Raw genomic sequence first — 57,069 nt, 5'->3', positions numbered from 1 at the left:
GAAGGCGCTGACCGTTGTCAGCACGGTCATGAAGCCGCCATAGGCGTTGAGGCAGTTCACGGTGAGCTTGCCGGTCACGATGACCAGATAGATCACCACCGCCAGCGGGCCTGCCAGCTGGCCCATGAAGCCGACCTGGTTCTTGATGAAGTTGGCACCCAGGGCGGCTACCAGCACGCCGAAGGTCATGGCCAGCTGCGAGCTGATGACGCTGCCGCTGAAGGTGGTCCAGAAGGTGGCTGCCGTCGAGGTCCTGGTGGGCAGGTAGCGCGAATAGTCGGCCACATAGGGGGCAAACGTCATCTGCCAGCCTGCCGACAAGGCCATGGCGGTCAGAAAGCTGGCCCAGGTGAAAGGCTTCTGGCCGAATGCCGAGGCCACCTCGAACTGGTGGCACAGCTGCCAGGCCAGATAGCCAAAGCCCAGAATGCCGACCACGGTGGAGATGCGCCCCACCACATGGATGAGCCGGTAGCCCACCACGGCGACCAGGGCCGTGAGCGCGCCGAAGATGATGATGCCGATCGCAGGGCTGTGAAAGCCGAACATCAGATTGATGGCCTGGCCCGAGAGCACGGTGCCCGTGGCGGCAAAGCCCACATACATCAGGATCACCAGCACCAGCGGCAGGGCTGCGCCCTTGACGCCGAACTGCACGCGGCTGGAGATCATCTGGGGCAGCCCCAGGCGCGGCCCCTGGGCCGAGTGCAGCGCCATGACGACGCCGCCGAGAATATTGCCGATCAAGAGACCGATGATGGCGGTCATGGCTTCGGCACCGAACACCACGGCCAGGGCGCCGTCGACTACCGCCGTGATCTGCATGTTGGCACCGAACCAGAGGGTGAACTGGCTGGAGGGCGTGCCGTGGCGCTCGCTCTCCGGAACCATGTCGATGGTTCTGGTCTCGATGGCGCCAGAGGAACCCAGCGTTGCTGTATCAATACTCATGAAATTGCTCCGTCAATCCCTCTGGATGTCTCTTATATGTCCGAACAACTTTCAGTAATTTCCACTAAGTTGTCTAGACGAATTTTGTGATTTACTCCCACCAACGTCAATCATCTAGACAGCTTTTCTGATCCAAACAAACCCTATGTCGCGAACTGATACCACCGCCGCCGTACCTGCGTTCCAGCGCATCAAAGACCATGTGCTGCAGCAGATCCACAGTGGCGTATGGCAGGAAGGCCAGGCCATCCCCAGCGAAGCCGCCCTGGTCAAGCAGTTCAATGTGGCGCGCATGACCGTCAACCGCGCGCTGCGCGAGCTCAGCGACGAAAAGACGCTGACGCGTGTCCAGGGCTCGGGCACTTTCGTGGCTCAGCAGAAATACCAGGCCACCCTGGTGGAGCTGCGCAATATCGCCGACGAGATCGCGGCCCGCGGCCACCGGCATCGCGGAGAGCTGCAGCGGCTCGAGCGCAGCAAGGTCGATGCCGCCCTGCTGCGCCAGTTCGAGCTGAGCGCCGCCCCCCATCTGTTTCACTCCGTGGTCGTGCACTTCGAAAACGATGTCCCCATCCAGGTCGAAGACCGTTATGTGAACCCGGCCGTGGCTCCCGACTATCTGAGCCAGGACTTTGCGAGTCAGACGCCGAATGCCTATCTGGTGCGCGTGGCACCGCTGCAGGGAGTGAGCTTCTCCATCGAGGCGAGCATGCCCACGCCCGAGGTGGCGGAGCTTTTGCGCATGGAGGTCGCCGAACCCTGTCTGGTGCTGCGCCGCAGAACCCGCTCCCAGGGACAGGTGGCCTCGGTGTCGGCTCTGTGGCACCCGGCATCCCGCTACCAGTTCGCCGGTAGTTTCTGACCCACCCCGCTCCTGGCCAGCACCCCGGCAAGCGCTGCCGAAGCGCCGCGCCGCCACCGCGAGGACCGCTCTTGTCCGATACTGGCGGCGCGACGGCATGGCGCTGGCTCAGGCCGCGTTGCTCGGAAAAATGCTCTGCAGCACCTCGGGCCAGACAGTTTCCAGCGCCCACAGGCGCATGATTTCGATATCGGGCGCCAGGTAGCGGTCCTTGTCCAGATAGGGCACCTGGCTGCGGATCAGCGCGTACTGCTCCTCGATCAGCGGCGAGCTCTTGAGACGGCGGTCGAAGTCCATGCCCTGGACTGCGGCCATGGCCTCCACGCCCACGATCACCGCCGTGTTCCTTGCCATTTCGGCCAGGCGACGCGCACCATAGGTGGCCATGGAGACATGGTCTTCCTGGTTGGCCGAGGTGGGCAGGCTGGTCACGCTGCTCGGGTGCGCCAGACACTGGTTTTCGGCCGCCAGGGCGGCCGCCGTGACCTGGGCGATCATGAAGCCCGAGTTGACGCCGCTGTCCTCGATCAGGAAGGCCGGCAGGCGCGACAGTCCGGTGTCCAGCAGCAAGGCCATGCGACGCTCCGAGATGGCGCCGATTTCAGCGATCGCCAGCGCCATGATGTCAGCTGCGAAAGCCACGGGTTCGGCGTGAAAGTTGCCGCCCGAAATCACGTCTCCGTTGTCGAACACCAGAGGATTGTCCGAGGCTGCATTGGCTTCGATGACCAGCACGCGCGCAGCATGGCTGAGGTTGTCCAGGCAGGCACCCATGACCTGCGGCACGCAGCGGATGGAGTAGGGATCCTGCACGCGCCCGCAATTGGGGTGGGAAGGATCGATGGCGCTGCCGTCCAGCAGGGAACGCACGGCGGCCGCCACGGCAATCTGCCCCTGCTGGCCCCTGGCCTCGTGGATGCGCGCATCGAAGGGCTTGATCGAGCCCTGTATGGCTTCCAGCGTCAGGCAGCCGGCGACCAGACCTGCGGCCAGCACACTTTCGGCCTGGAACAGGCCGGCCAGCGCCAGCGAGGTGGAGACCTGGGTTCCATTGAGCAGTGCCAGCCCCTCCTTGGGGCCCAGCACAAAGGGCTCCAGGCCGATGTGTTTCATGGCTTCACGGCCAGAGACCAGCTTGCCGCCCACCCTGGCCTGCCCCTCGCCGATCAGCACGCAGGCCAGGTGCGACAGCGGCGCCAGGTCGCCCGAAGCCCCCACCGACCCCTTGGAGGGAATCACAGGCAGGACATCGGCATTGGCCAGAGCCAGCAGCGCGTCCACCAGTGCCGTGCGGGATCCCGAATGCCCGCGGGCCAGGCTCACGGCCTTGGTGGCCAGAACCAGGCGCACCACATGGTCCGGCAGCGGATCACCGGTGCCCACGCTGTGCGAAAGCACCAGATTGCGCTGCAGCTCGGCCAGACGCTCATGCGCGATCTTGGTCGAAGCCAGCTTGCCGAAGCCGGTGTTGATGCCGTAGACCACCTGGTCTTCATCGACGATGTGCTGCACATGCGCCTCGGCCTTGCGCATGGCGACATAGGCGGTCTGCGCCATGCTGAGCTGCACTCCGCCGTCCTGGATGCGGCGCAGCTGAGCCAGCGTGAGCTCGCCGGGATGCAGTTCCAGTTCGGAGTTCGAGTGCTCTTGGGTGGTGGTAGTGTTCATGGCTATACCTGTCTATACAGTCAAGAGAAACAAAAACGTACTGAGAGATTCAAGGGCCGGCCGGGATCAGCCGCCGTGCACTGAATCGGTTCGGAAACGGCTACCGAGTCGGTAGCGCATGCCTGGATGCACGCAATGCACCCAGGTGATCGGGACGCCGCGCAACCAGGTGCGGCGCGTGAGCATCAGGCAAGGCTGGTCGAGGGCCATCTGCAGCAGCCGGGCCTGCTCGGCAGTCGGCAAGATTGCATCGACCACATGTTCGATCTGGTCGTACTGCACATTGCGCACCAGATAGACCGAGGGCTGTACGGCTGAGAAGTCCTGGTCCATGAAGTCGGGGACCAGGCGGGGGTTCACATAGCGGTCTTCGATCTGGACCGGCAGCTCGTTTTCGAAGTGCACGCCGTGCAGGTGAAAGACCGAGGCGCCGACCGCCAGATCCAGCGCAGCGGCGACTTCGGGCGATGCGGACTCGCGGCGCATATCGAGCAGCTCGAAGCGATGATCGTGGCCGCGCTGGGTGATCTCTTCACCGATATTGGCGATGCGCAGCAGAGTCGATTGCGGCTTTTCCTCGGCCACGAAGGAGCCGACCCCCGCCACACGCACGATCACGCCCTGCTCGGCCAGCTCGCGCAGCGCACGGTTCACCGTCATGCGCGCCACGCCGAACTCGTTGACCAGCTCCTGCTCTGAAGGTACGCGCGCACCGGCCGCCAGCGAGCCATCGCCGATCTTGCGCAGCACATGGTCCTTGACCTGCTGATACAACGCAAGCGGCATCAGGGCGGCAGGAGCCGTCTTGCGCTGGGCAGGGTCTCGGGCATTCATGATGCAGGCCTCAGTGAGCAGCCGCAGCCAGTGACTCGGCGCGAATCTCTTCCGTCAACCGGGCCTTGAGCTCCATGAACTCGGGCGAGGTCTTGACGGTGTAGTGGCGCGGGTGCGGCAGATGGACCGGAATGTCTGCCTTGATGCGGCCCGGACGCGCGCTGAACACGGCCACGCGATTGGCCATGAAGATGGCTTCATCGATATCGTGGGTCACGAACATCACCGTCTTGCGCTCGGCCTCCCAGATGCCCAGCAGCAATTCCTGCATCAGAACCCGGGTCTGGTTGTCCAGCGCACCGAAGGGCTCGTCCATGAGCAGGATCTTGGGATCGTTGGCCAGCGCACGCGCGATCGCCGTGCGTTGCTGCATGCCTCCAGACAGCTGCTTGGGATAGTGATTCTCGAACCCGCGCAGACCCACCTTGGCAATGAAGTAGTCGCTGCGCTCTTTCTGGACGGCTTCGCTCACGCCTTTCTCGCGCAGTCCGAAGCGGATGTTCTGCGCCACGGTCAGCCAGGGGAACAAGGTGTAGCTTTGAAACACCATGCCGCGGTCGGCGCCGGGCTCCTGCACCAGCTTCCCGTCCAGCAGCACCTGCCCCGTCGTCGGGAAATCCAGACCCGCAACAATGCGCAGCATCGTCGATTTGCCGCAGCCCGAGGGCCCCAGAATGGTCACGAAATCGTTCTCCCGGACCTCGAAATCCACCGGAAGCAGCGCCTGGGTGCTGACGCCCTTGTGGCTGGTGAAGGTGCGCGAAACGCCTTGAATGGACAGCTGGTTCATCACAGGGAACTCCACTCGAACATGCGACGGTTGACGGTTTTGAAGATGAAATCCGACACCAGACCGATGAGCCCGATGATGATGATGCCGAAGATGATCTGTCCAGTATTGAGCAGCGCCTGACTGTCGGTGATCATGTGCCCGATGCCCGAGGACGAGCCAATCAGCTCGGCAACGATGACGTAGGTCCAGGCCCAGCCCAGCACCAGGCGCAGGGTTTCAGCGATGCCAGGAGCGGCACCGGGAATCAGCACCCGCTTGACGATGCCGGTATTGCTGGCGCCCAGTGTGTAGGCGGCCTCCACCAGGTCCTTGCGCGCACCGCCCACGGTCACGGCCACCATGAGGGTGATCTGGAACACCGAGCCGATGAAGATGACCAGCAGCTTCTGGGCTTCGCCCACACCGGCCCAGAGGATCAGCAGCGGAATGAAGGCCGAGGCGGGCAGGTAGCGGCAGAACGAGACAAAGGGCTCGAAAAACGCCTCCACAGGCTTCCAGGCCCCCATGGCAATGCCCAGCGGCACGGCCACGATGCTGGCCAGGATGAAGCCCCCCATGACGCGCCATACGGTCATGCCGATGTCATGGTGAAAGTCGAACTCCGTGAACAGCAAAATGCCTTCGCGCAGCATCGTCAGCGGACTGGCGAGAAAGGTCGGAGACACCAGTCCGCCAAAGGTGACGGCGGACCAGACCAGTACAAACAGCACGAAGAAGCCCGTGCCGAGCAGCCACTTGGCCTTGGGGCTGACAGGCTCCAGAGGGGCCATGTAGCGCCGGCGAGCCGGCCGAACGGAAGGCGATGCCACCTGAACCGATGCGGGCGATGCTGACTTGATAGAAGGTGATACCGCTTCCATGTGCAACCTCTTCGCGCTTACTTGATGAAGCTTGCGTCGTACATGACGCCGTAGTTCTCAGGAATGCTGCGAATCACGCCGGCTTCCTTGAGGATGGCCGCAGACTCCTTCATGAAAGGCAGCAGGTCGTTGGCAAAGAATTTCTGATTGGCCTCCTTGTCCGACCATTTCAGAAAGGCTGCCGACTTGCCGAACTGTTCACCGCTTTGCTTGACGGCCGCGCCCATGATTTCGTAGCTCTTTTCCTTGTCGGCATTGATCATGGCGATGGCATCGAAATAGGACTGGGTCAGCGCCTTGGCGGCTGCCGTGTTGGCCTTGAGCCACTTGGGATCGCAGCCCACGGTGTCCATCACCATCGGGTAGTCGATGGTGGTGGCCAGAATCTTGCCGGCGCTGGGGTTGGCGCGCACCGTGGACAGGTAGGGCTCATAGGTCATGGCCGCATCGTTCTGCCCGGAGACAAAGGCCTGGGCCGCAGGCTGGGGCTCCAGCGACACGGTCTTGATGTCCTTCATCGTCATGCCGTTCTTGTTCAGCATCCAGGCCAGACCAAAGTAGGGAGCCGTACCCGGTGCGCTGACGGCGACGGTCTTGCCTTTCAGGTCAGCAAAGTTCTTGACGTCGTTGCGCACGGCAATGCCGTCGGCGCCATAGGACTTGTCCATCTGGAAGATCTGTACGATCGGCACACCATTGGTGTTCCAGGCCACATGCGTCTCCACGGTGGTGGCGGCACATTGCACGGCACCCGAGGCCAGCGCCAGATGCCGGTCCTTCTGGGGAATCATCTTGATTTCGACATTGAGGCCGTTCTTCTTGAAGATCCCGGCCTTGTCCGCGAGCGTCAGTGGCGCGAAGCCGGTCCATCCCGACATGCCCAGGACGATCTTGGTCTCCTGAGCCGCTGCATGTTGTGCAGCAGACACCAGAACGGTTGCGGCTAATGCCAATTGCCAGATTGGAACGCGACGTGTCGATTTCATGGGACTTTCCTCGGTCGATGCCAGAGCAGTTCGGTTGTTGATGCGGACTTCAAGCCTTGCACGACAGTGCAGGCAGCGAAGTTTGCGGTTGCTGATTGAACATGTATATACAGGCTTACCCGAGCGCCATAGCTGCCGGATTTCTCAGCTGTATAGACATGCATCAACAATCCACAAGAGCAAGCTATGTGCCAACTCGCTCGCCCAGGGGGCCGCCTCCGCCGGCTCCTGGGGACGCGCACCAAAACGGCATCCGGGTTGCGCTAGTCGGGTGCAATCACGCTTTTCGCCACGGTCAGAAATGGTGCAATCAGCGCCGAGGCATTGCTCCTGGGCACCGACAGCACCACGGCCTGCTTGGCGACGCGGCCCTTGATTCTTTTGCAGACCAGTCGCTTGCCGTCGTGGGTTCTGTCGACCACCGGCCGCGTGGTCAGAACACTGACGCCATGCCCGTTGGCGACCATGGAGCGGACAAGCTCTATTGACGCCAGTTCATAGTTCACCATGGGAACCACCCCTGCCTCGCGAAACAGCGAGAGGAAGTACTCTCGGCTCTGCGGCAGGTTGATCAGCAGCAACGGCGACTGGGCCAGCTCCGCCAGGCTCACGCTGGGCGCCGCAGACAGGGCATGCCTGGCGGGCAACAAGGCATAGGGCGGCAGCGCGGCAACCGGGTGCATGGTCAGCAAAGGGCGGGCCAGGCCCAGGTCATATTGCAGCGCGGCATGGATTTCCCCGCGCTCCACTTGCCGCGTCAGCGAGGCGATGTCACCCTCGACCAGCTCGATGTCGATGGACGGGTGGCGCTTGTGCATCTGGGTGAGCAACTGCGGAATCCACAGCGCGCCCAGCGTGCTCAGAAAGCCCAGCCTCAGCGTGCCGGAAACCGCCTGCTTGCGTGGCTCCTGAAGCAGTTGCGCCGCCTCCAGCAAGCTCAGGGCCTCCCGGCTTCTGGCCAGCCCTGCCGCGGTCAGGTCCAGCCCGACGGCATGTTTGCGCACAAACAGCTTCTCGCCCCATTGGGCTTCGAGGTCGGCAATCGCCTTGGAGATGGAGGGCTGCGAAACATTGATGGCCAACGCCGCCCTGGCCGTGCTGCCGTGGCGTGCGGCGGCGACAAAATATTCGAGCTGGCGCAGATTTATCTGAATCAATTTTTTGAATCCAGTGAATGGGAAATGAATATTTTCCATTGATTCATGTTTTGGGCAGCATGCAGACATCGCTTCAGATCAACAGCGGAGCTCCCATGCTTGCATCAACCGAAAAATCTGCCTCCCGTCCGCTGGACGGCATCCGCATCCTGGACTTCACCCGGGTTCTGGCGGGCCCCATGTCCACGGCCTTGCTGGCCGATCTGGGCGCGCAAGTCGTGAAGGTGGAGCCGCCCCAGGGCGATGACTACCGCGCCATCGGCCCCATGAAGAATGGGCAAAGCGCCTTGTTCACAGTCATGAATCGCAACAAGCAAAGCCTGGTGCTGGACCTCAAGCATGCGGAGGCGGTCGCCGTGGTGCATGAGCTGGCCCGGCAGGTCGACGTGGTGGTCGAGAACTTCAGGCCGGGTGTGGCCGAGCGGCTGGGCATCGGCCCCGAAACACTGCGCGCCCTCAATCCCCGGCTGGTGTATGTCAGCGTCTCCGGCTTTGGCCAGACCGGCCCTCTGGCACACCGTCCGGCCTACGACATCATTGTTCAGGCCATGAGCGGCCTGATGGAGGCCACGGGCGATCCTCATGGCGCTCCCACGCTGGTCGGCGAAGCGGTCAGCGATGTGGTTGCCGGCCTGTTTGCCTCCTGGGCGACACTGGCGGCCCTGCTGCAGGCGCAGAGAACCGGAGTCGGCCAGCATGTCGATGTCGCCATGTTCGACACCACGCTGAGCTTTCTGGCGACATCGATGTCACGCTATCTGTTCACCGGCCAGCCTGCCCGGCGCGTGGGCAACCGGCATCCGCTCTCGGCGCCTTTTGGCGTCTACAGGGCACGTGACGGCCATTACGCCCTGGCCGTGCTCAACAAGAAGCTGTTCGACGCCACTGCGGCCGCGATGGAGCTGCCCGAGCTGGCCAGCGACCCGCGTTTTGCCAGCGACGAAGCCCGCTCGGCCAACGAGCCCGCCTTGCGCGCCGCGCTGGAGGGCTGGAGCACGCAGCACGACGTGGCCCAGGTGGTCGCGCGGCTGGAGAGCGCAGGCGTTCCCGCAGCCCCCATCTGGAATATCGAGCAGGCCCTGAACTCCGAGCAGATCCGCTCGCGTGGCCTGCTCTGCGAGGTCGAGGACGAACGCCTTCCGGGCCTGCAGCTGCCGACACAGCCCGTGCATTTCAATGGCGCTCTGCCCAATCGAGCACAACGCGCACCGGCCCTGGGCGAGCACACGGAGCTGCTGCTGCAAAGCTGGCTGGGCCGCAGCACGGACGCCATTGCCGCCTTGCGCGAAGCAGGTGCTTTGGGTTGATTTTGATAGCAAGAAACAAGGAGAGATCGCCATGTCATTGATTCGTCTGGGCGCGACCGAAGAAGATCAGGCCGTTGCCGATGCCGTTGCACGCTTTGCCGAAGAAGCCCTGGCACCTGTGGCCCAGGCCATGGACGAGGAAGCCTTTTCCGCCACGCGCCATGTGCCCGGCCTGTCCGCGCTGGGCGTGATGGGCATGAATCTGCCGGAACGCTTCGGTGGGCCGGGCGTCACACCCACCGCCATGCTGATGTCGCTGGTCGCCATCTCACGCGCCTGCGCCGCGACCTCGTCCATGATCGGTGCTCACTATCTGGGCACGGATGCCGTTCTCATCGGCGGTGACGAGACGCAGCGCGAACAATGGCTGCCGCGCTGCGCCAGCGGGGAATGGCTGGCGGCCTTCGCACTGACGGAGCCGCGTGGCGGCTCCCACCCTGCAGACATGCGTACCCGGGCCGTGCGCGACGGCGACGACTATCTGATCACCGGCGTCAAGCACTTCATCTCGAATGCGGCAGAGGCCCGCTTCATGGTGGTGTTCGCCAAGACGGATGCGGAGGCTGCAGCACGCGGGGTCAGCGCCTTCATCGTGCCGCGCGAGCTGCCCGGCATTCAGATATCGTCGCCCGAAAAGCTCATGGGCATCCGCGGCGGTCATGCCTTTGAAGTGTCGCTGGACGGTGTCCGTGTTCCGGCCGCCAACCGTCTCGGCGCCGAAGGCACCGGCTTCAAGACCGCCATGAAAGTGCTGGACAACAGCCGCCTGGACGTGGCGGCGACCTCTCTGGGCATTGCCGAGGCCGCGCTCAAGGCGGCAGCCGACTGGGCCAACCAGCGCCTGGTGGGCGGCGAGCCCATCGCCAGCAAGCAGGGCATCCAGTTCAAGCTCGCCGACATGAAGCTGCGCCTGGAAGCCGCCTGGGCGCTGACCATGCAGGCCCTGGCGCTGCGCCAGCAGGGCCAGCCCTTTACCCAGCAGTCGGCCATGGCCAAGCTGTTCGCCTCGGAGATGGTGGGCTTCGTGACCGACGAGGCGCTGCAGATCCATGGCGGCTATGGCTATACCCGCGAAATGCCGCTTGAGCGCTATGTGCGCGACGCCCGCATTCTGCGCATCTACGAAGGCTCTTCCGAGATTCAGCGCACCATCATTGCGCGTGCCGTACTGAGCACCTAGGGACCACAGCGGCACCCACGCGGATTTGCTGGTGTAATCCACTGCATGGACAAACACTCTTCGATGTCGCTGCACGGGAAAATTCTCACCGAGATTGAACAGAACATTCTCAGTGGCCGCTGGCCGCCCGGCTATCGCATCCCGTCGGAGATGGAGCTGACCGTCCATTACCAATGCTCGCGCATGACGGTGAGCAAGGTGCTCAACAAGCTGGCAGAGGCCGGTCTGCTGGTGCGCAAGCGCAAGGCGGGAAGCTTTGTGACGCGCCCGCAAACCAGCTCTGCCGTGCTGGAGATTCCCGATCTGCGCCAGGTGGTGCTGGGCATGGGGCAGGAATATTCGAGCAGGCTGCTCGGTCGCACGCAGCGGCGCAGCACGCGCGAGGACATGGAGGCCATGCGCATGACGCAGCCGGCCTCCATCGTCCATGTGCTGTGCCTGCACATGGCGGGATCACGGCCGTTCTGCATCGAAGACCGCCTGATCAATCTCGAATCCGTGCCGGACGCCGAGCACGAGTCGTTCACCGAACACAGCCCCAGCTCCTGGATGGTCAACCATGTGCCCTGGAGCTCGGCCGAACACCGCATTCGCGCCGAGGCAGCCAGCGAGGAAACCGCCGGTCTGCTGGAGATCAAGCCCGGCTTTCCCTGCCTGGTGATCGACCGCCGAACCTGGACCGGGCAGCTGCCCATCACCTTTGTGCGCCTGACCTATCCCGCCGATCTCTACGAGCTGGATGCGCATTTTTCGCCCTCCACCATAGGGCAGGCTGGCTGATTGCGCATAACCCGGCCCGGGCAGCGCGCCGGGGCGCGGCGCACAATAGGGCCAGTTCTGATGCTTGCATCTGAGGTCAAATCAGCCTCAAACCCATTTCCAGCAAGCACTACCAGCTATCGATTCAAGAGTATCCGGTGTCTTCCGCGCAATCCATTCTGCAAGCCGTTTTTGGCTACGAGCAATTCCGTGGCCCCCAGCAGGCCATCGTCTCGCATGTCATCAACGGCGGCGATGCGCTGGTGCTCATGCCCACGGGCGGCGGCAAATCGCTGTGCTATCAGGTTCCGGCCATTGCGCGCCAGCAGCTCGGCCATGGCGTGACGATCGTGGTCTCGCCGCTGATCGCGCTCATGCACGACCAGGTCGGTGCGCTGCATGAGGCCGGCATCAGCGCCGCCTATCTGAACTCCACCCTCAGCTACGACGAGACGCAGGAGGTGGAGCTGCGCCTGCAAAGCGGCGACATCACCCTGCTCTACGCCGCTCCCGAGCGGCTGAACACGCCACGTTTCCTGGGTCTGCTCGACGACCTGCACGCCCAGGGCAAGCTGTCGCTGTTCGCCATCGACGAAGCGCATTGCGTGAGCCAATGGGGACACGACTTCCGCCCCGAATACCGCGCGCTGAGCGTGCTGCACCAGCGCTATGCCGAGGTGCCGCGCATCGCGCTGACGGCCACGGCCGATGCGCTAACGCGCGCCGACATCATCGAGCGCCTGCAGCTGGAAGCGGCCCAGCACTTCATCAGCAGTTTCGACCGCCCGAACATCCGCTACAAGATCGCCGAGAAAAAGGACGTCAGCAACCAGCTGCTGCGCTTTATCGAGCGCGAGCACGAGGGCGAAGCCGGCGTGGTCTATTGCCAGTCGCGCAAGCGTGTCGAGGAGCTGGCCCAGACCCTGGTGCAAAACGGCATCAATGCCCTGCCCTACCACGCAGGCCTGCCCCAGGAAATGCGCCAGAACCATCAGGACCGTTTTCTGCGCGAAGAAGGCGTGGTGATGTGCGCCACGATTGCCTTTGGCATGGGCATCAACAAGCCCGATGTGCGCTTTGTGGCCCATGTGGACATGCCCAAGAACATCGAGGGCTACTACCAGGAAACCGGCCGTGCAGGCCGCGACGGCCTGCCCGCCGATGCCTGGATGGCCTACGGTCTCAGCGACGTGGTCAACCAGCGCCGCATGATCGACGAAAGCCCGGCCGAGGAGCAGTTCAAGCAGGTGATGCGCGGCAAGCTCGATGCCCTGCTCGGTCTGGCCGAGGCCACGGACTGCCGCCGTGTGCGCCTGCTGGCCTATTTTGGCGAGCAGTATGGACAGGAGCCGAGCCTGGATGGCAAGCCACTGCAGGCCGTTGCCCGCACCCATTGCGGCAACTGCGACAACTGCCTGGAGCCCCCGGCGCTGTGGGACGGCACGGATGCGGCACGCAAGCTGCTGTCCACCATCTTCCGCGTGCACGAGGCCAGCGGCCTGACCTATGGTGCGGGCCACATCATGGACGTGCTGCGCGGCAAGGTGACGGACAAGGTCACGCAGTACGGCCATGACAAGGTGTCCACCTTCGGCATCGGCAAGGACTACTCGGAGCCGCAATTGCGCGCCGTGATGCGCCAGTTGCTGGCCACGGGATCCCTGGGCCTGCACAAGGTGGTGAGCGAGAACAGCGGCCATGTGTTTGACACCTTGTGTCTGGCCGCGGGCTCGCGTGCCGTGCTCAAGGGCGAGGTGCAGGTGCAGCTGCGCGAGGCCGTGGCCGCATCGCGCAGCAAGAAGCAGAGCAAGAAGTCCGCTGCCAATGCGGCGGCGGTCAATCTGGGCCCCGACGCACAGGTGCGCTTCATCAACCTCAAGGCCTGGCGCGCCGAAGTGGCCAAGTCTCACAATCTGCCGGCCTATGTGATCTTCCACGACGCCACGCTGGCATCGATTGCCGAACTCAATCCCCAGAGCCTGCAGGAGCTGCAGGGCGTGAGCGGCATGGGCACCAAGAAGCTCGACGCCTATGGAGTCGAGGTGCTGCGCGTGGTGGCCCTGGGCTGATAGCCCCGCCGCAGCGGCCCCGGCGCCGCCCGGACAGCCCCTGGCGACCCGGACCCGGGCCTTGTGAATACAGCCAGGCGCGCCGCAGCAGCAGCGGGGGAGCTGCTGCGCCTGTTTCAACGCCTTTGATGCCGCCGGAAACCGGCCGACAGGGACCTCTCCACAATTCCCACACAAATGCTCGACAGCCCGGAAATATTGCAAACGCACACTGCTGCCGCATACCGTTGACCGAATCCATTTTTGCGGAGCGCTTTCTGCTGTGATCAATACTGCCCAATTGCTGGCTGACGAAGCCAAATACTGCTCGTTTGGCGACACCGTCCACTACGTCAATCCTCCCAAGATCTTCACGGGCTGCGAAGGCAGCTATATGTACGACGATGCCGGCACGTCCTACCTCGATCTGCAGATGTGGTATTCGGCCGTCAACTTCGGCTACAAGAACAAGCGTCTTGAGGCCAAGATGATCGAGCAACTGCAGGAGCTGCCCCAGGTGGCCAGCCAGTATCTGCACCCCACCAAGATCGAACTGGCCAAGTTCATTGCCGAAGATGCCAAGCGCAAATGGGGCAATGACGGCCGCGTGCACTTCAACGTGGGCGGCGCGCAAGCCATCGAGGACTCGCTGAAGGTCGTGCGCAACGCCAGCGGCGGCAAGAGCCTGATGTTCGCGTTCGAAGGCGGCTACCACGGCCGTACGCTGGGCGCCTCCTCGATCACCTCCAGCTACCGCTATCGCCGCCGTTTCGGCCACTTCAGCGACCGCGCGCAGTTCATCCCCTTCCCCTACCCCTTCCGCCGCCCCAAGGGCATGACGGCAGAGGAGTACGCGGAATCCATCGTGGCCGACTTCCGTCGTAAGTTCGAAAACGAATACCACGCGGTCTGGGACCCCAAGACCAACCAGTGCGAATACGCAGCCTTCTACATCGAGCCCATTCAGGGCACCGGCGGTTACGTGATCCCGCCTGCCAACTTCTTTACCGGCCTGAAGAAGGTACTGGACGACCACGGCGTACTGCTGGTGGTCGATGAAATCCAGATGGGCTTCTGGCGTACCGGCAAGCTGTGGTCGGTGGAAAACTTCGGCATCCAGCCCGATGTGCTGGTGTTTGCCAAGGCTCTGACCAATGGTCTGAATGCGCTGTCCGGCCTGTGGGCTCGCGAAGAGCTGATCAACCCCACGGTGTTCCCGCCCGGCTCCACCCACTCCACCTTTGCCTCCAACCCGCTGGGTACGGCCCTGGGCCTGGAAGTCATGAAGATGACCCACGAGATGGACTTCGGCCGTCAGGTGCGCGAATCGGGTGCCTACTTCCTCGAAGGCCTCAAGGAGCTGCAAAAGCGCCACAAGGAAATCGGCGATGTGGACGGTCTGGGCCTGGCGCTGCGTGCCGAAATCTGCACCGAGGACGGCTTCACGCCCAACAAGGCGCTGCTGGACAAGATGGTGGACATCGGCCTCGAAGGCGGCCTGGAATACCAGGGCCAGAAGCGCGGCCTGGTGCTGGACGTGGGCGGCTACTACAAGAACGTGATCACCTTCGCGCCTTCGCTGATGATTTCGCGCAGCGAGATCGACGAAGCCATGGTGCTGCTGGATCAGTTGCTGACCAAGGCTAAAAAGGCGTAACCCCCTGAGCGGCTTCGCCTAGGCGGCCCCGCCGCTTCCCCCTCTCTCTTCGGGAGGGGGACGACAGCCTCACTGTGCGGCGGCGGGGGCCGCCCAGGTCTTGCTCGCTGTCTCTTGCTTGGGTTGTGCCAGTTTTCTGCGCTGCAGACACACTCAGGCGCCATCAAAACCGACTACAAAAAGGCGAAATGGCGACGGAAAATTTCCGCAACCAGCTCGAACCCCGTGGCTTGCTGCAGCAGTTCACCAACCATCCTCCAGAAGGCTTTGCCTTGCTGAAGGACTGGCCGGCGCCAGCATTCACTGCCCCCTTCGATTTGCTGACCACCGCAGATGACGCGCTCAAGGCGCGTCTTTTGTCGTGGCCGGGCGGCCGCTGGCTGAGTTCCAAGCTCAGGCTGACCACGGACTTCATCGGCACCACCGTCAGCGAATATGCGCCGCTGCCGCGCGCCGTGGATGCCGCGACGCTGGCCCGGCAGCTGCGCGCCATGGCCGGGCGCACCCTGCTCACCATCGTCAAGGATTTGCCCCAGGCATCGCCCTTGCTAAGCGAGGAAGACAACTGCTTTGCGCAGGAGTTGGCTGACGCGCTTTCGGAGCAAGGGTTCATTGCCCTTGAAGGCCAGGCCCTGGCCTATGTGCCCATCAGCTTTGCCAGTGCGGACGAGTATCTGGCCGGCTTGTCCAAGAACCGCCGCAGCAGCCTCAGGCGCAAGCTCAAGAGCCGCGCCGGGCTGGACATCCGCCGCCTGTCGACCGGCTCCGCCTTTGCCGAAGAGAGCCGGATCGACGCCTACTACGCCTTGTTCGAGGCGGTGTATGCGCAAAGCGAGATCCATTTCGACAAGCTCTCGCGCGCCTTCCTGGCCGGCCTGCTGCGCGATGCGGACAATGGCGGCATCGTGTTCGAGTATCGGGATCGGCAAAGCGATGCGCTGCTGGGCTGGAATCTTTGCTTCGAGCATGACGGCAGGCTGATCGACAAATACATAGGCCTGTCCTACCCGGCAGCGCGCGAGGCCAATCTCTATTTCGTGAGCTGGATGGTCAATCTCGAATACGCACTGGAGCGGGGTCTGTCCCACTATGTGGCGGGCTGGACCGACCCCGAGGTCAAGGCCCAGCTGGGTGCCAGCTTCACCATGACGCAGCATCTGGTCTTCATCCGCAACCCCTTGCTGCGCGCGTTGGGGCGGCGCTTTTCCGGCCTGTTTGAAAGCGATCGCCAGTGGAGTGACAAGGCATGATGCAACAAACACCTGTGGTGTTGGATGTCGACGGATCGGTTGGCCCGCTGGCCCAGGAAAAGCGCTTGCCGCTCGCAGATTGGCAGGAGCTGGTGCGCTTTGGCTGCGGCCTGCGCAGCTTCAGGCGCTTCAGCCAGGCCATGCAGGAGCAACTGCCCGCGCAGCACGGCACCGTGCTCATGGGCAGCGGCGACTTTCACCATCTGAGCTGGCCGCTGATCGAGCGCTGCATTGCCGACAAGGGCTTCAGCGCCAAGCATCCGCTGCGCGTGGTGGTGCTGGACAACCACCCGGACAATATGCGCTTTCCCTGGGGCGTTCACTGCGGCTCCTGGGTGCGGCGCGTGGCCATGCACCCGGCCGTATCGCAGGTCCATGTGGCAGGCATTACCTCGCAGGACATAGGCTCGGGCCACGCCTGGGAAAACTATCTGCGGCCGCTGCGCGCCGGCAAGCTCACCTACTGGAGCTGCGGCGTGGACACCGGCTGGGCCAGGCGCCTGGGCGCGGGCAAGGCATTTCGCAGCTTTGCCGATATCTCCGAGCTGGTGCAGGCGCTGTCCAGCCATCTGGGTGACTGGCCGCAGGACACGTATCTGAGCATAGACAAGGATGTGTTCGCCGCCGAAGTCGTGCGCACCAACTGGGACCAGGGCCGGATGCTGGAAGAGCAGGCCGTGCAGCTGATCGATGCGCTGCGTGGACAGATCACGGGCAGCGACATCACGGGCGACGTCTCCTCGTGGCACTATGGCACCTGGTGGAAACGACTGATGAGCGCGGGCGACGGCCAGGACACACAGATTGACGCCGCGACGCTGGCCGGCTGGCAGGCCGGGCAACATGCATTGAACCAGCGGCTGATACAGCGCATCGCGCTCAGCAGCACGAGTTAGAGCGATTTCACCGACCACTTTTCAACACATCGCTTCAAGGAGCTGACATGCTGGACCGGTTGACCGAAAAATTGCTGCAAAAGGCATTTGCACCTCTGGTCAAAACGGGAAGGCTCGAAGTCATCACCCCTTCAGGCAAGGCGCTGATCTTCGGCGACGGCGGCCAGCCCCAGGCGCGCCTGCGCCTTGCCGACAGACGCGCCATCCTTGCGCTGCTGCGCGACCCAGACCTCAACTTCGGCGAGCTGTTCATGCAGCAGCGCCTCCTGGTCGAGCAAGGCACGGTCTACGACGTGCTGGAGCTGGTGCTGCGCGGTGCCAGGCATGTGCCCGTCAGTGCCACGGTACGCATGCTCGATGCCTGGCGCATGAAGCTGCGGCCCTTGCTGCAGAACAATCTGCGCGGCAGATCACGTGCCAACGTGGCGCATCACTACGATCTGGACGACCGGCTCTATCAGCTGTTTCTCGACAGCGAGCGCCAGTACTCCTGCGCCTATTTCGAGCAGGGCAACGAAGACCTCGAAGCGGCACAGCTGGCCAAGAAGCGACATATCGCCGCCAAGCTGCTGATCGAGCCGGGCCAGCGCGTGCTCGACATCGGCTGCGGCTGGGGTGGTCTCTCGCGCTATCTGGCCGAGGTGGCCGGCGCCGACCATGTCACCGGCATCACGCTGTCCACGGAGCAGCTGGCCGGCGCGCAGTCCAGGGCCTCGCAGTCCATCCATGGCCAGCGGCTGGAGTACCGGCTGGAGGACTACCGCGACATGAATCGCGAAGCACATGGGACCTTCGAGCGCATCGTCTCTGTCGGCATGTTCGAGCATGTGGGCACGCAATTCCATGACGCCTTCTTCCGCAAATGCCACGAGCTGCTCAGCGAGGACGGCGTGATGCTGCTGCACTTCATCGGCAACAGCGATGTGCCCGACTTCAACAATCCCTGGATAGAGCGCTACATCTTTCCCGGCGGTCATATTCCGTCGATGTCGGAGTTCACGCCGGCCATCGAGCGCGCGGGCCTGGTGATCTGCGACATCGAGGTGCTGCGCCTGCACTATGCCCAGACCCTGCGCCTGTGGCGCGAGCGTTTCATGGCGCGCCGTGCCGAAGCCGCAGCCCTGTATGACGAGCGCTTTTGCCGCATGTGGGAGTTCTATCTGTCCATGTCGGAAACCGCGTTCCGCTATCAGGACATCGCCATCTTCCAGGTTCAGCTGGCGCGCAGGCAGGACGCCGTGCCGCTGACGCGCGACTATGTGCACCAGCGCGAAGGGGCGCTCAAAAGCCGGGAAGCGGGCCTGGGCCTGACCGCGCCGGCCATGGCTGGCGCTACCAATATCAAAGCATCTATCGCTTGACTGCCATTGATTTCAGCATCAATAAGGCTTGATATCGTTTTATATCAAGCGCAAGAAGCTATCTTTTCTACAACCATCAGGCACGCTGAGCTGCAGACCGGAGGTGGCTCGCCAGTTGGGCAAACCGTGCTTCATCCAGCCACGGGCTGTTGCTGATGGCCAGCAGGCGCTGCGCCCAGTCGCGCGCCTGGCCGACCATGTCGCCCCGCGCAGCACCCAGCACATGGTCGTAGCGTCCATAGTCGGGCAGCACATGGACAAAGGGCAGGGACAGACCCCAGCCACCGCCCCAGTGCGCGCGCAGCACGGCGTCCCTGGCCTGCTGGCTGGGCATGCGCAACAGGATCACCGGCCACACCCCCTGCGCCCCGGGCACGGCATCCTGCACAACTTCCAGTCCGCTGGCCTGCAGCTGCGCGATGCGCAGGCCGGCCTGCCCGGAGGTCTGTTGCTGAAATGCCGCCAGCCGCCGCAATGCCTTGGCACCCACGCTCTGGCGCCAGCGCCCCAGACGGTGCTGGGGAATGAGATCGTCGAAGTCATCGCCTGCGGCCTCCACCCAGTCACCGCGGGACAGTGATTGCTCCAGCGGCTTGCCATAGGCCATACGTAGCCCGCAGGGCCGGTAGAGCATGGCGTAGCCCAGCAGCTCGATGCTGCGGCGCAGCTCCCACCACGGGCTCAAGCGCGTGGCCGCGCCGGCGGCGCGCAGCGCAGCACGCATGGAGGGCTCGCGCGCCATCAGCACGCCGCCTTCAAAGGTGCTCAGTCCCTTGCCGACGGCCAGGCTGAAAAAGCCGATATCGCCCTTGAGGCCCACCGAGGCTGCGTCGCTGCGCGCCCCCAGGGCCTGGGCAGCATCCTCGATCACATAGGCGCCCACGGCACGCGCGCATTGCAAGGCGGCGTCCACATCGGCCACACGCCCACACAGATGCGTGGGCAGCACGGCCAGCGTGCGGTCGCTGCACAGCTGCTGCAGGCAGACAGGGTCCATGTCCAGCGCATCGACGCGCAGATCGCACAGGCGCAGCTGCAGCCCGCACTGCGCAATCGCCAGCGCCACCAGCGGACAGGTATAGGCCGGTGCAACGACCTCGCTGCGCTGCGGACTGAGGGCCTTGAGGCTGCGCAATGCCACCATCAGGGCCGAGGTGCCCGAGCATTCGAGCTGCACCGCCTCCACGCCCAGCCAGGCTGCCAACTGCCCAGCCAGGCTGCCGCCACCCGAGGGCCAGAGATCGCCGAGCTTCAGTGGCAGGCCGGCCGTTGGCGGCACGGTGGGCTGGCGCATCTCAGGCGGCCTGCTCTGCCTCTGGCTTCTCGCTCACGGCCAGGCACATGATGCCGGCCACGATGAACAGACAGCCAATGATCTGAGGCCAGCCAATGGGCTCGTTGAACAGCCAGTACGAGATCGCCAGCACCGAGATGATCTCCAGATGCGAGGCGGCAAATGCCGGGCCGATGGGAGCGTGCTTGAGCAGGCTCATCCAGGTGAAAAAGGCCCCGATGTAACCCACGAAGGCACCATAGATCCAGGGCTGGCTGAACACGCGCAGCAGCCAGCCGGTCGAGAACTCCAGCGGCAAAGCGGAATCACCAGCCTGCTTGAAGCTGAGCTGCGCCAGCGTGTCAAAGGCCATGAGTACCAGAAAGCCGACAATGTAAAAACGCTTCATAGCCGACGGCCCTCAGTGCAATCCAACGATGGCCACGCCTATGGACACCAGCACGATGCCGGCCACGCGCATGGGCGCGAGCTTTTCGCGAAACAGCACCCGGCCCAGAATCATGATGGCGACGATGTTGATGGAGCCCAGCAGCACCCCGTCCGACAGAGGCACCAGCGACAGAAACGCCAGCCAGACCAGGAACTCGGCCACATAGCAGGTAATGCCCACCCACAGCCAGGGCCTGGCCAGCATGAAGCGCCAGCGCTCCGTGCCATTGCGATGCCCCGGCTCGCTGGCCGCCGCCTTGAAAGCCAGCTGTCCGCCACTGTCCACCAGCACATTGAGTATCCACAGCGTCACCACCAGGGGCGAGAGATCACTACCCATTCGCACCCCTGGCAGGCGCCGCCGAGCTGGCGATGCGCGCGATGAATTCGTTGAGCTTGGCGATCACGGTGCGGCGCTCGCGGTCGATGGTGATCATGTGATAGCAATTGTCCAGCAGCACCAGGTCGACATGGGCGTTGACCGCGCCGCGCTGGATATCGTGGGCATTGCTGACCGAGGAAATATCGTCTTCCCGGGCATGCATGACCAGACAGGGCGAACGCAGCTGCGCCAGTCTGGCCTGCACATTCGCGGACAGGGCACGCAGCTCGATGACGCTCCACCAGGGATTGCCGGGCAGGCCTGCGGCAGAGCTGTCGCCGCTGTTCATCTGCTCGACCACGCGCGCGCGCAAGGCCTCGTCCTTGATGCCGTAGGGCGGTGCCTCCATGAAGACGCTGTTGCGGCCGATGCCCAGCAGGCGGAACAGCGGCAGCAGGAACGCCAGCTTGGTATAGGCCGGAATGCTCCAGCCGTCATAGCGGAAGGTGGTGGACAGCGCGCAGACGCCGGCCACCTTGTCGGGATGGCGCTCGGCCACGGCCAGCGACAGCAGCGCCCCCATGGACAGACCGCCGACCACCACATGGTCCACATGCAGTGAAAAGCGCTGCAGACCCGACTCCACACTTGCCAGCCAGTCCGTCCAGCGGGCTGCCACCAGGTCTTCCATGCTGCCGCAATGCCCTGCCAGCTGCACCCCGTAGACCGTGAAGCCCTGCTTGTTCAGCCCTTTTGCGAGCAAGCGCATCTCGGCCGGCGTGCCGGTCAGGCCATGAATCAGCAGCACGCCCGTGCGGGCATTGCGGCCCTCGCCAGGCATGACGAACTCATGCGGCGTCACGCACAGCTGCTGCAAATCCGGCTGCAGCAGCAGCCCCAATCCATCGGCGGCATTCATGCAGTCTGCTCCATGCCGAGCACGACCTGCTCCAGCAGCTGGGTGGCCTGCGCAAAATGCTCGAAGCGCGCATGGGCAATCCCCTGGCTCTCGCAATAGTCGATGAGCTTGTACTTGGCCAGCACGAAATCCGCCTTGCCGGAAACGCAGAAGTCCGACGTGCTGTCGCCGATATAGAGCACCCGCCCGTGCACGGCCTGCTGCTCGGCCAGGCGTTCGCACTTGCAGTTGCCGCTGGCCCGTGTGCAGCGATTGCTGGCCCAGGGCGAATCCAGTCGCCAGCTGCGCTCTCCCGTCTGCACCAGGTGATTGGCGATGACTTCCAGATCCCCGAGACCATGGCGTGCGAGCACATGGCGAATCGCATAGTCAATGCCGTCGCTGACGACCTGCACCTTGATGCCATGCAGCCTGGCCTCGGCCACGAAGCCGGCAAAGTGCTCGTCGATCTCTATGCCGTCCAGATGCTTTTGCAGTTCGGCCTCGCTCATGTCCAGCAAGGCCACCTGCCCCTTCATGCATTCGCGCGAGCCGATATCCCCACGCTCCCAAGCGTCTTCCAGGTCCTGCCAGCCCAGCTTGCCAAAGCGGTTGAGCAGGGTATCGGTCACGTCCAGCAGGCTGATGGTGCCGTCGAAATCGCTTTGCACCATCCAGCCGGTCGAAGCTGTACCTGCCGGCGACGAGAAAATCTGAATGCGCTTATTCATGGAAACTGACCCTCACGTTCTGACCGACCTTGACATTGGCGGGCGGCTGGTCAAACGCCAGCACGCATTCCACAACTCTTACCGGGCCACGCTGCGCGTCGTCCTGCAGCCGGGCCGTGCCGTAGACGGGACTGATGCGCAGCACGGTCGCAGCGGGAAGCTCCTGCCGGGCAGCGCTGCCGTCTGCGTCAGCGGCCACCTGGGCTTTCATGCCTTCGCGAATCGCCGTCACATAGCTTTCGTTGACTTCGGCCCGCACGATCAGAGGGCGCTTGGGCAGCAGCACCGCCACCGGGCTGCCGCTTTGCAGCATGCTGCCGCTCTGGGCCAGCAGGCGCACCACTACGGCGGCCTCGGGCGCACGCAGCTCGTGGCGCTGCGCCAGGGCGCGCAGCTGCTCGGCCTTGCGCTTGGCGACCGTGACTTCCGCAGCCGCAATATCCACTTCGGACTGCGCGTCACGCAGGGCCTGCACGGCTTCGTCCACGCTCTGCAGGTCCGCCGCACCCTGTTTGGCAGCGACCTGCCAGCGCGTCAGCGTGGCCTTGAGCGCGGGCAGGCGATCCTGGCGCATCTTGAGTTTGGTCTGTGCCAGCTGCAGCTCGGACTCCGCCACCGCCAGATCGGCGCGCGCTGCGTCGTCCGCGAGACGCAGCACCAGCTGGCCTTTCTGTACGCTCTGGCCTTCCTTGACCAGCAATTGCTGCACCACGCCCGATGCGGCCGACGAGAGGTCGAGCAGACCGCCTTCTACATCGATCTTGCCCCGTGCAACGGCTACCTGGCTTTGAGGCTTGATCTGGGCTGCAGCCGGCGTGATCACGGAGGCTGCGTCCTGAGACGGAGAGCACCCGCCCAGCATCAGCACGGCAGCCGCCAGCAGCGGCGCGCCCGACACAATGCTGAGACGAAATGGGCTTGGGTTCATGTTTATTCCTTGATGGGGCTGTTCTGGCGCCAGTCGCTGCGAATGGCGCCGTCTTCCATGCCCAGCACACGATCGGCGTGGCGCACCAGACGCGGGTCATGGCTGACGCAGAGCACCGTGGTGCCGTGCGTGCGCGCTGCGCGGTGCAGCAAGTCAATGACGCGCTGGCCGCTCTCGGCATCCAGCGCACTGGTGGGCTCGTCGGCGAACAGCAGACGGGGCTGCTTGGCCATGGCACGTGCGATGGCCACACGCTGCTTCTCGCCGCCCGACAGCTGGGCCGGGCGCATATGACTGCGGTGCGAGAGCCCCACTTCATCGAGCGCCTCCTTGGCTCGGCGCAATGTCTCGGCGCTTCTGAGCCCCATATAGCCCAGCGGCAGCTGCACCTGCTCCAGTGCCGTCAAGGCCGGAAACAGATTGAAGCCCTGGAAGACGAAGCCCGTATGGCGCAGACGAAATTTCTCCAGCGCTGCCGTGCTGAGCTTGGCCAGATCCTCGCCCAGTGCCAGTGCGTGGCCGGCATCGGGCTTCTGCAGACCCGACATCAGGGACAGCAGCGTGCTTTTGCCGCAGCCCGAAGGGCCGGAGATCAGGCTCAACTCTCCCGCATAGAGGCTGACGGACAGTCCTTGCAGCACATGCACCTGGACGATGCCCGACACAAAGGATTTGTCGAGGCGCACAGCCTCGAGGCTGGGCACAGCATCCTTGGCTGCAGCAGGTGTTTTGACGCGTTCCATGGTCTCGGCTTGCATGTTTCAGGCCTTAACGCAACAGGGTTGCCGGGTCAGCACGCAGCAGGCTGCGCATGGCGCCCAGACCCGACAGCAGCGACAGCACGGCCACCAGAAAGCCGCACGCGAGTACCGCGGACAGGTTGAGGGCCACAGGGACGCGATAGGTGGATGCAATGCTGAGCAGCACCGCGCTGGCCAGTGCCGCCAGCACAAAGCCCAGGCCGCCGATCCAGCAGGCCTGCTCGACCACCACGCGGCCCAGGGCTGCCCGGCTCACGCCCAGGGCGTTGAGCACCGCATACTCGCGGGCAGACCCCGCCACCACCGCCTTGAGCGACTGGCTGGTCACGATGGCGCCCACCAGGCAGACGATGACGGCCATGAAGAGCACGCCGGCACCCGCTCCGGTATCGAGCATCCAGTAACGCTGCGAGCGGCGCGCAAAGGCATCCGCCGTCCAGACCTCGTACGGGCCGAAGCTGCTGCTGGACTGGCTCAATCTCGCCTGTGCCTCGCCTGCCTTGGCTCCTTGCCTGAGGCGCGCCACGAAATAGGTGCTGCCATGCTCGGCACTGGTTTCTGCAATTTCGCGGGCCGTGCTGAGCGAGGCAATCACGTTGACGCCGCCCAGCCCGCGCAAGCCGTCGACGGCCGCCACGATCTTGACCGCATGGTTGTTGACCCAGGCCGTGCTGCCTTCCTGCGCGCCCAGAGTCCCCAGGTCCGCCCGGTCCACAATCACGGCACCGGGCTCGCGCAGCAGCTGCCGCTGCCAGGAGGTGAGCACCTTGGTGAACATCATGGAGTTGTCCGCAGTGCTGACGCCCGAGAGATAGACCGAGACTCCGCCCCCGGTCGCGCCCTGGGCACCGGCGCGCGCGCGCCAGTCACCATCGACCCAGACATAGGATTCCACGGCCGCCACATCGGGATCCATGCGCAGACGCATCTCCACATCGCTGCCGATATTGCGCCCGAAGTTCACGCTTTGCGTACCCGGATAGCCCACCCAGAGATCCGCCGAAGAAGCCGTCACGTAGATCGCGGCAGAGCCGAAGATGCCCAGCACCAAGGCGGCCTGCATGGCCAGCAGAACGCCCGAAAAGCCCACGGCGAACACCGAGGGGACGAAGCGCCTCCACTCATAGATCAGCGTCTTGCGCGCCAGGGCAATCATGGCTGGACCTCTGTGGTCCGGGTAACAAGCGCAGCATCGACAGGCGCAGCACCCACAGCCTTGTAGAGAGCCACATAGGCCAGCGCCTCGGCAGCCCTGGCGGTTGCCAGCTCGCTCTGGTTTTGCAGGCTGGCGCGGGCGCTATCGATGCCCGCAAGCTCGCTGGACAGGCCCAGTTGCTGGCGCACTGCCTGGGCCTTCTCGCGCCCGGCATGGATCTGTCTCTCGGACTGCAGCTGCTGCTGCCTTTGCTGCTGGGCGGCAACCGCTGCCAGGGCGGTTTCAGCCTCGGCAATGCCATTGAGCACGGTCTGGCGGTATGCCTTGATGCTGGCCTGCAGCGCCAACTCCTTGCCGTCTGCCACGGCACGGCGGCGCCCCCAGTCAAAGAGCGGAATATCGATCTGCGGACCGACCATGGGGATGGAGTCCGAAGTCGTGCGGTGATTGCGCGTCAGGTTGTATGCGTACAACAAGGATCCCGTCAGGGTCAGTCGCGGATAGAGCGCCGCGCGTGACACACCGACCTCGGCCGCGGCCTGCTCCACTGCGGCCTCGGCGCTTTGAATATCGGGGCGGCTGCGCAGCAGGTCTGCCGGCAGCACGGCAAGCGCCTGCATTGCGGGCAACGCGGCATCCGTCCCGGGCTGCAGCCACTGCGGCTCGGCACGCTCGCGTCCCAGCAGGGCAGCCAGCGCATGGGCGGCGCGCGCCTGGGCTTCGTTCAAGGTGAACAGCTGAGACTGTGCGGTGCGCAGCTGCAACTTTTGCTGCTCCAGAGACTGGGCATCTGTCAGCCTCTGCTCATGCCGAATCTGCAAGAGCTGCAACTGTCGCTGTGCCTGCTGCAATTGCCTCTCGGCCAAGCTGCGCTGCACCTGGGCCAGCCGGATATCGAGATAACGGTGCACCACATCGGCCACCAGCGCCACCCGCGCTGCATGCAGCTGGGCTTGCGCATCCAGCACGCCGGCCGTGCCTGCGCGGCGCGCCGCTTCGGAGTCACCAAACAGGCCCAGGTCCCAGCTCACATCAATGCTGGCATGAAAGTAAGTATCAACTGCTGCAATATCCTGCAGGGTCCGCGCTCCGGTGCTGACCGTGGGGCGAAAAGCCGCATCGGCCGTACCGGCCAGCAAACGCTGCTGACGCAGACGCAGCACAGCCTGAGCCACATCAAGGTTCTGGGACAGCGCCTCATCCACCAGCGCATTCAGCGCGGGGTCATTCCAGGCGCGCCACCAGTGGGCCAATGCCGCAGGGTCCGACTTTTGAGCCGACTCCTGCTGCTGCCACTGAGGTGGCGTGGTCCGGTCCAGCTTGACTGCCTCGGGCGCAGCACAGCCTGCCAGCAACGACAAGGCACACAGACACAGACTGCCCATGCGAAGACGCGAGACGTGAGAAGGAAATATCACAGCGCAGTTGGCTCAAGCTATAGATGTCACCCGGGAACCTGCAGAAAGCGGAAACAGCTTTCCATGCTCGCCATTGGACGGCAGCAAGCTTTCGCCAGATTGCAGGGTTTATGTAGGAATTATGGAGAACCGTAGCCATTCGGCTATTGCAGCGGCAACGCACATAATGTGCAGATAACAAGTTTCAGGGAGTCCAGCAGATGCATGACTTTGCTGCACACAAAACCATGACTACTTTTGCTCAACCTGCTTCCACGCCCATGGTGCTTGTGGTCGAAGACGAACCCGGAATTGCGGGCGTTCTCAGCGCCTATCTGGAGCGCGACGGCATGCGCATTCGCATGGCGCAAGACGGCGAGGAAGCCCTGCAGAGCTTTCGCCAGCTGCGCCCGGACCTGGTGCTGCTAGACATTCATCTGCCCAAGGTCGATGGAGTGGATGTGCTGCGCATGATTCGCAATGACAGCGATGTCCCCGTCATCATGGTGACGGCCCTGGCAGACGATGTGGACAAGCTGCTGGCACTGCGCCTGGGAGCGGACGACTATGTGGTCAAGCCTTTCAACCCTCCCGAGGTGGTGGCCCGGGTGCGTGCCGTGCTGCGCCGCACCCAGGCCAAGCCTGCGCCGGTGGCCGCCCCCATACGCGTCGGACCGATAGAGATCGACGTGGAAGCTCACAGTGCTGCCGTCTATGACGATGCGGGCCAGGCCGTGCCCCTGGCACTGACGCTCACGGAATTCCGTCTGCTGGCCTGCCTGGCGGCCCAGCCACGCCGCTGCTTTTCACGTGCCTACCTGATTGAGAACTGCCTGCCGGAAAGCGATGCGCTGGAGCGGGTGATCGACTCCCACCTCTCCAAACTGCGCCGCAAGCTGCAACTGGCCGGCCAGGACGGGCTGATCGAAACCGTGCGCGGTATTGGCTATCGTCTATGGCCCTGGGACTGAACCGCATCTGGGTCCGCTTTGGTCTGTGGATCACGGCTGCCGTGCTGCTGGCCATTGCCTCCCTGGCGATTGGCGTGCTGGCGTTTTCCGAACTGCAGTACCGCGAGTTCTACCGCCACCTGCCAGGCCCCGTCAGAACCGAGCTGGAAGCGCTGAAGTCCCAGGATCTGGAAGACAGCCCCAGAGCCCTTCAGATCTACTCCGAGTACTGGGAAGGCGACCGCCTGTTTGGCGAGAAATGGTCGCTGGTCATCGGCCTGGCTGTCAGCCTGCCTTTCGGCATGGCCGTGGGCTTCTGGATTTCGCGACGCATCACCAGCCCGCTGGCCTCCATGGTGGAGGTGGCTGCGCGCGTGGAACGTGGCGATCTGGCCTCCAGAGCCGTCAAAGGCAACGCCCATGGCGAGATGGCCGAGATGATCGACGCCTTCAACGGCATGGTCGATTCGCTGGAGACTCTGGAAGCGGAGCGCCTCGCCACGGCCGCCTCCATCTCCCACGAGCTGCGCACCCCTTTGACGGTGTTGCAGGCTCGCCTGCACGCGATCTGCGACGGCGTCATCGACTCCAGCCAGGCCGAGATGAGGACGCTGCTGGCCCAGGTCGAGCATCTGGGACGGCTGGTCGGCGATCTGCACACCCTGTCCATGGCCGACGCAGGACAGCTGTCCCTGCGCAAGGAACGCATAGACCTTGCTGCACTGGTCAGCGATGTCGTCGAGGACCTGCACCCGCAGCTGCAAAAGCTGGACATGGCGCTGTCACTGGATCTGCCAATGCAGGACGGCGATGGCAGCACCGACATCAAAGCCGACGTCGATCGCTTGCGCCAGATCACCACCAACCTCATCAGCAACGTGCTGCGTCATGCCAGCAGCGGCCACTGGCTGAGCATCCGGGTGCATACGACCTCCGACCACCAGAACCAGTCATGGGTGACCCTGGAAGTGGGCGATGCGGGGCCCGGCCTTGCTGACGAAGTTCAGGCCCACCCCTTCCAGCGCTTTGTCCAGACTCCCGGCAAGCGTCGCAGAGAAGGCTCGGGTCTGGGCCTGTCCATCGTCAAGGCACTGGTGACTTCACAGGGCGGGACCGTCAGCGCCGGCGTGTCCGAGCGTGGCGGTGCCCTGTTTACGGTGCGCTTTCCCCGTCTCTGACACCGGACTCTGCGTTCAGCCCCGGATAGAGATCGGCCATGATCTGCTGCAGGCTTTGCGAGAGCAGCTCCATCATGGCGACTCTCTGCGCATCGGTAGCCGCCCCTGCGGCATGTGCTTCGCGCAGCTGCGCCCAGAGTGCAGCCCATCGCGCGGCATGGGTCTGCACCGCGCCCTGGGTCAGCTCACTCCATTGACTGGGCGCAGCAGGGCTGGTGTAGCGACCGCGACCACGGCCGAAATGCGAGATCAGCAGGTACTTGAGCAATACCTGACTCACTGCGGCGTTCAGATAGTCGGTCGAGAGTTGAAAGCTCTGCTGCTCCTGGTCGAACATCTTGTTCGCCCCCCAGGCCGCTCCCCCAAAGGTGAGCGCCCCCAACAGCGCGCCCACCAGGGCGCCGGCACCCAGCGTCAAACCTCCTGCCATCAGATCGGCCCCCAGTCCTGTGGCCGCACCGGCAGTCAACGCCCCCCACAAGCTGGCCGCCTGTGCATCCACGGGCGTTGTGATCTGAAGCTGGCTGCGCAATTGCTCCTGAATCTGACTGGCCGCCTGACCGTCGAGTCCATGAATCTCGAGCAAGCGCTGGGTGGCCTGCACATCGGCCTGACGCAAAGCCTGCAGCAGCCGCTGCACAGCCGCCCTGGCTTGCGTTCCGAGCCGCTCTTCACCCTCTGCCGATTTGCCCAGTTTGGTGGTGAGCTGGCTCAGGCTTTGCCAGGCACGTGCCAGCAGCCTGCCTTGCTCGGGATCGAGCTTTTCATGCAGCCCCGCCGTCGCCAGCAACTGCTCTGCCATGACCGCCAGGCTCGCCTGCTCTCGCTGCTGCTGCTGCCCGGCCCGCTGCTCCAGCAGACGCTGATAGGCGGGCTGTTTGGAGCCAGGCAACAGCGGCGCAATGCTCTGCATCATCCTGCGCTCATGCCACCAGCTGCGCGTGAAGGCGTCCAGCACCAGCACATCGCGCACCACACTGTGAAAGCTCTGCGTCGCCTGCTGCCAGCGCCGCAAATCCTCCTGCGTCTGCTCTGCCGTGGTGTCGCTGCCGATCTGGTTGAGCAGCACGATGACCGGCTTGTTCAGCCAGGCCAGTATGTTCATCTCGGCGCTCCAGTAGCCGGCATCGGCCGGGTCTTCTGCCGCGTTGACGAGGTAGAGCATCACATCCGCATGATCGCGCGCAGCAAGCAAGGCACGCTGGCTCAGGTAAAAAGGCCTATCGCGCCAGCGGTCCCAGACATTGCTGAGAAACCAGCCCAGCGGATTGCCCTGCAGCCGCAGGCGCTCATAAAGCCGCACGGAGTCGCCGAAACCCGGCGTATCCCAAAGCCACAGCTCATCGCCCTGCTGCGTTTTCTGAAGCAGATAGCGCTGCGACTGCGTGGTCACATGGGCTGCGTCGTCAATCTCGCCGACGTCGTCGGCCATCAGCGTACGGGTCAGCGTAGTCTTGCCGATATTGGTGTGCGACAAAAGACACCACTGAATGCTGTTGTCAATCGGGACCAGCTCATTGTTCTCACTCATCATCACACTCCTGCGCCGGGCACCAGGGTCGGGTTCAGGCCCGTGCCACGCACGAATTCCCGCCACAGCTGCTCGCGCTCCTGCACTCGCGCCGGGGCACCGCTGTTGCGCGCACGAAAATCCGCCGCCCATAGCCACACATCTGTCTGCGCACCCCAGCGGTTCAATACCTGCGCCAGCAGCACGCCATGAATTTCCGCCTCCGGCGTGGCAGCCAGATTGAGCAGCAGCACCTGCTGTGCGTCAACAACCGAGGCGTCCGGCAAGGGCGAGCCATAGGCCAGCACAGGCAGCAGCTCAAGCTGCGCACCAGCGCCGTAGCTCTGCGCCACGTGGTTGCGCAGGGCGGCCTCGCGCTCGGGCGTGATGTCCAGGCTGTAGGGCTGCACCAGCAGCGCCGTTGCGCGTCCCGCCCAGTCACGCTGCAGCTTCTGGAAATAGGGCTGCTGCAGCGGCAAGGCCAGATGCTGGCTCAACCACCAGACCCTGGCTGCCTGCCACAGCGCCAGCAGCAGGCGCGGCGCCACCACCATCAAGCCCAGCAGCCAGCTGTAGAGCTGCACCCAGCGTGGCCCCGCATCTGCGGCATCACCGGCCGACCAGCCCTGCAGCGCCTGGATCTGCGCCAGACTCCACGGTGCCAGGCCCAGCAGATGCTGCACCGGCGCAAACAGCATGTTCAGACAGGTCTGCACGGCAGACGGCGAGAGGAAAGTGCTCTCCCAGCCCACTTGATAAGCCTTGGTGAGACCGGTGAGCCATAGCGATGCCAGCGCTCCCAGCGCCAGCATTGCAGCCCCCAGATGCAGGCACATGAGCCATTGCGCATGGCGTGGTCGCTGGTTGACCTGCCACCAGTTGCGCTCGAAGTTCAGCGCCATCTTGCGCAGCCCCGTGCCGCGCGAAACACTCCACTTCCTTGCCTGCAGCTTCTGCAGCCAGCCGCTAGGCGCTGCCGCGGCGCCCTGACCCTGTTCGGGCTCCAGCGGTGCAATCACCGTCTTCTTGCGCCGCACCAGACTGCGCAGCCAGGTCAGCAGCAACAGCACATAGACCAGCAAGTTCCACAGAACGATACCGATCAGGGAGGCAGAGAGCAGGTCCACACGATGCGGGTCGGTGATCGCATGCCCCGCAAAGCCCAGCGCAGATGCCGCAGCCATCACCACCAGCACCATCCAGCGCGAAATGCCGGCGCGCTGCCGGGCCATCGCCCGTATGTCGGCAGGCAGCTGCGCTGCAGCGATCACGCGTTGCGCCCGCTCTTGCAGAAAGCCTTCGAACGCCGCGCGGCCGCCACCCTTGACCTTGCCCTGGGCGTGCAGGCACTCCTGCGTGATGGCAGTGCAGCGCTCGGCCGTGGGCAGCGCCTCGTGCGGAGCTGCGGTTTCCAGAGCATGAGCAAAGACAATATCGCGGGCTGAGCTGGCTTTCATGTCGCTATTGTGTTTCAGAGCAGGAGCAGGTTGCCGCCAATATCAAAACAATAGCTGTCAGCGCTTTCATCTTGAGCGCTGCGTTCCTTTCTGTGCTGATTCCATCCGGACTTGCCTGCAAGCGCCTTGAGCCCGCCGTGTGCTATGAATGCAGCTTCGCTGCACCACACACCAAGGAGACAAGCCATGACCCAGAACCCCCAGGCCATGCCCGATGCGCAAGGCTTCTTCGGCCCCTATGGCGGCCAGCTCGTGCCGCCCGAGCTCAAGCAATGCATGGACGAGATTGCCGCAGCCTATGAAGAGATCGTCAAGCGCCAGGATTTCCAGGACGAGCTGGCCGCGCTGTTTGCCGACTATGTGGGCCGACCCAGCCCCATCTTTCACGCCAGGCGTCTGTCCGATCAACTTGGCGGCGCGCAGATCCATCTCAAGCGCGAAGATCTGAATCACACGGGAGCGCACAAGATCAACCACTGCCTGGGTGAGGCGCTGCTGGCCAAGTTCATGGGCAAGAAAAAAGTCATTGCCGAGACCGGCGCCGGCCAGCATGGCGTGGCCCTGGCCACGGCCTGTGCACTGGTGGGCATTCCCTGCGAGATTCACATGGGCCAGGTGGATATCGAGAAGGAACACCCCAACGTCACCAAGATGCGCATTCTGGGCTGCAATCTGGTGCCCGTGACGCGCGGCGCAGCCACGCTGAAGGAGGCCGTGGACAGCGCCTTCGAGGTTTATCTGCAAGACCCCGTCAACACCATTTACGCGATTGGCTCGGTGGTCGGACCGCACCCCTTTCCCATGATGGTGCGGGACTTCCAGTCCATCGTCGGTCGTGAGGCACGCGAACAGTTCCAGAGCCGGCATGGCAAGCTGCCCGACCATGTGGCAGCCTGCGTCGGCGGGGGAAGCAATGCCATGGGCATCTTCACGGCCTTCCTGGGTGACGAGTCCGTGCATCTGGTGGGCGTGGAGCCTGCCGGTGAGGGCGTGGACAAGCCCGGCCGCCATGCCGCCACGCTGTCGGTTGGCAAGCCCGGCGAGATTCACGGCATGAAATGCTATGTGCTGGAGAACGCCGACGGCACACCGGCCGCCGTGCACAGCATTGCCTCGGGCCTGGACTACCCGGGCGTGGGTCCGCAGCACAGCTATCTCAAGGATATAGGCCGCGTGGACTACCAGTCCGTGGACGACAAGGAGTGCCTGAATGCCTTCATGACGCTGTCGCGTGTGGAGGGCATCATCCCGGCTCTGGAAAGTGCACACGCCGTGGCCTGGGCCATGCGCGAGGCGCCCAGACTCGGCAAGGACCAGCATATTCTGGTCAATCTCTCGGGCCGCGGCGACAAGGATGCCGATTACGTCGCCAGGAAGCTGGGGCTGTAACAGCCTCATCCCGCACAGGGCTGCCGCCCCGGCAGCCCTGTGCTTCGGAGCGTGAACACGCTCTGAGGGCACGGTCACACAACCGTCATCAACAACCGCAAGCATGAGGCGATCTCCATCCATGCCTGAACCCATGTCCCATACCCACCACCCCGTCTTTGCTCTTACCTTGCTTGCCGCCTTTGCCCTGAGCGCCTGTGGCGGCGGAGACGGCCCGGCACCAGCGCCTGCGCCGCAATTTCTGACGCTGGACGGCAAGCAGCCCCAGGTCATCGCCCACCGCGGCTATTCGGGGCTGTACCCCGAGCAGACACAGATGGCGTATGAGAAAGCCATTGATGCCGGTGCCGACATGATCGAGCTGGACATGCACCTGAGCCGCGACTGCCAGTTGGTGGCACGCCACAACGCCTGGCTCAGCGACAGCACCAATATCGCCGAGGTCGCCAAGATCAATGCCTATGTGGCGGGCCGCAAGCGCAACACGCTCGGCGTGATGGTCAACGTGAAGTACCCGGCCATTGCCGCCAACGGCCCCGCGCAGTACCTGAGCGACCGCATCGACCCGAACAATCAGAAGTCGGTGCTGCAGGCTCTGGTGGTCGATGGCGAGGACCACACCGGCGACTGGTCCATCTCGGACTTCACCCTGCATGAGCTGCGCACGCTGTTTGGCGGCACGACGTTGGACAACCGCGCCGATCGCCCCACCGAATGGAATGGCAAGCTGCCACTGATCAGCGCACAGGATGTGATCGATATCGCGCTGGCCAAGGGCAAGGCGGCAGGCCGCACGATTGCCGTCTACGCCGAGACCAAGAATCCTTACTGGAACAACCAGCAGGCCATTGCCAACAGCTGCGGCACGGGCGAGCACCCGTTCGAAGATGCCGTGATGGCGCTGCTGGACAGAAACAACCTCAACCGCAAGGAAGCGCCCATCTACATCCAGAGCTTCGACCCCGACAGCCTGAAGTATCTGCGCAAGGCGGGCATGCGGGCCAAGGGGGTGCAGCTGATTGACGGCAACGACTACAACTTCAGGGACGGCTCCGTAGGCTATATCACCGCCGACGAATGGACCTTCATCAGCGGCCGCCCCTATAGCTGGACTCTGGCCGGCGATGCGCGCACCTTCGCGGTCATGCAGACGCCGGCAGGTCTGGCCGAGATCAAGACCTATGCCGACGGCATCGGCCCCTGGAAACCCCAGGTGCTGGCCCACTCCGTCGCTCCCTACAAGGACGGCGCAGGCCTCAAGGACGTCAACACGCTCAAGGACACCGGCCTGATCGCCAATGCGCACAAGGCCGGCCTGGTGGTGCACAGCTTCACCTTCCGCAGCGAAGCCAGCCGGCTCGCGGGCATCTTCAAGGGCGACCCGCTGCAGGAATATCTGGCCTACTACCGCCTGGGCATTGACGGCGTTTTCACCGACTTCACAGCCGATGGCGTGAAGGCCCGCGATGCCTATATTGCCGAGCTGAAAAAGCAATAGTCCAGGCTCGTTGCCGGCACGGCCAGCTGCAGCGGACTGCCAGGGATCACAGGCCTTGTGATCTGTGGCACCAAGCCGTCCCGGCCTCAGATCCGGCTTGTGCCTCAGCGCAGGCCGCCGATATAGCGTGCCGAGGTACGCAGTATCTCGGCAGCCTTGGCGGTGACGGAGCCATCGCTCTGCGCGGTCTCGGCAGGCGCTGCATGCCGGGGCTTGTCGCCGCTCCAGCTGTCGTGCAGACGCCGGGCCAGGCGCGCCAGCTCCTCGTCCTGTTGCTCTCGCGCATGCTCCAGCGCAAAAGCCACCATGGCCTGTGCATAGGCCTGGTTGCAGGCCATCCATTCGGTATCGGTCACCCGGCCCGTCTTGCGGCGCAACACCACATGCAGATGTGCAGCCACCGCCACTCGTTCGCTGTCCTCCATACACCGCTCCTGTCTTTGATGGACCACTAGTGCTGACGCTCCAGATGCAGGCTGATATCCAGGCCCTCCATTTCCTGCACGGCATCCACCCGCAACGGCATCAGCAGACGGATCAGCACCAGCACCCCGGCCGTGGCTGCGCCGCTGTAGGCAGCCACCGCGGCCACCGCAATCAGCTGATTCAGCACCGTGGCGCCTGGGCCGGCAATCAGGGGGTCGGCAAACACCGCCGTGAGGATGGAGCCGGCAATGCCTCCCACGCCATGCACGCCGAAGACATCGAGCGAGTCGTCGGCCCCCAGCCTGCGCTTGAGCCAGGTTGCGCCCCAGAAACAGACGGCGCCCGCAATCAGGCCTATCCACACCGCACTTCCCACCTGCACAAAACCAGCGGCAGGAGTGATGGCGACCAAACCGCCCACCATGCCCGAGAGCAGGCCCAGCAAGGTCGGAGCGCCGCGAACCAGCCACTCCACCACCATCCATGCCAGCCCGGCGGCCGAGGCCGCCACCAGCGTGACCACAAAGGCCAGAGCTGCACGCCCGTCGGCGGACAGGGCTGATCCGGCATTGAAGCCGAACCAGCCGAACAGCAGCAGCGCCGTGCCCATGGCCGTCCAGCCCAGGCTGTGCGGCTCGAATGGCTCGGTGCCATAGCCACGCCTGCGCCCCATCATGAAGGCACAGACCAGTGCCGCCACGCCCGCGTTCACATGCACCACGGCACCACCGGCAAAGTCCAGTGCGCCCAGCTGGTTCAGCCAGCCGCCGCTCTCCCACACCCAGTGCGCCACCGGAGCGTAGACCACCACGCTCCACAACGCGGCAAACACCAGCAGGGCCGCAAAGCGCATGCGCTCGACCACGGCCCCCACGATCAGCGAGGTGGTGATGATGGCGAATGCGGTCTGGAACAGGGCATAGGCTGCTTCTGGCAAATGCGGCGCCAGATGGCTGACCGAGATCACGCTGCGCCGGCCGTCGAAGTGCAGCGAGGCAAACCAGGCGCGTCCCAGATTGCCTAGCCAGGGAGAATCGGCGGTGAACGCGAGCGAGTAGCCCAGGCCGAACCAGGTCAGGGTCACCACACAGGCCACTGCGAACACGGCCACCATGGTGTTGACCACATTCTTGCGCCGCACCAGCCCCGCATAGAACAGGGCGATGCCCGGCAAGGTCATCAGCAAGACCAGCGCCGACGCGACCATGACCCAACCCGTATCTGCCTTGTCGATGGCAGTCAATGGCACCATTTCCATGCACTCCCCCCTGCTTGTTTGCTTTGACAAAGAAGGAAGCAGGTTCCATGCCAGCGCCATGTTGATCTGTCGATGCTTCATGATGGATAGCAGCGTGCTCTGACCCATCAAGGCCTTTGCGCCTGTTTCGTGAGAACCACGACGGGCAGCTTGTGCTCAAGCCTGAGCCCGTTATGCTCGACAAGGTCCATCGTTGCTGCACTGATTCATGACCTGGCTGCTGCTGACTCTTCATGTATTGCTGATTGCCGGCTTCGGCCTGCGCATCCTGTTGCGCCGGGACATGCGGCCCGACGTGCGGCTGGCCTGGCTCATGGTCATCGTGCTGCTGCCCTATGTGAGCTGCCTGCTGTACTACCTGTTTGGCGAGGTGGCCCTGGGCCGCGTACCAGGCCGCAGAAGACTCAATGTGCGCGAGTTCTGCCAGTCCCGGAGCAGCGCCGCGACTGATGCCGGCCGCAGCCCGCAGGCACTGCCGGCCATTCCCGATCAATGGCTGCCGGCCTTCCGCTATGCCTCGTCCATCAACGGCTTTGTGCCGCTGCCCGGCCACAGGGCCGAGCTGATGCGCGATGGCGCACATGCCCGTGCGCAGATGCTGGCCGACATGGATGCCGCGCACCACGAGATCAATGTGCTGTACTACATCTGGCTCGACGACAGGACCGGCACCGATATGGCCCATGCCCTGATGCGTGCCGCGCAGCGCGGCGTGACCTGCCGTGCCATGGTCGACGGACTGGGATCGCGCGCACTGACGCGCTCGCCACTGTGGCAGCAGATGCAGCAGGCCGGCGTGCACCTGGCCATTGCCCTGCCCATCAGCAATCTGCTCAAGGTGATGCTGACCAGCCGCATCGACCTGCGCAACCACCGCAAGATCACGCTCATAGACGGCAGGATCAACTATTGCGGCAGCCAGAACTGCGCCGACGAGGGCTTTCACATCAAGGCTCGCTATGCCCCCTGGGTGGACATCATGCTGCGCCTTCAGGGCCCCGTGGCCACGCAGATGCAGCAGGCTTTTGCCAGCGACTGGGCGCAGTCCGATGCGAGCCTTGAACCACCGGCAACCGAGGCCGAGGCCGGCGCTGCCGCTGACGACGGCTTCCATGCCGTTGCGATTGCCGAGGGGCCGACGGAAAGAGCACGCTCAACACCCCAGCTGGTTGCCAGCCTGCTGGCCTGTGCGCAGCGCGAGGTCGTGATCTCCACCCCCTACTTCGTGCCCGACAGCACGGTGCTCGATGCCTTGTGCGCCGCCGCGCTGCGCCAGGTGCAGGTCACGCTGATCCTGCCCGCCCGCAATGACTCCTGGATAGTCGGCGCCGTCAGTCGCAGCCACTACTGGCGGCTGCTGAGCGCCGGCGTCCATATCCACGAATTCCGCCCCGGCCTGCTGCATGCCAAGACCCTGTGCCTGGACGGCTCGGTCAGCCTGATCGGCTCAACGAATCTGGATCTGCGCAGCTTTGACCTGAACTTCGAGAACAATGTGCTGCTGCACGACGAAGCCACCACCGAGGCCATCCGTCAGCGCCAGCAAAGCTATCTGCGCGACTCCGATGCGGTGACGCTGGAACAAGTGCGTGCCACCCGCTGGTGGAAACGCATCTGGGACAACCTGCTGGGCGCCCTGAGCCCGCTGCTGTAGACCCTGGTGCCCAAGCTTTGGGCACGCTCCCCTCCCGCGCACCACACGCGTGCACACAGGCTGCCGATCTCGCACCAGGACGGACAGCCACCCCGATTTCATGCATGAAAGTCAGGGCTGACCCTCTTCGAAATTACGGAAATCTGCAGGAATACCCTCTGCTGGCACGCCTTTCGCTTGCCTACATTCTTGTATGCAAGTTGCAACCAACTTGCATACAAGATTCCACAACTTGCGAAAGACGACTATGCGCCGCTTTGTCAGATCACTGTTCGGACAGGTGGTGATCGCACTCATACTGGGTGTGCTCGCCGGACTGCTGGCCCCTGAATGGGCCGTGAAACTCAAACCCCTGGGCGATGGCTTCATCAAGCTCATCAAGATGATCATTCCCATACTGGTGTTCTGCGTGGTCGTGCACGGCATTGCCGGCGCGGGCGACCTCAAGCGCGTCGGTCGCGTGGGCGTCAAGGCCCTGATCTATTTCGAGGTGCTGACCACCATCGCCCTGGGCATGGGCCTGGTGCTGGCCTTTGTCTTCGAGCCCGGCGTGGGCATGAACGTGGACACCAGCAAGCTCGACGCCTCGGCCATGGCGGCCTACGCCAGCAATGCCGACAAGCTGACCAGCGGCGGCACGGTGGACTTTCTCATGAAGCTCATTCCCACCACCGTGGTGGAGGCCTTCGCCAAGGGCGACGTGCTGCAGGTGCTGCTGTTCGCCGTACTGTTCGGCTGCGCGCTGACCATGCTGGGCGAGCGCGGCAAGCCCGTCTCCGAGCTGGTGGACACCTTGTCCATGGCCCTGTTCAAGGTCATGGGCATCATCATCAAGCTGGCACCGCTGGGCGTTCTGGGCGCCATCTCCTTCACCGTGGGCCAGTACGGCATAGGCTCGCTCAAGCAGCTAGGCATGCTGGTGGCGCTGTTCTACGTCTCGGTGCTGCTCTTCGTGTTCGTGGTGCTGGGCCTGGTGATGCGCCTGTCGGGCTTCAGCCTGATCAAGCTGCTGCGCTATCTGCGCGAGGAGCTGACCATCGTCTTCGCGACCACCTCCTCCGACAGCGTGCTGCCCCAGATCATGGCCAAGCTGCGCAACATGGGTGTGCGCGACTCCACCGTGGGCCTGGTGATTCCCACCGGCTACTCGTTCAACCTGGACGCGTTCTCCATCTACATCACGCTGGCTGCGGTCTTCATCGCCCAGGCCACCAACACCCCGATCAGCATGTCCGACCTGCTGACCATTCTGGCCATCGCACTGGTGACTTCCAAGGGCGCGCACGGCGTACCGGGCTCGGCCATCGTGGTGCTGGCCGCCACCCTGCATGCCATCCCCGCCATCCCTGCGATCGGCCTGGTGCTGGTGCTGTCGGTGGACTGGTTCATGGGCATTGCACGCGCTCTGGGCAATCTGATCGGCAACTGCGTGGCCACCGTGGCCATCGCCGCCTGGGAAGGCGACATCGACCGCGAACGTGCCCATGCGGTACTTGACGGCAAGGCCGAGCCCCGGATCGAGGACGAAGAGCCTGCATCTGCTATGGTGCCGCCTGTCATCGTCCCCATCCCTCACTCCAGCCACTGAACCAAGCAATGACTCCTGCCTCTCCACAGCACATCGCGGAACGCGTCGTCGAAGCCATCCTGGCCCAGAAACTGGCACCCGGCGAACGGCTGGGAGAGCAGGAGCTGGCCAACAACTTCGACGTCAGCCGCACCGTGGTGCGCGAAGCGCTGATGCAGCTGCAGGCGCGTGGCTTTGTCCAGGTCCAGGCCCGCAGGGGCTGGTATGTGGTCCAGCCCTCAGCCGCCGAGGCCATGGATGCGTTCTCCGCCCGCCGGATCATCGAAACCGGCATATTGCAGGAGGCCGGCAAGCCGCTGCAGCGCGTCATCACCAGGCTGCGCCGCCATATCGCCCAGGAGCAGAAAGCCATTGCCGGTGCGGACAGCGCCACGCGCGCCTTCCTGCTTGCGGATTTTCATGTCTGCCTGGCCGAACAGATGGGTCACCGGCTGCTGGCCGACACGCTACGCGATCTGACGGCACGCACCACCCTGGCTGCCACGCTCTACCAGTCCACGCACAGCGCCAGCCAGTCCTGCGCCGAGCACGAACGCATCGTGGCCGCCCTGGAGCGCGGCGACACCGAGGGTGCCAAGGCGCTGCTGCTGGAACATATAGGCACGGTGGAGCGCTCGCTGGAAATCCGCGCGGCCGAGGCCGAAGAGCCCGGCGACCGACTGCGTGCCACGCTCGCCCCCGTGCTCAAGCAACGCCTCTGAGCAACGCTCTCCAAACCAAAAAGCCAGGGGCAACCCTGGCTTTTTTCATTCGCAAAGCATGCCCGTGAAGCGGGTTCAGCCCAGATTCGGCGCCAGATAGCGGCGCAGCTCCTCGACATCCATGCCACGTCGCTGAGCCATATCGACCAGCTGGTCTTCGCCGATCTGGCCCACGTTGAAGTAGCTGGCCTCGGGGTTGCCGATGTAGAAGCCGCTCACGCTGGATGCCGGGTTCATGGCCAGGCTCTCGGTCAGCGTCATGCCGATTTCATCGGCCTGCAGCGTCTTGAACAGATCGATCTTGGCCGTGTGATCGGGGCAGGCAGGGTAGCCGGGCGCGGGGCGAATGCCCTGGTAGGCCTCCTTGATGAGTTCCTCGTTGCTCAGGCTCTCGTCTTCGGCATAGCCCCACAGATCCTTGCGCACGCGCTGGTGCAGGCATTCGGCAAAGGCTTCTGCCAGGCGGTCAGCCAGGGCCTTGAACATAATGCCGCTGTAGTCGTCCAGCGCAGCTTCAAATTCCTTGTCCTTCTTTTCGGCGCCGATACCGGCGGTCACGGCAAACAGGCCGGCATAGTCGGCAATGCCCGACTCCTTGGTGGCCACAAAATCGGCCAGGCAGCGGCTGGGGCGCATCACGGGCCGGCCATCCGGGCCGTCCACGGCCTGTTTTTCGGTCTGCTGACGCATGCCGTACCAGGTGGTCAGCACCTGGCTGCGCGATTCGTCGGTGTAGAACACGATGTCGTCGTCCACGCGATTGGCCGGGAACAGGCCCATCACGCCATTGGCCTGCAGCCAGCGGCCGTCGATGATCTTCTGCAGCATGAGCTTGGCATCGGCAAGCACCTTGCGCGCTTCCACGCCCACGACCTCATCGTCGAGGATGGCCGGGTACGGCCCCGCCAGATCCCAGGTCTGGAAGAACGGGCCCCAGTCGATGTACTGGGCGATTTCTGCCAGGTCGAAGTTCTTGAAGACGCGGCGGCCCAAGGTGCGCGGCACCACGGGGGCATGACTCACCACGGCAGCATTGGCACGGGCCTGCTCCAGCGTCCACAGCGGCGTCTTCTTCTTGTTGGCATGCTGGGTGCGCACCTTGTCATAGTCGACGCTCAGCTCGTCCAGATAGGCCTGCTTGCCTTCGCCCAGCAGGCTCTGCGCCACGCTGACCGAGCGCGAGGCGTCGGGCACATAGACCACGGGGCCGTCGTACTTGGGCGCAATCTTCACGGCCGTATGCACGCGCGAGCAGGTCGCGCCGCCGATCAGCAGCGGAATCTTCTTGATGCGGAAGTAATCGTCCTTGTCCATCTCGCCGGCCACATACTGCATCTCTTCGAGGCTGGGAGTAATCAGGCCCGACAGGCCGATGATGTCCGCGCCCTCGGCCTTGGCACGTGCCAGGATCTCGTGGCAGGGCACCATCACGCCCATGTTGATGACTTCGAAGTTGTTGCACTGCAGGACCACGGTGACGATGTTCTTGCCGATGTCGTGCACGTCGCCCTTGACGGTGGCGATGACGATCTTGCCCTTGCTGGTCACGTCCAGGCCCGCCGCCTCCTGCTGACGCTTCTCTTCCTCGATATAGGGCACCAGGTGGGCCACGGCCTGCTTCATCACGCGCGCGGACTTGACCACCTGGGGCAGGAACATCTTGCCGGCGCCGAACAGGTCGCCGACGATATTCATGCCGTCCATGAGCGGGCCTTCGATCACGTGCAGCGGGCGGCCGCCGCCCCGCACCACGATCTGCTGGTAGGCCTCTTCGGTGTCTTCGGTAATGAAGTCGGTGATGCCGTGCACCAAGGCGTGCGACAGACGCTCGCCCACGGTCTTCGGTGCCTCGGGCGTGCCGCGCCACTCGAGCTTCTTGCTGTCGTCCTTGGCCGCGCCCTTGGCGCTGTCGGCGATCTCCAGCAGACGCTCGGCCGCATCGGGGCGGCGGTTGAGCACCACGTCCTCCACGCGCTCGCGCAGCTGGGGCTCCAGGTCGTCGTACACACCGACCATGCCGGCATTGACGATGCCCATGTCCATGCCAGCCCCAATCGCGTGATAGAGGAACACGGTGTGGATGGCCTCGCGCACGGGGTCGTTGCCGCGGAAGGAGAAACTCACGTTGGAGACGCCGCCCGAGACCTTGGCACCGGGCAGGTTCTGCTTGATCCAGCGCACGGCCTCGATGAAATCGACGCCGTAGTTGTTGTGCTCTTCGATGCCGGTGGCCACGGCAAAGATATTGGGGTCGAAGATGATGTCCTCGGGCGGGAAGCCCACTTCGTCGACCAGAATCCGGTAGGCGCGTTCGCAGATCTCGATCTTGCGCGCAAAGGTGTCGGCCTGGCCTTTTTCGTCAAACGCCATCACCACGGCGGCAGCGCCATAGCGCTTGACCAGCTTGGCGTGCTTCTTGAACTCCTCGACGCCCTCCTTCATGGAGATCGAGTTGACGATGCCCTTGCCCTGCAGGCAGCGCAGGCCGGCTTCGATCACGTCCCACTTGGAGCTGTCCACCATCACCGGCACCTTGGCGATATCGGGCTCGGAAGCAATCAGGTTCAGAAAACGCACCATGGCGGCCTTGCTGTCCAGCATGGCCTCGTCCATGTTCACATCGATCACCTGGGCGCCGTTTTCCACCTGCTGGCGCGCCACGGCCAGCGCTTCCTCGTACTGCTCATTCAGGATCAGGCGCGCAAAGGCCTTGGAGCCGGTGACGTTGGTGCGCTCGCCCACATTGACGAACAGCGTCTCATCGCCGATGAAGACGGGCTCCAGGCCCGACAGGCGCATGGGAGGAATGGCAGTGGAAGGGATAGCAGCGGACATCAGCTCACCTGTGTGAAAACCAGAAACAGAATCGAAAACAGGTGAGCGCCGTTGGGAGTGCAGGCAGATCGCCAACCGGATCTGCGACCCCGAGCCTGACGGGTCAAACATCTCAGGGATGACCTGCTGCAGCGCTCCTCGGGGTGAAGCCCGTCATTCTACGGCGAGGGCGGGCAATCAGGGCTTCAAGGCGCTTTGCCCCGCGGCTGTGCAGGCGAGCTCTTTGCGGATGGCTATAGCAGATTCGACTTTCCACACCCCAAAAACAGGAGCAGGGCAAAAGGTAATTTCGCAAAACACGAATGCACCCATCTCATTTCAAGCATATTCCCGACATGGTGCACATCCGCAAGGAATGGCGCGCACAGCTTTCCTGCTCTCAGGCAGCCCGGCACCGACGGGTCCGCTTGCCATGAGTGGACAAGCACCTACAGCCCCTATCTTTGAGTCTTTGGCACCATCGACAGCAAATGTCTGGTCCATGTGCTCAGCCGTGCACCGCCGATTGCCAGCCATGACCGGGCAGGCCATTCGGCCGTTGCATGGAACCACCCAGGAGATCTTCATGAACGTGACCTTCGGCGCGTACTACACCCTCATCATGGCCGTGCTTGTGCTCATGCTTGGCAAGCTCATGACAAGACATATCCGCTTTCTGCGCGACTTCAATATTCCCGAGCCCGTCTCCGGCGGCCTGGTCGTGGCGGCCATCATCTTCATGCTGCATCAGACCACGGGACTGGCAATGAGCTTCGAGGGCAGCCTGCAGTCGGCGTTCATGCTGGTGTTCTTCTCGTCCATCGGCCTGAGCGCGAACTTCGCCAAGCTGCGTGAGGGCGGCTCGGCGCTGTTCCTCTTCCTGGGCGTGATTGCCGTCTTCATCATGATGCAGAACATCGTGGGCGTGAGTCTGGCCACCGTGCTGGGACTGGATCCGCTGATCGGCCTGGTCGCGGGCTCCATCACGCTGGTGGGCGGCCACGGCACCGCCGGAGCCTGGGGCTCGGTGCTGGAAAACCAATACGGTCTCACGGGAGCCACCACCCTGGGCATTGCCTGCGCCACTTTCGGTCTGGTCATCGGCGGCCTGGTGGGCGGCCCGCTGGCCAAGCGGCTGATCACACGCCATCAACTGGCCCAGCCGCTGACCGAGTCCGAGCAGCTGCGCGCCGATGCGCCCACCGTGAGCGAAGGCAGCGAGGTCGCCAACTTCGAGTCGCCCAACAAGGCTCCGCGCCTGATCACGGCCGATGCGGCGGTGGAGACACTGGCCCTCTTCGCGGGCTGCCTGGCCTTTGCCGAATTCATGACCGGCCTGACCATGGGAACGGTCATCCAGCTGCCTACCTTTGTCTGGGCGCTGGGCGGCGGCGTGGTCATCCGCAACGTGCTGGACTATATGTTCGGCTTCAAGGTCTTTGACCGTGCCATCGACGTCTTCGGCAATGCCGCGCTGTCCATCTATCTGGCCATCGCGCTGCTGTCGCTCAAGCTGTGGGAGCTGACCGACCTGGCCGGCCCGCTGATGGTCATCTTGGCCGCGCAAGCCATTGTCATGACGCTGTATGCGGCGTTCGTGACCTTCCGCATCATGGGCAAGAACTATGACGCCGCCGTGCTGGCCGCCGGCCACTGCGGCTTCGGCATGGGAGCCACGCCCACGGCCGTTGCCAATATGCAGGCCATCACCAACCAGTACGGCCCGTCGCACAAGGCCTTTCTGATCGTGCCCCTGGTCGGCGCCTTCTTCATCGACATCATCAACGCCTTTGTGCTGCAGGCCATGCTCAGCATTCTTCGCTGACCGCTGCATCAGGCCCCAAAAAGAAAGCGTGTTCCGGTAGAAGGGAACACGCTTTTTTCATGGTTGCTTGCGCCTTCAGCGCAAGCGTCAGAGGCTTGTGCGGCTCAAATCATGCAGCCACGGCCTGGGCCGAAGCCGGCAGGCCGAAGAGGCGGTCAAAGGCCCAGTTGAAGGCAAAGGTGTAGACCATGAAGAACACCAGCAGACCGGCTTCCATCACTGCGGCTTCCCACAGCGAGATGCTGAACCACCAGGCCATCAGCGGGATCAGCATGGCGGCGATGCCGCCTTCGAAACCGATGGCATGCACCACGCGGCGCATCAGGGAACGGCCCTTGACGCTCTGGCGCGATTCCCATTTTTCGAACAGGTGGTTGAAGCTCAGATTCCAGCAGATCGCGATCACCGAGGCGGCCACCGCCATGACGCCGGAGTCGCTGGCCTTCTGGCCGATGGCCATGAAGATCAAGCTGGAGACGATGATGGCGATGAGTTCGTACAGACCCACGTAGAGGATGCGACGCTTGGGGCCTTGCAGGCCCGTAACCTTGGAGGGGGCCGCAAAGGCGGCGGTATTTTTGAGAGATGCGGCAGAGGAGGAAGCGGATGCCATCGCTGAGGCTTGTTGAGACATGGGCTGCAGTGTATGTTCTGGAAATTGAAGATAAAAGTCAGTTCCTTTCAATTTTTCTGACAGATCGACACCATGCCCTTTAGCGCCGACCAGGTCCCGCTGTTTCTTGCCGTGCTCGATGCCGGCTCCTTCTCGGCGGCTGCACGCAAGCTCGGGCGTGTGCCCTCGGCCGTCAGCATGGCCATCGCCCAGCTGGAGGCCGAGCTGGACCTGCAGTTGTTCGACCGCAGCGGGCGCGAGCCCGTGCCCAGTGCCGCCGCCCGCGCGCTCGAGCCGCAGGCGCGCCTGCTGGCCGAGCAGTTGCAGTTGCTGAACTGGCAGGCGCAGGCGCTGCATGCTGGTCTGGAGGAAAGGCTGACGCTGGCCATCGCCCCCGAGCTGCTGGCCACGCACTGGAGCGAACCGCTGAACCGGCTGGTGCACGAGTTTCCCGCGCTGCCGATCGAGGTGCTGGCAGCTCCCCAGGCAGATGCGCTGGAGCTTTTGCATGCGGGTCGCGCCCATCTGGCCCTGGTATTCGAGCGACCCGCCATGGACGGACGCGAGGGCTTCCAGGAAATGGGCCGCGAGACGCTGGTGGCCGTGATGTCGCCGCAGTTCGAGCTCTGGCAGCAGGCGCTGGCCGAGCATGAGCAGGGCCGCACCACACGGCCGCAGCTCACGGTGGAGCAGTTGGCCGCCACGCGTCAGGTGCTGGTAGCCAGCCGCGACCCGCAGCAGACCGATCCGCGCTTTGTGTTTGCGCGCCAGCTCTGGCGCACGGACAGCCACCAGGCAGCGCTGTCGCTGATAGGTGCAGGTCTGGCCTGGGGCTGGCTGCCCAAGGGCCTGGTGGAGTCGCATATCGGCAGCGGCGCACTGATGGAAATTCCCGTGCTCAACATCAGCAACGGCACGACCTTGTTCGTGGACTGGGTCTGGTCCAAGGAGCGTGCCCAGGGTCTGGCAGCCAGGCGCTTTGTGCAACTGCTGCGCGAGCGCTGAGCTTGCATGGGCTTGCCTCCAACATCCGGCCTTGTAGCCAAAAACGCTTAAGGAGCAGAATGTACAAGCGCCAGCCGCTAGTCATTCCATAGCGAATCAATTTGCACTGCACAGGAGTTTCAATACATGCCCCGTCAGCCCGCCAAAGCCGCCCCCGCCACATCGCCTGCAGCGACCACCGAACCGGACCGCCAGCCGGCACGCAAACGCCTGCCGTTTCCGACCAGCGCATCGGTCAAGGCCGCCAAGACGGCCAAGTCATCCGCCCCGCAGCCAGCCCCCATCAAAAAACCTGCAGCCAAAACCTTGAGCAAGGCTTCGGCGAAGGCACCGGAGCTTCCCGCGCCCGCCGCTGCCCATGTCTACCCCTTCGAGACCAAGGACAAGGCGCTGCGCAAGCTATGGCAGCCCTGGCAACCGGGCCAGCCACGCGACAGTCGTTTGACCACCGGGCACCCTCGGCCCGCAGTGGATCTGCAAAAGTTCGACCCGGCCGCCAAGCCCTTCTCCAGCGACAAGGGCAAGCAATATGACAAGGACAGCGTGAGCCAGCTGGCCGAGGCACTGGACGGGCTGCAGAATGTTTTCTATGCCGACCGGCGTTTCAAGCTGCTGGTCATCCTGCAGGGCATGGATGCCGCAGGCAAGGACGGCACGCTGCGTGCGGTCTTCGGCCGCATGTCGCCGCTGGGCGTGCGCACCGTGGGCTGGAAGGCGCCCAGCGAGATCGAGAAAGCGCATGACTATCTGTGGCGCATTCACCAGCAACTGCCGGGTGCGGGCGAGATCGTGCTCTTCAACCGCAGCCAGTACGAGGATGTGCTGGTGCCCGTGGTCAACGGCTGGCTCACGCCCGAGCAGCAGACCCAGCGCTATGCGCAGATCAACGACTTCGAGCGCATGCTCAGCGAGACCGGCACGGTGATCGTCAAGTTCATGCTGCACATCAGCAAGGACGAACAGCGCGAGCGGCTGCAGCAGCGCCTGGACGACCCCTGCAAGCACTGGAAATTCGACGAGAACGACCTCAAGGTGCGCGCCCAGTGGGACGACTACCAGCAGGCCTACGGCCAGCTGCTGGGCGCCACGCACACGCCCTGGGCGCCCTGGACCATCGTGCCCGCCGACTCCAAGACCCACCGCAATCTGATGGTAGCCACTGTGCTGCGCGAGGTGCTGGGCAATCTGGAGCTCAAATATCCGCCCGGCGCACCAGCGCTCGATCACATCAAGGTCCGCTGACGCGGCCAGCGCCCGCAGCCATCAGCGCTCGTGCTTCGCTCTTAAAAACAGAGCTGCTAACGCATGCAAGTAATTAATTTCAGATTCAAAAGTATCTGAAATCATTTATCAACAAGCGCTAGAAGCTCCTGTTTTTGAAGACCTCAGGACGGATCAGCTCAGAGCGGATCAGAACTGCCAGCCCAGTGCGCCCAGGCCGTCGAACTCCATCTCGAAGCGATCACCGGCCTGAAGCGGCATGCAGCCGCACCAGGTTCCTGTCGTCACCACGGTGCCGGCAGGCACAGTGCCGTATTCGCGTGCCACATGCTGCAGCCAGTCCACGAGCAGCCAGGCCGGATCGCCCAGGCTGTGCGTGCCGGTAAAGCGCTGCGGCGGGCCGCCGTTCACGGCCACCGTGCACAACTGCCGAGCCCAGTCGCGGCCGGCGATGACGGAAGCGCTCTGCCACTCGCCCAGCGCCAGTCCGCCATGGCATTGGCCGTCGGCCAGCAAGGCCAGGGCCGGGGCCTTGAGGCCGTCGCGCCAGCGCACATCCACCCATTCCACGGCCACGCAGGCGGCATCCACCAGCGCCAGCGCGCTGTCGTAATCGAGGACTGCGGCCTGCTCGGCGCTCACATCCCGGCCTATGCGCAGGGCGATCTCGGCCTCGGCACAGCGCAGATTGAAGACGGTGTCGGGCGCCGGCACCGGGTTCAATCCCTGGCGAATGCCGTCCTCGGGCAGCGGCACATGCAGCAGCGCGGCGTTGCGGCCCGGGCCGCCGGACTTCCAGTAGCGCGGCGCGCGATCGGCGGGCCACCAGTTCCAGGTGCGCGCCAACGCGCTTTGCACGGCGCGGGCATCGGTGGCATCGCGCATCAGCGCTGCCACGTCGGCGCCCAGGGCCTGGGCCGTGCCCAGTTTGCGCGACCACCACAGCGCATCGGCCGTGGCATAGCTGTCCTCGGGCAAATCGGGCCACAACGTCTTCCAGTCGGGCAGCACCTCTTCCTGCGTCTGCAGCTCGGGAGCCAGCCCTATGGGCGGGGTATTGGCAAACGGTGCCGGGCCGCACCAGCCGCTTTTGCAATCATTGTTTTCAGACATGACGGCAATCATGGCAAATTTCCTGCCTCCATGTCACCAATTCAGTGCTTGGCCCACATCCAGAGCGGCTTTCGGATGGTTATGCACAAAATGCATAGCATCTCAAGCAAGAAGCCTTGGACAGGAAAATTCGGCGCGCGCACACTGTGAATCCCGGACAGCAAGGGCTTACAACGACCTTGCTCCACTCAGTCAACCAGGCCTACATCATGCAAGCCAAAGACTCTTCAGCGCTGTCCACAGCGCATGCTCTGCCCTCCTACCTCAACCCCGATCACCTCGGTCCCTGGGGCATTTATCTGCAACAGGTCGACCGTGTCACCCCCTATCTGGGCTCGCTGGCCCGCTGGGTGGAAACGCTCAAGCGTCCCAAGCGCATCCTGATCGTCGATGTCCCCATCGAGATGGATGACGGCCGTATCGCCCACTTCGAGGGCTACCGCGTGCAGCACAACCTGAGCCGCGGTCCCGGCAAGGGCGGCGTGCGCTTCCACCAGGATGTGACGCTGTCCGAAGTGATGGCACTGTCGGCCTGGATGAGCATCAAGAATGCAGCCGTGAACGTGCCCTACGGCGGCGCCAAGGGCGGCATCCGTGTCGACCCGCGAAAGCTGTCCAAGGCCGAGCTGGAGCGCCTGACACGTCGCTATACCAGCGAAATCGGTCTGCTGATCGGCCCCACCAAGGACATTCCGGCTCCTGACGTGAACACCAACGGTCAGGTCATGGCCTGGATGATGGACACCTACTCCATGAACACGGGCGCCACGGCCACCGGCGTGGTCACGGGCAAGCCCGTGGACCTGGGCGGATCGCTGGGTCGCGTCGAGGCCACGGGCCGCGGCGTGTTCACCGTGGGCGTGGAAGCCGCCAAGCTCACCGGCCTGAATGTGCAGGGCGCACGCGTGGCCGTGCAGGGCTTTGGCAATGTGGGCGGCACTGCGGGCAAGCTGTTTGCCGATGCCGGAGCCAAGGTCGTGGCCGTGCAGGACCATACGGGCACCATTCAGAACGCCAATGGCCTGGATGTGACGGCATTGCTGGAGCATGTGGGCAATACCGGCGGTGTGGGTGGCTTTGCCGGTGGCGAGGCCATGGATGCAGCCGCCTTCTGGGGCGTGGATTGCGACATCCTGATCCCCGCGGCACTGGAAGGCCAGATCACCGAGGAAAACGCCGGCCAGATCAAGGCCAAGCTGGTGATCGAAGGTGCCAACGGCCCCACCACTCCTGAGGCTGACGACATCCTCAGCGAAAAAGGCGTGCTGGTTCTGCCCGACGTGATTGCGAATGCCGGCGGCGTGACCGTGAGCTACTTCGAGTGGGTGCAGGATTTCTCCAGCTTCTTCTGGACCGAAGACGAAATCAACGCCCGTCTGGTGCGCATCATGCAGGAAGCCTTTGCCGGCGTCTGGGCCGTGGCCCAGGAGCACAAGGTGACACTGCGCACCGCCACCTTCATCGTGGCCTGCAAGCGCATTCTCCACGCCCGCGAGGCACGCGGCCTGTATCCATAAACCCCCTGAGGCGGAGGCGCTACGCGCGCCTTCTCCCTGGCCGGGCGCCCCTGGCCGGGCGCCCCTGGCCGGACGCCCCTAGCCGGGAACCCCTCTCTCTACGCGCTTCGCGCCAAGGGAGGGGGACGCTGGCTTCGCCGGGGCGGCCCGGCCGCGAGGCCGTCTCTTGCTCGGCATCTCTTTGTTGGGATGTGCCTTTTTTAGCGCGAGCACAACGAAAAAAGCCTTCTGTTTCCAGAAGGCTTTTTTATTGGTTGCGCGAGAAGGATTTGAACCTCCGACCTTTGGGTTATGAGCCCAACGAGCTACCAGACTGCTCCATCGCGCGGTAATTTGTTTCTCAACAGCAGTTGCTGTGTCGATGGCGCAATTGTAGCCTAAATCGGCCTGTCATGCGGAGCAGTTATATAAAAACGCGCTTTTTATGGTTACTGGCTCTGAGATTTGTCGCCAGCTCCCTATGGGCAGCAGCAATTGCCGCCCATGCCAGTCGGTATAGTTGCCGCCCATGGCCAAAGAGAAAACCACTTTCACCTGCAACGCCTGTGGCGGCACCAGCCCGCGCTGGCTGGGCAAATGCCCGGGCTGCGGCGCCTGGAACACACTGGTCGAGACCGTGGCCGACTCCGCCTCGGGCGGCAAGAACCGCCTGAGCCAGCCTCAGGGCTATGCAGGTCTGGCCAATGCCCAGCCCGTCACCCCGCTGTCGGCCATCGAAGCCCAGGATGTGGCGCGCACGCCCAGCGGCATCGAGGAGCTGGACCGCGTGCTGGGCGGCGGCGTGGTCGAAGGTGGCGTGGTGCTGATTGGCGGAGACCCCGGAATAGGTAAGTCCACACTTCTTTTGCAAGCCATGGATGCATTGCATCGCATCGGCCTGCCCACGCTCTATGTGACGGGCGAGGAAAGCGGCGCCCAGGTGGCCCTGCGCTCGCGCCGGCTGGGGCTGGACAACAGCCAGGTCAATGTACTGGCCGAGATCCAGCTCGAGAAAATCCTGGCCACCGTGGAGGCCACCCAGCCCGCCGTGGTGGTGATCGACTCGATCCAGACGGTGTATTCGGACCAGCTCTCCTCAGCTCCGGGGTCCGTGGCCCAGGTACGCGAATGCGCGGCCCATCTGACGCGCGCGGCCAAGACCACGGGCATCACCATCATTTTGGTGGGCCATGTCACCAAGGACGGCGCTCTGGCCGGCCCGCGCGTGCTCGAGCACATGGTGGACACGGTGCTCTACTTCGAAGGCGACACGCACAGCAACTTCCGCCTGGTGCGCGCCATCAAGAACCGCTTCGGTGCCGTCAACGAGATCGGCGTCTTCGCGATGACGGAAAAAGGCCTCAAGGGCGTGACCAACCCCAGCGCCATCTTTCTGAGCCAGCACAGCGAGCCCGTGCCCGGCAGCTGCGTGCTGGTGACGCTGGAGGGCACGCGCCCCATGCTGGTGGAAATCCAGGCCCTGGTGGACCAGGGCGGCCCGGCCGCACGCCGCCTCTCGGTCGGCCTGGACCGCGACCGGCTGGCCATGCTGCTGGCCGTGCTCAACCGCCATGCGGGCGTGGCCTGCGCCGACCAGGATGTCTTCGTCAATGCCGTGGGCGGCGTGCGCATCAATGAGCCTGCGGCCGACCTGGCTGTGATGTTGGCAATCACTTCCAGCCTTCGCGGCAAATCGCTGCCCAAGGGCTTTATTGCGTTTGGCGAGGTCGGTCTGGCCGGTGAGGTGCGCCCCGCACCGCGCGGCCAGGAGCGCCTTAAGGAGGCGGCAAAGTTGGGATTCACTATCGCCGTGGTTCCCAAGGCCAATGCACCCAAGAAACCCATCGCTGGACTGACCATCCATGCCGTGGAGCGCGTGGATGAAGCCATCAACATCGTGCGTGGCATTGGCTGATGTATTTTGATAGCTGCTTATGCTTGTAAATCATTGCTTTGAGCTAATAAATTATCTGAAATCATTTATTCATATGCGAGTACAGCTACTGTTTTTGAAAACCCCTTGATCACAGCAGCCTGTACGGGCATACGCACTGCCCGCACACTCGAACCCATACCCTCGTAAGACAATAAGCCCATGAATTTGCGCAATATTTTGGTTCCCCTGGGCTTGATCGTGCTGGTGATCGCGGCCTACAACTCTGCGGGCTGGCCCGGCGTGGCGGCCGTGGCAGGCGGCATCATCATGTGGGTGCTGCTGCACTTCACGCGCCTGATGTCCATCATGAAGAAGGCGTCGGACCGGCCTATCGGCTATGTAGGCAGCGCCGTGATGCTCAATGCCAAGCTCAAGCCCAAGGCTCCGCTGGTCCATGTGGTGGCCATGACCCGCTCCCTGGGCCAGCGTCTGTCCGAAGAGGGCCAGAGTCCCGAGATCTACCGCTGGACCGACGGCTCGCAGTCCCATGTGACCTGCGAGTTTGTCTCTGGCCGTCTCATGAAGTGGGAGCTGCAGCGTCCCGAGCAAAAGGAAGACCCAGCGGCGGCTGACGCACAAGCAACAGACCGGACATCGGAGCCGACCTCCCTCTAAAATGGCGACTTCAGGAGACAAGCGCTGCCGCCGACCCGGCAGCAGCGCCCGCCGAACACACAACCCATAGAGGATGGTTTTATGAGCCCTGTTGTTCCCTCGATGTCCGACCGCGACGGCAAGATCTGGATGGATGGCCAGTTGGTGGAATGGCGCGACGCCAAGATCCACGTGCTGACCCACACGCTGCACTATGGCTGCGGCGCCTTTGAAGGCGTGCGCGCCTATGAAACCGCACAGGGCACGGCCATCTTCCGCCTTGAAGAGCACACCAAGCGCCTGTTCAACAGTGCCAAGATCCTGCGCATGCAGATCCCGTTCCGCCAGGAACAGGTCAATCAGGCCCAGGTCGAGGTGGTCAAGGCCAACGGTCTCAAATCCTGCTATCTGCGCCCGCTGACCTGGATCGGCGACCGCAAGCTGGGTGTCTCGCCCAAGGGCAACACCATCCACCTGATGGTGGCTGCCTGGGCCTGGGGCGCCTATCTGGGCGAGGAAGGCATGCAGCGCGGCATCCGCACCAAGATTTCCAGCTTCACCCGCCACCATGTGAACATCACCATGAGCCAGGCCAAGGCGGTGAGCAACTACACCAACTCCATCATGGCCAATACCGAGGCTCTGGACGACGGCTACGACGAGGCCATCCTGCTGGACGCCTCGGGCTTTGTCTCCGAAGGATCGGGCGAGAACATCTTTGTGATCAAGGACGGCGTGGTCTACACCCCCGACCTGTCTGCAGGCGCACTCAACGGCATCACCCGCAACACCGTGCTGCACATCTGCAAGGACCTGGGCCTGGAAGTGGTGCAAAAGCGCATCACCCGCGATGAGCTGTATATCTCGGACGAGCTGTTCTTCACCGGCACCGCCGCAGAAGTCACGCCCATCCGCGAAGTGGACCGCGTGCAGATCGGCGAAGGCCGCCGCGGCCCGATTACCGAGAAAATCCAGGCGGCCTACTTTGACATCGTCAACGGCCGCAACCCCAAATACGCACACTGGCTCACCTTGGTATAAATCACCCCCTGAGCGGCTTTGCCGCTTCCCCCTCGGGGGACAGCACCGTCGCTGCGGGACGGCCCTTGCTCGGTGCTTCTGATCTCAATTGCGCCAGTATTTCCGGCCATGCTTCATTATTGAAAACACGAAAGACACGAGAAATGACCACGAATGCCGTCGTCGAACTGGCCGCCAAAGACCTGAACGCCCAGGGTGGTGTGTTCTGCCCCAGCCCCAAGGCCGACATGAAGCTGTGGAACAGCCACCCCAAGGTCTATCTGGACGTGGCCAAGACCGGCGATGCCAAATGCCCTTATTGCGGCACGACCTACCGCCTCAAGGCCGGTGAGGTGTTTGCTGGCGGGCATTGATTCCCAAAACCCCAAGGCATCTGGTCGCTCCAGCGAACGACCAGATGCTTTTTCATTTGCGAGCCACGATCGCGAGTTATGCGCATTCTTCACTTTGTTACCGGAGGCTTCTCCGGTGCCACCCAGGTCGCCGTAGACCTGAGTCTGGCCGCACTGCGCACACCCGGCTATGAAGTTGTGCTGGTGCTGCGCCGCAAACCCAGCACGGATGAACGCAAGATTGACGCACTGCGCCAGCAAGGTCTTCAGGTCATCGTGGTGTCCAACTGGCTGCATGCGCTCACCGTCTGGGAGCTGCGCAAGATCATTCGCGGGTTCAAGCCGGATGCCATGTTCGCTCATGGTTTCAGCGACCATATCTGGGGCCGGCGCGCGGCGGCGGCCGAGGGAGTGGCGCATGTCTTTCATGTGGAACACAACTCGCGCGAGCGCTACACACCGCGTCGTCTGCGCCAGGCCCTGGCGCTGGAGCCGTTCACCCAGGCCCATATCGGCGTCTCCGAAGGCGTCAGGACCAGCCTGGTCGAGAGGGGTTTCCCGGCCGAGAAATGCATTGCCATCTGCAACGGCATCGACCTGACGCGCTTTCCCCAGGAGGCCATGCCCTCGCTCTGGCAAGAGCGCGAACCGGCGATTTACATGGCCTCACGCTTTGCGCGCCAGAAGGATCACGACACGCTGATCAGGGCCATGGCCGCTCTCAGGCAACGCGGCCTGACGCCCACACTCTATCTGGCCGGCGCAGGCAAGAGTTCACTCAGGGCCAGAGCCGAGCGGCTGGTGGCCGAGCTCGGACTTGAGCAGCAGGTTCGCTTCCTGGGCAATGTCTCGGACCTGCCCCAGCGACTGTCCAGAACGCAGATCTTTGTTCTGGCGACACATTGGGAAGGCATGCCTCTGGCTCTTGTGGAAGGCATGGCCGCAGGCTGCGCCTGTGTCGTCTCCGATGTGATCGGCGCCCGGGAAGTCGTCACCCCCGAGGTGAACGGCCTGCGGGTTCAGGAGTCAGACCCCGACTCCATGGCGGATGCACTGCAACGACTGCTCCAGGACCCAGCCCTGGCCCAGCGCCTGGGCGCAGCGGCGCGTGCTCAGGCCCTCGGCCACTATGGACGAGAGCAGATGTGGGGCCAATATCAAAGGCTGCTGCCGCTCAAGGCTTGAGCACCGCCGATACCTGGGGTTTTGCCGCCCGGAGATTGCCCCAGTTCAATGCCAGCTTCATCTTGAATTTGCGCAATTTCTGCAGGCGGCTCGTCGGTGCTGCCTGCTGGGCCCAGATGCTGCTGACCTCACTGGTATCGTCCAGAGCAATGACCGAGGGATAGACCCCGTAAACGCGCAAGTCGTTTTCAAACCAGAAGCGGATATCCACATCCACCGGCCTGTCGAAGGGAACACGTGCCTTCAGCATCTTGCGGGCACCGGAGCGGCTGATGACATAGCCGGCAGCAAAGCTGGGCACCCGCTGATAGGAGATCAGCTGCAAGGCCCCCGCGACCAGCGGACCTTGGTTGGCTATCTTTTCCGGCTCACGCCCGTAGAGCTTGATCATGTCCCAGCTGCCATCGGCGGGCAGGGCCTCGATCGCCGCCAGCGCCTGCGGCAATTGCGGCAGAAGCCGCACATCATCCTCGAAGACCACCATGGCTGGCGCATCGCTATCCAGCAGCTGCTGCCATGACCTCAGATGACTGGCATAGCAGCCCTTCTCTCCGTTGCTCAGGGGCTTGAAGTAGCGGCCATGGCTTTGCGGCGCACAGAAGAGCCGTTTTTGCTCGGCCTCGGACAGATCCGCCCACCACACGGCAGGCAAACGCGACGCCGTCAACCCCATTTGCGCGAACTGGGCCGTCATGCGCTCGCGACGCTCAGCGTCCTTGGACAAATTGATAAAGACAATGGGTAATGACGACATACACTTCTGCACCGAACACAAGACCTGCAGTGTAGGTTGAAGCCCGCTGCCTCGCAGAAGAACCCGATTACAACTATGAATGTGCCTACACCCGTCACCCCTCAACCCGGCCAGCCCGGCAAGCGGGTGGCTGCACTTGCTCATGCCCTGGATGCCGCCTGCTTTGCATTCTTTGCACTGAGTCTTTGCGTTCCCTCTGGCTACTCTTACGGATCCACGGCCCTGGCTCTTTTGGCGCTGGTCGGCTCCGTCGCCGCTCGCCCCAAAGGCCCTGCCCGCCGTGAAACCTTGGTGCTGGTGGGGCTGATGCTGGTGCTGGGACTGCTCTGGAGCCTGTCCTTCGATCGCTGGTTCTCGGCGGCAGGCTGGGGCTACGGCGCGAAATATGCCCTGGCCGCTCTGAGCCTCTGGTATCTGAGCAAATCGGGTGTCCGGCTCTCGGCCATTGTCTGGGGCCTGGCCCTGGGCTGCGCAGGCGCCCTGGCCATTGCCGTATACCAGGCCGGCGTGCTCAAGATGCCGCGTGTAACCGGCTTTACCAATGCCATCCAGTATGGCGGCATCGCCATGTACCTGGGTTTTGCCACCTTGTCGCTGGCCGTGCTGGGCCGCTGGAGCAAGGCCCAGGCCGCTGCCCTGGGCCTGCTGGGTGCATGCGGTGTCTTTGCGTCCTTTCTTTCCGACTCCCGAGGCTCCTGGGTGGTGATCCCGCTGCTGATCGCGGCCATCTGGCTGATGGCCTGGCTCAATGGCTACAAGCGTCTGGCCAGCATGGCTGCGGCAGCAATGCTCATGCTAGGGCTGATCGTGGCAGTGCCGGCCTACCAGAAGCTGGAACAACGCAGTGCCGAAGCCGCCCGGGAAGTCTCACAGTATCTGCAGGATCCCCAGAAATATGCGATGACCTCGGTCGGCCAGCGCCTGGAGCAATGGCGGCTTGCGATTCATTTAATCGAGCAACGCCCCTTCAGTGGCTGGGGACTGGCCGGCTACCCTGCGGCCAAGAAGCAGATGGTCGATCAAGGCCTGGCCCATCCCTCGGTCAT

At 63.7% G+C, this 57,069-nt stretch carries 50 protein-coding genes, 1 tRNA gene and 1 riboswitch (2 of these 52 running past the window's edge); of the genes, 26 read left to right on the top strand and 25 right to left on the bottom strand.

All coding sequences use genetic code 11. The features are described 5' to 3' along the window. Positions 1–951, bottom strand: the 5' portion of a protein-coding gene (locus P353_RS23810; RefSeq protein WP_034375149.1) for a purine-cytosine permease family protein. 522 nt of this gene lie to the left of the window's left edge; 951 of the gene's 1,473 nt are visible here — the first part of the coding sequence; its start codon is at positions 949–951; its stop codon lies off the left edge, out of view. Between the two features lie 145 nt (positions 952–1,096). Here P353_RS23810 and hutC (P353_RS23805) point away from each other — a divergent pair, with 145 nt between their 5' ends. Next, entirely contained in the window at positions 1,097–1,813 is a 717-nt protein-coding gene (gene hutC, locus P353_RS23805) for a histidine utilization repressor (RefSeq protein ID WP_034375147.1), read from the top strand. A 108-nt stretch (positions 1,814–1,921) separates the two neighbouring features. Here hutC (P353_RS23805) and hutH read toward each other — a convergent pair whose 3' ends face one another. From hutH to P353_RS23775, 6 genes are all read right to left on the bottom strand, one after another. Then, complete coding sequence (hutH, locus tag P353_RS23800; RefSeq protein WP_034375144.1) at positions 1,922–3,481, bottom strand: histidine ammonia-lyase; 1,560 nt, start codon at positions 3,479–3,481, stop codon at positions 1,922–1,924. Between the two features lie 66 nt (positions 3,482–3,547). Continuing rightward, complete coding sequence (gene hutC, locus P353_RS23795) at positions 3,548–4,315, bottom strand: histidine utilization repressor (RefSeq protein ID WP_034375142.1); 768 nt, start codon at positions 4,313–4,315, stop codon at positions 3,548–3,550. A gap of 10 nt (positions 4,316–4,325) precedes the next feature. Then, the gene (locus P353_RS23790) at positions 4,326–5,105 is read right to left on the bottom strand and encodes an ABC transporter ATP-binding protein (RefSeq protein WP_034375140.1); all 780 of its coding nucleotides are present in this window, start codon (positions 5,103–5,105) and stop codon (positions 4,326–4,328) included. Further along, entirely contained in the window at positions 5,105–5,968 is an 864-nt protein-coding gene (locus P353_RS23785) for an ABC transporter permease (RefSeq protein WP_034375138.1), read from the bottom strand. The genes P353_RS23790 and P353_RS23785 overlap by 1 nt, the downstream gene beginning before the upstream one ends. 17 nt (positions 5,969–5,985) lie before the next feature. Further along, positions 5,986–6,954 (bottom strand): ABC transporter substrate-binding protein, encoded by a 969-nt coding sequence (locus tag P353_RS23780; RefSeq protein WP_034375136.1) that lies wholly within the window; start codon positions 6,952–6,954, stop codon positions 5,986–5,988. Between the two features lie 263 nt (positions 6,955–7,217). Beyond that, complete coding sequence (locus tag P353_RS23775; protein ID WP_080750662.1) at positions 7,218–8,150, bottom strand: LysR substrate-binding domain-containing protein; 933 nt, start codon at positions 8,148–8,150, stop codon at positions 7,218–7,220. On the opposite strand from P353_RS23775, the gene P353_RS23770 reads away from it, so the two are divergent. From P353_RS23770 to P353_RS23735, 8 genes are all read left to right on the top strand, one after another. After that, positions 8,129–9,418, top strand: coding sequence for a CaiB/BaiF CoA transferase family protein (locus tag P353_RS23770; RefSeq protein ID WP_198529131.1), 1,290 nt, complete (start codon positions 8,129–8,131; stop codon positions 9,416–9,418). The two genes, P353_RS23775 and P353_RS23770, sit on opposite strands and share 22 nt — an antisense overlap. A gap of 31 nt (positions 9,419–9,449) precedes the next feature. Continuing rightward, a complete protein-coding gene (locus tag P353_RS23765; RefSeq protein ID WP_034375134.1) occupies positions 9,450–10,598 on the top strand; it encodes an acyl-CoA dehydrogenase family protein in 1,149 nt (382 codons plus the stop codon). A gap of 45 nt (positions 10,599–10,643) precedes the next feature. Further along, positions 10,644–11,378 (top strand): histidine utilization repressor, encoded by a 735-nt coding sequence (gene hutC, locus P353_RS23760; protein WP_034375132.1) that lies wholly within the window; start codon positions 10,644–10,646, stop codon positions 11,376–11,378. 137 nt (positions 11,379–11,515) lie between these two features. Beyond that, positions 11,516–13,426: a DNA helicase RecQ gene (gene recQ, locus P353_RS23755; protein ID WP_034375130.1), complete on the top strand. Its 1,911-nt coding sequence runs from the start codon at positions 11,516–11,518 to the stop codon at positions 13,424–13,426. Between the two features lie 262 nt (positions 13,427–13,688). After that, complete coding sequence (locus P353_RS23750; RefSeq protein WP_034375128.1) at positions 13,689–15,062, top strand: aspartate aminotransferase family protein; 1,374 nt, start codon at positions 13,689–13,691, stop codon at positions 15,060–15,062. A gap of 188 nt (positions 15,063–15,250) precedes the next feature. Beyond that, positions 15,251–16,312: a peptidogalycan biosysnthesis protein gene (locus P353_RS23745; RefSeq protein ID WP_034375126.1), complete on the top strand. Its 1,062-nt coding sequence runs from the start codon at positions 15,251–15,253 to the stop codon at positions 16,310–16,312. Further along, complete coding sequence (locus P353_RS23740) at positions 16,309–17,208, top strand: arginase family protein (RefSeq protein ID WP_080750661.1); 900 nt, start codon at positions 16,309–16,311, stop codon at positions 17,206–17,208. Before P353_RS23745 ends, P353_RS23740 begins: the two co-directional genes overlap by 4 nt. Positions 17,209–17,255: 47 nt before the next feature. Then, a complete protein-coding gene (locus tag P353_RS23735; RefSeq protein WP_034375124.1) occupies positions 17,256–18,569 on the top strand; it encodes an SAM-dependent methyltransferase in 1,314 nt (437 codons plus the stop codon). A gap of 76 nt (positions 18,570–18,645) precedes the next feature. Here P353_RS23735 and P353_RS23730 read toward each other — a convergent pair whose 3' ends face one another. The 9 genes from P353_RS23730 to P353_RS23690 are packed head-to-tail and all read right to left on the bottom strand — an operon-like array spanning position 18,646 to position 26,473. Next, positions 18,646–19,863: a DegT/DnrJ/EryC1/StrS family aminotransferase gene (locus P353_RS23730; protein ID WP_034375123.1), complete on the bottom strand. Its 1,218-nt coding sequence runs from the start codon at positions 19,861–19,863 to the stop codon at positions 18,646–18,648. 1 nt (position 19,864) lies between these two features. Continuing rightward, positions 19,865–20,251 carry a DMT family transporter gene (locus P353_RS23725; protein ID WP_003069549.1) on the bottom strand — a complete coding sequence of 129 codons (387 nt, stop codon included), beginning with the start codon at positions 20,249–20,251 and terminating at the stop codon, positions 19,865–19,867. A gap of 12 nt (positions 20,252–20,263) precedes the next feature. Beyond that, a complete protein-coding gene (locus P353_RS23720; RefSeq protein ID WP_034375122.1) occupies positions 20,264–20,632 on the bottom strand; it encodes an EamA family transporter in 369 nt (122 codons plus the stop codon). Then, positions 20,625–21,533: an alpha/beta hydrolase gene (locus tag P353_RS23715; protein ID WP_034375121.1), complete on the bottom strand. Its 909-nt coding sequence runs from the start codon at positions 21,531–21,533 to the stop codon at positions 20,625–20,627. The genes P353_RS23720 and P353_RS23715 overlap by 8 nt, the downstream gene beginning before the upstream one ends. Then, a complete protein-coding gene (locus P353_RS23710) occupies positions 21,530–22,243 on the bottom strand; it encodes an MtnX-like HAD-IB family phosphatase (RefSeq protein ID WP_034375119.1) in 714 nt (237 codons plus the stop codon). Before P353_RS23710 ends, P353_RS23715 begins: the two co-directional genes overlap by 4 nt. Continuing rightward, a complete protein-coding gene (locus P353_RS23705; RefSeq protein WP_034375118.1) occupies positions 22,236–23,171 on the bottom strand; it encodes an HlyD family secretion protein in 936 nt (311 codons plus the stop codon). The genes P353_RS23710 and P353_RS23705 overlap by 8 nt, the downstream gene beginning before the upstream one ends. A gap of 2 nt (positions 23,172–23,173) precedes the next feature. Next, a complete protein-coding gene (locus tag P353_RS23700; RefSeq protein ID WP_080750660.1) occupies positions 23,174–23,929 on the bottom strand; it encodes an ABC transporter ATP-binding protein in 756 nt (251 codons plus the stop codon). A gap of 10 nt (positions 23,930–23,939) precedes the next feature. Continuing rightward, entirely contained in the window at positions 23,940–25,088 is a 1,149-nt protein-coding gene (locus P353_RS23695) for an ABC transporter permease (RefSeq protein WP_034375117.1), read from the bottom strand. Continuing rightward, positions 25,085–26,473, bottom strand: coding sequence for an efflux transporter outer membrane subunit (locus P353_RS23690; RefSeq protein ID WP_034375115.1), 1,389 nt, complete (start codon positions 26,471–26,473; stop codon positions 25,085–25,087). The genes P353_RS23695 and P353_RS23690 overlap by 4 nt, the downstream gene beginning before the upstream one ends. 233 nt (positions 26,474–26,706) lie before the next feature. Between P353_RS23690 and P353_RS23685 the strand changes: the two genes are divergently transcribed. Both P353_RS23685 and P353_RS23680 read left to right on the top strand, forming a co-directional pair. Then, a complete protein-coding gene (locus tag P353_RS23685) occupies positions 26,707–27,456 on the top strand; it encodes a response regulator (protein WP_196354124.1) in 750 nt (249 codons plus the stop codon). Continuing rightward, entirely contained in the window at positions 27,441–28,613 is a 1,173-nt protein-coding gene (locus P353_RS23680) for a sensor histidine kinase (RefSeq protein ID WP_034375113.1), read from the top strand. Before P353_RS23685 ends, P353_RS23680 begins: the two co-directional genes overlap by 16 nt. Here P353_RS23680 and P353_RS23675 read toward each other — a convergent pair. Together P353_RS23675 and P353_RS23670 are read right to left on the bottom strand one after the other, a co-directional pair. Continuing rightward, positions 28,588–30,144: a DUF3482 domain-containing protein gene (locus tag P353_RS23675; protein ID WP_034375111.1), complete on the bottom strand. Its 1,557-nt coding sequence runs from the start codon at positions 30,142–30,144 to the stop codon at positions 28,588–28,590. The two genes, P353_RS23680 and P353_RS23675, sit on opposite strands and share 26 nt — an antisense overlap. A 2-nt stretch (positions 30,145–30,146) precedes the next feature. Continuing rightward, a complete protein-coding gene (locus tag P353_RS23670; RefSeq protein WP_034375110.1) occupies positions 30,147–31,580 on the bottom strand; it encodes a DUF2868 domain-containing protein in 1,434 nt (477 codons plus the stop codon). Between the two features lie 186 nt (positions 31,581–31,766). On the opposite strand from P353_RS23670, the gene trpB reads away from it, so the two are divergent. After that, entirely contained in the window at positions 31,767–32,969 is a 1,203-nt protein-coding gene (gene trpB, locus P353_RS23665) for a tryptophan synthase subunit beta (RefSeq protein ID WP_034375109.1), read from the top strand. 121 nt (positions 32,970–33,090) lie between these two features. Beyond that, positions 33,091–34,467 carry a glycerophosphodiester phosphodiesterase family protein gene (locus tag P353_RS23660; protein WP_420093397.1) on the top strand — a complete coding sequence of 459 codons (1,377 nt, stop codon included), beginning with the start codon at positions 33,091–33,093 and terminating at the stop codon, positions 34,465–34,467. 104 nt (positions 34,468–34,571) lie between these two features. Here the strand turns inward: P353_RS23660 and P353_RS23655 are convergent, their stop codons facing one another. Together P353_RS23655 and P353_RS23650 are read right to left on the bottom strand one after the other, a co-directional pair. Continuing rightward, the gene (locus P353_RS23655) at positions 34,572–34,892 is read right to left on the bottom strand and encodes a hypothetical protein (RefSeq protein ID WP_034375106.1); all 321 of its coding nucleotides are present in this window, start codon (positions 34,890–34,892) and stop codon (positions 34,572–34,574) included. A 26-nt stretch (positions 34,893–34,918) separates the two neighbouring features. After that, the gene (locus tag P353_RS23650; protein WP_034375221.1) at positions 34,919–36,151 is read right to left on the bottom strand and encodes an ammonium transporter; all 1,233 of its coding nucleotides are present in this window, start codon (positions 36,149–36,151) and stop codon (positions 34,919–34,921) included. A gap of 208 nt (positions 36,152–36,359) precedes the next feature. On the opposite strand from P353_RS23650, the gene cls reads away from it, so the two are divergent. The 3 genes from cls to P353_RS23635 all read left to right on the top strand — a co-directional run bounded on the left by cls (position 36,360) and on the right by P353_RS23635 (position 40,094). Continuing rightward, positions 36,360–37,805 (top strand): cardiolipin synthase, encoded by a 1,446-nt coding sequence (gene cls, locus P353_RS23645; protein WP_034375105.1) that lies wholly within the window; start codon positions 36,360–36,362, stop codon positions 37,803–37,805. A 247-nt stretch (positions 37,806–38,052) separates the two neighbouring features. Further along, a complete protein-coding gene (locus P353_RS23640; protein ID WP_034375103.1) occupies positions 38,053–39,393 on the top strand; it encodes a C4-dicarboxylate transporter DctA in 1,341 nt (446 codons plus the stop codon). 8 nt (positions 39,394–39,401) lie between these two features. Continuing rightward, entirely contained in the window at positions 39,402–40,094 is a 693-nt protein-coding gene (locus P353_RS23635; protein WP_034375102.1) for a GntR family transcriptional regulator, read from the top strand. A 75-nt stretch (positions 40,095–40,169) separates the two neighbouring features. Here P353_RS23635 and metH read toward each other — a convergent pair whose 3' ends face one another. After that, positions 40,170–42,929 carry a methionine synthase gene (gene metH / locus P353_RS23630; protein ID WP_080750659.1) on the bottom strand — a complete coding sequence of 920 codons (2,760 nt, stop codon included), beginning with the start codon at positions 42,927–42,929 and terminating at the stop codon, positions 40,170–40,172. Positions 42,930–42,965: 36 nt separating this feature from the next. After that, a riboswitch (S-adenosyl-L-homocysteine riboswitch) is annotated at positions 42,966–43,075 on the bottom strand. Between the two features lie 419 nt (positions 43,076–43,494). Here metH and gltS point away from each other — a divergent pair. Further along, on the top strand, positions 43,495–44,733 hold the full coding sequence (gene gltS, locus P353_RS23625; RefSeq protein WP_034375219.1) for a sodium/glutamate symporter: 1,239 nt from the start codon (positions 43,495–43,497) through the stop codon (positions 44,731–44,733). A 109-nt stretch (positions 44,734–44,842) separates the two neighbouring features. Here gltS and P353_RS23620 read toward each other — a convergent pair whose 3' ends face one another. Further along, a complete protein-coding gene (locus P353_RS23620; protein WP_052084989.1) occupies positions 44,843–45,346 on the bottom strand; it encodes a PACE efflux transporter in 504 nt (167 codons plus the stop codon). Positions 45,347–45,439: 93 nt separating this feature from the next. On the opposite strand from P353_RS23620, the gene P353_RS23615 reads away from it, so the two are divergent. Then, complete coding sequence (locus P353_RS23615) at positions 45,440–46,351, top strand: LysR family transcriptional regulator (protein WP_034375100.1); 912 nt, start codon at positions 45,440–45,442, stop codon at positions 46,349–46,351. 126 nt (positions 46,352–46,477) lie between these two features. After that, positions 46,478–47,593: a PPK2 family polyphosphate kinase gene (locus P353_RS23610; RefSeq protein WP_034375099.1), complete on the top strand. Its 1,116-nt coding sequence runs from the start codon at positions 46,478–46,480 to the stop codon at positions 47,591–47,593. Between the two features lie 168 nt (positions 47,594–47,761). Here P353_RS23610 and P353_RS23605 read toward each other — a convergent pair whose 3' ends face one another. Then, positions 47,762–48,685 (bottom strand): fumarylacetoacetate hydrolase family protein, encoded by a 924-nt coding sequence (locus P353_RS23605; protein WP_052084994.1) that lies wholly within the window; start codon positions 48,683–48,685, stop codon positions 47,762–47,764. A gap of 209 nt (positions 48,686–48,894) precedes the next feature. Here P353_RS23605 and P353_RS23600 point away from each other — a divergent pair, with 209 nt between their 5' ends. Then, positions 48,895–50,202, top strand: a complete 1,308-nt coding sequence (locus tag P353_RS23600) for a Glu/Leu/Phe/Val family dehydrogenase (protein WP_034375214.1) — start codon at positions 48,895–48,897, stop codon at positions 50,200–50,202. Between the two features lie 251 nt (positions 50,203–50,453). On the opposite strand, the gene P353_RS23595 is transcribed toward P353_RS23600, so the two are convergent. Continuing rightward, positions 50,454–50,530 (bottom strand) — tRNA-Met (locus tag P353_RS23595). A 180-nt stretch (positions 50,531–50,710) separates the two neighbouring features. Between P353_RS23595 and radA the strand changes: the two genes are divergently transcribed. From radA to P353_RS23570, 5 genes are all read left to right on the top strand, one after another. Beyond that, positions 50,711–52,096, top strand: coding sequence for a DNA repair protein RadA (gene radA, locus P353_RS23590; RefSeq protein ID WP_012836620.1), 1,386 nt, complete (start codon positions 50,711–50,713; stop codon positions 52,094–52,096). 180 nt (positions 52,097–52,276) lie between these two features. Then, positions 52,277–52,732: a hypothetical protein gene (locus tag P353_RS23585; RefSeq protein WP_034375089.1), complete on the top strand. Its 456-nt coding sequence runs from the start codon at positions 52,277–52,279 to the stop codon at positions 52,730–52,732. Between the two features lie 81 nt (positions 52,733–52,813). After that, positions 52,814–53,752, top strand: a complete 939-nt coding sequence (locus P353_RS23580; protein WP_034375087.1) for a branched-chain amino acid transaminase — start codon at positions 52,814–52,816, stop codon at positions 53,750–53,752. Between the two features lie 143 nt (positions 53,753–53,895). Further along, positions 53,896–54,105 (top strand): zinc-finger domain-containing protein, encoded by a 210-nt coding sequence (locus P353_RS23575; protein ID WP_003059801.1) that lies wholly within the window; start codon positions 53,896–53,898, stop codon positions 54,103–54,105. Positions 54,106–54,183: 78 nt separating this feature from the next. Beyond that, entirely contained in the window at positions 54,184–55,269 is a 1,086-nt protein-coding gene (locus tag P353_RS23570) for a glycosyltransferase (protein WP_034375081.1), read from the top strand. On the opposite strand, the gene P353_RS23565 is transcribed toward P353_RS23570, so the two are convergent. Beyond that, the gene (locus P353_RS23565; RefSeq protein ID WP_034375078.1) at positions 55,259–56,023 is read right to left on the bottom strand and encodes a glycosyltransferase family 25 protein; all 765 of its coding nucleotides are present in this window, start codon (positions 56,021–56,023) and stop codon (positions 55,259–55,261) included. The genes P353_RS23570 and P353_RS23565 overlap by 11 nt on opposite strands. A gap of 75 nt (positions 56,024–56,098) precedes the next feature. Here P353_RS23565 and P353_RS23560 point away from each other — a divergent pair, with 75 nt between their 5' ends. Next, positions 56,099–57,069: the 5' portion of an O-antigen ligase family protein gene (locus P353_RS23560; RefSeq protein WP_034375075.1), read on the top strand. It continues 334 nt past the right edge of the window; 971 of the gene's 1,305 nt are visible here — the first part of the coding sequence; the start codon lies at positions 56,099–56,101; the stop codon falls past the right edge of the window.

Source organism: Comamonas testosteroni (assembly GCF_000761245.1).
Taxonomy (GTDB): Bacteria; Pseudomonadota; Gammaproteobacteria; order Burkholderiales; family Burkholderiaceae_C; genus Comamonas; species Comamonas testosteroni_C.
Note: the sequence above shows the minus strand (reverse complement) of the source record. Positions and strands in the feature narration are given on the sequence as shown.

What these genes read in the sequence shown, in the direction of transcription:
- P353_RS23640 (WP_034375103.1), top strand. Translation starts at nt 38,053, where the DNA reads ATGCGCCGCTTTGTCAGATCACTGTTCGGACAGGTGGTGATCGCACTC.
- P353_RS23670 (WP_034375110.1), bottom strand. Translation starts at nt 31,580, where the DNA reads ATGAAAGCCAGCTCAGCCCGCGATATTGTCTTTGCTCATGCTCTGGAA.
- metH (WP_080750659.1), bottom strand. Translation starts at nt 42,929, where the DNA reads ATGTCCGCTGCTATCCCTTCCACTGCCATTCCTCCCATGCGCCTGTCG.
- P353_RS23580 (WP_034375087.1), top strand. Translation starts at nt 52,814, where the DNA reads ATGAGCCCTGTTGTTCCCTCGATGTCCGACCGCGACGGCAAGATCTGG.
- P353_RS23695 (WP_034375117.1), bottom strand. Translation starts at nt 25,088, where the DNA reads ATGATTGCCCTGGCGCGCAAGACGCTGATCTATGAGTGGAGGCGCTTC.
- P353_RS23600 (WP_034375214.1), top strand. Translation starts at nt 48,895, where the DNA reads ATGCAAGCCAAAGACTCTTCAGCGCTGTCCACAGCGCATGCTCTGCCC.
- gltS (WP_034375219.1), top strand. Translation starts at nt 43,495, where the DNA reads ATGAACGTGACCTTCGGCGCGTACTACACCCTCATCATGGCCGTGCTT.
- hutH (WP_034375144.1), bottom strand. Translation starts at nt 3,481, where the DNA reads ATGAACACTACCACCACCCAAGAGCACTCGAACTCCGAACTGGAACTG.
- hutC (WP_034375142.1), bottom strand. Translation starts at nt 4,315, where the DNA reads ATGAATGCCCGAGACCCTGCCCAGCGCAAGACGGCTCCTGCCGCCCTG.
- P353_RS23720 (WP_034375122.1), bottom strand. Translation starts at nt 20,632, where the DNA reads ATGGGTAGTGATCTCTCGCCCCTGGTGGTGACGCTGTGGATACTCAAT.
- P353_RS23585 (WP_034375089.1), top strand. Translation starts at nt 52,277, where the DNA reads ATGAATTTGCGCAATATTTTGGTTCCCCTGGGCTTGATCGTGCTGGTG.
- P353_RS23610 (WP_034375099.1), top strand. Translation starts at nt 46,478, where the DNA reads ATGCCCCGTCAGCCCGCCAAAGCCGCCCCCGCCACATCGCCTGCAGCG.
- P353_RS23710 (WP_034375119.1), bottom strand. Translation starts at nt 22,243, where the DNA reads ATGAATAAGCGCATTCAGATTTTCTCGTCGCCGGCAGGTACAGCTTCG.
- P353_RS23770 (WP_198529131.1), top strand. Translation starts at nt 8,129, where the DNA reads ATGGGAAATGAATATTTTCCATTGATTCATGTTTTGGGCAGCATGCAG.
- P353_RS23635 (WP_034375102.1), top strand. Translation starts at nt 39,402, where the DNA reads ATGACTCCTGCCTCTCCACAGCACATCGCGGAACGCGTCGTCGAAGCC.
- hutC (WP_034375132.1), top strand. Translation starts at nt 10,644, where the DNA reads ATGGACAAACACTCTTCGATGTCGCTGCACGGGAAAATTCTCACCGAG.
- P353_RS23775 (WP_080750662.1), bottom strand. Translation starts at nt 8,150, where the DNA reads ATGGAAAATATTCATTTCCCATTCACTGGATTCAAAAAATTGATTCAG.
- P353_RS23605 (WP_052084994.1), bottom strand. Translation starts at nt 48,685, where the DNA reads ATGTCTGAAAACAATGATTGCAAAAGCGGCTGGTGCGGCCCGGCACCG.
- P353_RS23565 (WP_034375078.1), bottom strand. Translation starts at nt 56,023, where the DNA reads ATGTCGTCATTACCCATTGTCTTTATCAATTTGTCCAAGGACGCTGAG.
- P353_RS23615 (WP_034375100.1), top strand. Translation starts at nt 45,440, where the DNA reads ATGCCCTTTAGCGCCGACCAGGTCCCGCTGTTTCTTGCCGTGCTCGAT.
- P353_RS23570 (WP_034375081.1), top strand. Translation starts at nt 54,184, where the DNA reads ATGCGCATTCTTCACTTTGTTACCGGAGGCTTCTCCGGTGCCACCCAG.
- P353_RS23765 (WP_034375134.1), top strand. Translation starts at nt 9,450, where the DNA reads ATGTCATTGATTCGTCTGGGCGCGACCGAAGAAGATCAGGCCGTTGCC.
- P353_RS23575 (WP_003059801.1), top strand. Translation starts at nt 53,896, where the DNA reads ATGACCACGAATGCCGTCGTCGAACTGGCCGCCAAAGACCTGAACGCC.
- P353_RS23780 (WP_034375136.1), bottom strand. Translation starts at nt 6,954, where the DNA reads ATGAAATCGACACGTCGCGTTCCAATCTGGCAATTGGCATTAGCCGCA.
- P353_RS23715 (WP_034375121.1), bottom strand. Translation starts at nt 21,533, where the DNA reads ATGAATGCCGCCGATGGATTGGGGCTGCTGCTGCAGCCGGATTTGCAG.
- P353_RS23790 (WP_034375140.1), bottom strand. Translation starts at nt 5,105, where the DNA reads ATGAACCAGCTGTCCATTCAAGGCGTTTCGCGCACCTTCACCAGCCAC.
- P353_RS23745 (WP_034375126.1), top strand. Translation starts at nt 15,251, where the DNA reads ATGGCGACGGAAAATTTCCGCAACCAGCTCGAACCCCGTGGCTTGCTG.
- P353_RS23680 (WP_034375113.1), top strand. Translation starts at nt 27,441, where the DNA reads ATGGCCCTGGGACTGAACCGCATCTGGGTCCGCTTTGGTCTGTGGATC.
- P353_RS23735 (WP_034375124.1), top strand. Translation starts at nt 17,256, where the DNA reads ATGCTGGACCGGTTGACCGAAAAATTGCTGCAAAAGGCATTTGCACCT.
- hutC (WP_034375147.1), top strand. Translation starts at nt 1,097, where the DNA reads ATGTCGCGAACTGATACCACCGCCGCCGTACCTGCGTTCCAGCGCATC.
- P353_RS23700 (WP_080750660.1), bottom strand. Translation starts at nt 23,929, where the DNA reads ATGCAAGCCGAGACCATGGAACGCGTCAAAACACCTGCTGCAGCCAAG.
- P353_RS23740 (WP_080750661.1), top strand. Translation starts at nt 16,309, where the DNA reads ATGATGCAACAAACACCTGTGGTGTTGGATGTCGACGGATCGGTTGGC.
- P353_RS23785 (WP_034375138.1), bottom strand. Translation starts at nt 5,968, where the DNA reads ATGGAAGCGGTATCACCTTCTATCAAGTCAGCATCGCCCGCATCGGTT.
- P353_RS23705 (WP_034375118.1), bottom strand. Translation starts at nt 23,171, where the DNA reads ATGAACCCAAGCCCATTTCGTCTCAGCATTGTGTCGGGCGCGCCGCTG.
- P353_RS23660 (WP_420093397.1), top strand. Translation starts at nt 33,091, where the DNA reads ATGCCTGAACCCATGTCCCATACCCACCACCCCGTCTTTGCTCTTACC.
- trpB (WP_034375109.1), top strand. Translation starts at nt 31,767, where the DNA reads ATGACCCAGAACCCCCAGGCCATGCCCGATGCGCAAGGCTTCTTCGGC.
- radA (WP_012836620.1), top strand. Translation starts at nt 50,711, where the DNA reads ATGGCCAAAGAGAAAACCACTTTCACCTGCAACGCCTGTGGCGGCACC.
- P353_RS23655 (WP_034375106.1), bottom strand. Translation starts at nt 34,892, where the DNA reads ATGGAGGACAGCGAACGAGTGGCGGTGGCTGCACATCTGCATGTGGTG.
- P353_RS23690 (WP_034375115.1), bottom strand. Translation starts at nt 26,473, where the DNA reads ATGGGCAGTCTGTGTCTGTGTGCCTTGTCGTTGCTGGCAGGCTGTGCT.
- cls (WP_034375105.1), top strand. Translation starts at nt 36,360, where the DNA reads ATGACCTGGCTGCTGCTGACTCTTCATGTATTGCTGATTGCCGGCTTC.
- P353_RS23675 (WP_034375111.1), bottom strand. Translation starts at nt 30,144, where the DNA reads ATGAGTGAGAACAATGAGCTGGTCCCGATTGACAACAGCATTCAGTGG.
- P353_RS23620 (WP_052084989.1), bottom strand. Translation starts at nt 45,346, where the DNA reads ATGGCATCCGCTTCCTCCTCTGCCGCATCTCTCAAAAATACCGCCGCC.
- P353_RS23730 (WP_034375123.1), bottom strand. Translation starts at nt 19,863, where the DNA reads ATGCGCCAGCCCACCGTGCCGCCAACGGCCGGCCTGCCACTGAAGCTC.
- P353_RS23685 (WP_196354124.1), top strand. Translation starts at nt 26,707, where the DNA reads ATGCATGACTTTGCTGCACACAAAACCATGACTACTTTTGCTCAACCT.
- P353_RS23650 (WP_034375221.1), bottom strand. Translation starts at nt 36,151, where the DNA reads ATGGAAATGGTGCCATTGACTGCCATCGACAAGGCAGATACGGGTTGG.
- P353_RS23725 (WP_003069549.1), bottom strand. Translation starts at nt 20,251, where the DNA reads ATGAAGCGTTTTTACATTGTCGGCTTTCTGGTACTCATGGCCTTTGAC.